Source organism: Stenotrophomonas sp. CS3K5, assembly GCF_059515225.1.
In genome coordinates, this window is record NZ_JCAKRX010000016.1 from 1 (window position 1) to 54891 (window position 54891).

Below are 54891 nucleotides of genomic sequence, written 5' to 3' on the forward strand. Positions count from 1 at the left end.
TGCCTTGAACTCGCCACCGAAGCGCTCGGCACCGATCTTGGTCAGTGCGGCGGTCAGCGTGGTCTTGCCGTGGTCGACGTGACCGATGGTGCCGACATTGACGTGCGGCTTGGTGCGCTCGAACTTACCCTTGGCCATGGCTGCTTATCTCGAATTCGTCTGAGAGGTGATGCTTAAGATGGTGCTCACGAAAGGAATCGAACCTTCGACCTCTTCCTTACCAAGGAAGTGCTCTACCGACTGAGCTACGTGAGCCGAGTTTTGCATTATGACATGAACTCGATAAGATTCAAAGTTCATTCAATGGAGCGGGAGACGGGAATCGAACCCGCACCATCAGCTTGGAAGGCTGAGGTTCTACCATTGAACTACTCCCGCGCCGGGAATGTCACAACGTGAAACTGGTGGAGGGAGGTGGATTCGAACCACCGAAGGCGTAAGCCAGCAGATTTACAGTCTGCCCCCGTTGGCCGCTTGGGTATCCCTCCTTACCACCCCATTCCGTTGCCGCCGAAGCGTTGCGGTGTGTGGTGGTGAGCCGCTTATTCTGCTGATGGGACGGAGGCCTGTCAACGCTTTTTTCCATCTTTTTCACACGTTGTCGCAAACCCATTGATACGCAAGGTTATTGCCCGGGGACCGGCAGGCTCTCGCTGGCGAAAATTGCGACATGCGGGACACCGTCGGCGCCGATCCAGCCCCGATACATGCCCTGGGTGTTGAAGGGCGTGGCCATTTTTCCGTCTGCAGCGAGCACGATCGCGCCGCCGTCGCCGCCCATCTGCGGAATCGTCTCGTTGATCACGCCCTTGCCGGCCTGTTCCGGGGTCTGCCCCTGGTAGCGCATGCGGGCACAGATCTCGTGCGCGGCGGCCGTGCGGATGTAGTACTCGCCCCAGCCGGTGCCTGATACCGCGCAGCGCGCATCGGCCCATGTGCCGGCACCGATGATCGGCGAGTCACCCACCCGGCCATAGCGCTTGTTGGTCATGCCGCCGGTGGAAGTGCCTGCTGCGAGCTGCCCCTGCGCATCCAGCGCGACCGCGCCGACGGTACCGAAGTGTCTTGCGGTCTCCAGATCGGCGTGCGCCTGGCCGCTGGCCTCTTCCTTCAGTGCACGCTGCAGCTGCTGCCAGCGCTTTTCGGTGCGGAAGTAGGACGGATCGACCAACACCGTGCCCTGCTCCACTGCGAACGCCTCGGCACCCTGCCCGACCATCATCACGTGCCTGGACTTCTGCATGACCGTCTGCGCCAGCAGAATCGGGTTGCGCACCCGCTGCACGCCGGCCACCGCGCCGGCGGCCTGGGTGGCACCGTCCATGACCGCAGCATCCAGCTCGTTGCGGCCGTCATGGGTGAACACCGCCCCCTTGCCGGCATTGAAGGTGGGATCGTCCTCAAGCACGGTGATCGCCGCCGTGACGGCGGCCAGCGCCGGACGGCCGGCGGCCAGTTCGGCATGGCCCTTCAGCAGCGCGGCACGCAGCGCCTCACGCGCGGCCTTCTCTTCGGCCGGTGACAGATCCTTGCGCTCGACACCGGCACCGCCATGGATGACCAGCAGCGGCGAAGCCGCCGGCGCGGCCTGGGCCAGCAGCGGCAGGGACAACAGCGCGGACAGCGCAAGGCGCAGTTTCATCGGGTACGTCTCCAGCAGATCGAGGGAATGGATTGCAGGGTAATGCCGGCCTCTGCCCGGCAAGGGGCGCATCAGCGCAGGCGAGTTGCCGGCCAGCGACCGGCACTACCGACGGGTGAACTCAAGCTCGCCGTCATTGATGTCGGCCACCGCCTGGTAATCGGCATCGGCCTCGAAGTCATCCAGCCGCATGCGGCTGCCGCTGGCAACCACCGTCACCGGCACCGCATGGAAGCGCAATGGCTCGCCCTCGACCAGCCGGTCGGCATCGCGACCGGGGCTGACCACCCAGACCTTGCCCTCGCCATCAGCGCTGTAGACCTGGGCCTGGCCATCGGGCTCCACGCACAGGGCAGTGTCTTCGTCCACGCCGATGCCGACGATGCCGGGGTCACCACTGTCCTGCGCTGCGCGCGCCACGAACACGATCAGGCGGCCGAGCCGGTCACGCTTGTCGAAGTGGGTGTCGGTGACCACGCGCTGGAGGTAGGGCATCTGCAGGAAACCATGGTCCAGGGTGACAGCGCTGCCCATGGGATCGGCCAGTGCACCGGCCGAGGTGATGCTGCCACCATCGAGCGCGCCATAGGCATAGCCGCCCAGGATCGCCAGGCCGGCACTGGTGCCGGCGATCGGCTTGCCGGCACGCACGTGTGCATTGAGCGCACGGTTGAGCGCGGTGCCCTTCCAGAAGCGGATGTAGCGCGACTGGTCGCCACCGGCGATGAAGATGGCATCGGCCGCGGCCACCACGCGCAGCACGGCCGGATCGTCGGCGCCCCGGCGGCTGTCGAAGACCAGGGTCTGCACGGCGGTGGTGCCGCCGATGTCGTGGTACAGCCGGTCCTGCAGTTCATCGCTGCCGGAGGCGCGCAGGATCAGCACGCGGCCGTTGCCGGCCTGCCGCAACCACCACTGGAAGGCATCGGGCACCCACTCCCCACCGCCCATCAGCATCATGGCCGGGGCGCGCGGGCCGGGCCGCGGCGCGTCCAGATCGCCCACTTCGTAATACGCAAAGCCGGGACCGTGCAGGTCCTGCGCGGACGTGGCCAACGGCCAGGCCAACACCAGGACCACCAGACAGGTGATCGGGGCAAACCAGGCCTGATGGAGGCGTCGCATCTTGATCTCCCTGAACAAAATCGACCTGCAAGCGTTTTCACTCTTTGCCAGATGGACACCCAGTAGTCAAGAGCATGAAAAAGGCGTTAAATGCGCGCGCCCATTGCAGAAACATGAATGGGGGACAGGGCCCCTCCTCTGCGGGCCGGCATCATTTTTGAGAATTCCTCATGCGTAGACAGGCGATGGCGTGGTCGATCCAGCTGGCGTTGATGGGTGTGGCTGCTTCCGCGGCGGCCCAGGCACCGGCTTCCTCTTCGATTCAACAACTGGACGCGGTGCAGGTCACCGGCTCGCGCATTCCGCGTGCCCAGGTGGAAGGCCCCGCACCGATCACGGTGATCAATGCCGAGCAGATCCGCTCCAGTGGTTTCACCAGCGTGCCGGACGTGCTGCGTGCGATGACCCAGAACGGCGGTGAGACACAGAGCCAGCAGTCGTCCAGCGGCGCCGACTTCTCACCCGGCGCACAGCAGGTCGATCTGCGCGGGCTGGGCCCGAACCACACCCTGGTGCTGGTCAATGGCCGCCGCATCGCCGACTTCCCGATGCCGTTCAAGGGCCGTAGCAACTTCACCGACGTCTCCAACATCCCGCTGGGCATGATCGAGCGCATCGAAGTGCTGACCGGCAGCGCTTCGGCCATCTATGGTTCGGATGCGATCGCCGGCGTGGTCAACTTCATCCTGAAGAAGAAGGCCGACGGCACCACGGTTGACCTGCGCATGGGCACCACCACCGAAGGCGGTGGCGAGTCGTTCGACATGAGCATCGCCAGTGGATTCAGCCACGGCGGTTTCAACGCCGTGTACAGCGTCGAGCTGCAGTCGCAGACCCCGTTGTGGGCCTACCAGCGCGACATCCAGGATTCGACCCAGGACGGTCCCACCGAAGGTTCGCGCATCGGCCGTCGCGCCTACCTGCGTACCGACTACAACGATGACTACCTCGACCCGGGTGCCGCCACCTGCGATGCGCTGGCCGCGCAGAACCAGGGCAGCACCTACCACGCCTACCGGCCGCGCTACGGCTACTACTGCGGCAGCGACGCATCGATCGGCTACGGCACCATCCTCAACAAGCGCCGCGGCGCCAACGGCTATGCGTCGCTGAGCTACGACTTCGACAACGGCCAGCAGTGGTTCGCCGATGTGCAGCTGGGCTACCACACGCTGTCGCTGATGCGCGACGTCACCTCGTGGGGCCGCATGGACGCCAACGGCGATGAGTCGGGCTACTTCAACAACGAAGCCACCGGCGGGATCGAGTTCTGGCAGCGGCAGTTCTCGCCGGAGGAAATGGGTGGGCTGCGCAACGCCATGGTGCGCAGCACGCAGCGCACCTTCAGCGTGACCACTGGCTTCAAGGGCAACCTGGCCGGCAACTGGGACTACGAAGCAGCACTGAGCCATTCGCAGTACCAGTCGCGGATCAGCTGGGCGCAGATCGTCGCCGCCAAGGCCAATGACCTGTTCCTGGGCCCGCAGCTGGGCGAGGATGATGAAGGCTTCCCGATCTACAACGCCGATCCGTCGCGCCTGTACCGGCCACTGACCCGCGCCGAGTACGATTCGATCGCCGCGCGCACCACCTACACGCCGAAGTCGCGCACCGAGACGGCGGCCTTCACCCTGACCAACAGCGCACTGTTCGGCCTGCCCGGCGGTGATGCCGGATTCGCGGCCACCGTGGAAGTGGGCCAGCAGGCGTACTCGCTCAATCCCGATCCGCTGGCGACGCAGTACTACTACTACAGCTGGAAGGATTCGGACGGCAAGGGCTCGCGCAACCGCTGGGCCACCGCCGCCGAGCTGCGCATGCCGCTGCATGAGACGGTGAATCTGAGCGTGGCCGGCCGTTACGACCAGTACCGCTATTCCGGCCACACCATCGGCAAGGCGACCTGGAGCGGCGGCCTGGAATGGCGCCCGATCGATGCCCTGCTGGTGCGCGGTTCGTACGGCACCGCGTTCCGGGCGCCGGACCTGCACTACGTGTTCGCAGGCCCGGGCAACGATGAGACCAGCGCTGAAGATCTGTACACCTGCCGCCTGGAAGAGGCCAGCGACTGTGCCGACTACGAGCGCGATCTGGTCCGCAGCCGCACCGGCAACCGCCAGCTTGATCCGGAAACCAGCACCTCGTGGAGTGCCGGATTGGTCTGGTCGCCGGCCATCGGCCTGGACCTGTCGGTGGACTGGTTCGACATCGACATGCGCAACCAGGTGCAGGATATGGACGTGCGCACGATCCTGGCCAATGAAGCCAACTGCCGCCTTGGCAGCGCAGACATCAGCTCGCCGACCTGCGTCGACGCGCTCGGCCGCATCACCCGTACCGCCGACGGCCGCCTGTACGGCGTGCGCGTGGAGCCGATCAACGTGGCCCGCGAGTCCACCTCCGGCATCGACGTCGGCCTGCGCTACCGCCTGCAGACCGGTATCGGTGACTTCATCCTCAACGGCACCCATACGTGGGTGAAGAAGCACGACTTCCAGCGCTTCGCTGGCGATGTGACCGAGGACCAGTTCGCGGTCAACAGCGGCTTCGATATTCCGCGCACCAAGACCAGCCTGAGCGTGACCTGGGAGAAGGCCGCGTGGTCGGCCACGGTTTACGGCTCGCGCCTGGGCAAGCTGCCGACTTCGGACAGCTACGACCAGGTGTTCGACTGGGACAGCGGCGACAGCCCCTACATCAAGGCAACCTACCGCTACAACGCATCGGTGCAGTACCGCTTCGACGACCATTCACGCCTGTCGCTGTCGGTGGTCAACGTGTTCAACAAGATGCCGCCGAAGGACCTGACCTATACGGCCTATCCGTACTACGACGTGTCCTGGTTCGACAGCGTCGGCCGCACGATCAATCTGCAGTACACCCACAAGTTCGGTGGCAGCGCGCTGTAAGCGCAGGCTGCAACGCAGGACATGGAACGCAGGGCCCGCCATTGGCGGGCCTTGTTCGTTTCGGCGGTGGTGCGGGCCAACCAAGGCCGGTCACTACCGGGGCATGCCGGTTTTCCACACACCGCGTGGAAAGCGATGGGAACTTGGTGTGGACAAGTGGGCGCGAGCGTTGTCGCACAAGCGGTTGCAGGCGTGGTTATTTTTTGTCCAGACCCACGGTTGTTTTCCACACGCCGCGTGGAAAGCGATGGGAACTTGGTGTGGACAAGTGGGCGCGAGCGTTGCAGCGCAGGCGTTCCGGGGCGTGGTGAAAATTTGTCCACCACGTGCTGTGCCAACCAAGGTTGGTACCTACCAGACAGATGCTCCTTGGTTTTCCACACCGGGCGTGGAAAGTGGTGGGGGTTTGCTGTGGACAAGGGTTCGCGAGTCTTGCGGCGCAAGCGTTTCAACGCATGGTTATTTTTTCGCCAACAACCGACAGGGGACCAGAAACGCGGACGCCCCGCGCAAGGCGGGGCGTCCGGGGTCGATCCGTTGCCGCTGGATCAGACGTTGAAGCGGAAGTGCAGGATGTCACCTTCCTGCACGCGGTACTCCTTGCCTTCTAGGCGCAGGCGACCGGCTTCCTTGGCACCCGCTTCGCCCTTGTACTTGATGAAGTCGTCATACGCGATGGTTTCGGCGCGGATGAATCCCTTCTCGAAGTCGGTGTGGATGACGGCGGCGGCCTGCGGGGCGGTAGCGCCCTTGCGCACGGTCCACGCGCGGACTTCCTTCACGCCGGCGGTGAAGTAGGTCTGCAGACCCAGCAGGCTGTAGGCCGCGTTGATCACGCGGTTCAGGCCCGGCTCGCTCAGGCCCAGGTCGGCCAGGAAGGTATCGCGGTCTTCGTCATCGAGCTGGGACAGCTCTTCTTCGATCGCAGCCGACACCGGCACCACCTGCGCGCCTTCGGCGGCGGCGTGCGCGCGCACGGCTTCCAGGTGCGGGTTGTTCTCGAAGCCGTCCTCAAGCACGTTGGCGATGTACATCACCGGCTTGAGGGTCAGCAGGAACAGGTCGCGCACCAGCGCCTTCTCTTCCTCGTCCAGGCCGACCGAACGACCGGACCTGCCGTCGGCCAGCGCGGCCTGCAGCTTGACCAGCACCGGCTTGCGCGCGGCCGCATCCTTGTCGCCACCCTTGGCTGCGCGCTCGGCACGGTTCAGTGCCTTCTCGACGCTGTCCAGGTCGGCCAACGCCAGTTCGGTATCGATGGTTTCGATATCCGAGATCGGGTCGACCTTGTTATTGACGTGGATGACGTCGGCGTTCTCGAAGCAACGCACCACGTGGGTGATCGCATCGACTTCACGGATGTGTGCCAGGAACTTGTTGCCCAGGCCTTCACCGCTGGCGGCACCGGCCACCAGGCCGGCGATGTCGACGAACTCGACCGCGGTCGGGATGACCTTCTGCGGGTTGATGATCGCCGCCAGCTCGTTCAGGCGCGGATCCGGCACCGGCACGATGCCGACGTTCGGCTCGATGGTGCAGAACGGGAAGTTCGCCGCGGCGATACCCGCCTTGGTCAGCGCGTTGAACAGGGTCGACTTGCCGACGTTGGGCAGGCCGACGATGCCGCATTTGATACCCATGGGTGACAGCTCTCTGGGGTGAAAGTGATTGGAGAAACAGCGCGCGCGCTGCTTGGCCAATCCATCTCGGTGTCGATCATTGTGTGCCAACCAAGGTTGGCACCTACCCAAAGCGGGTTATTTCGGGGTGTGCAGCCGCTTCATCGCTTCGCTGAAATCGCCCTGCACGGCCAGCGGCAGCACGTCGATCGCATCGTCGATGGCGCGCGCGATCAGCACGTCGTCTTCCTTGGACGGGCGACCGAGCACCCAGCCCACCACGCGGTCCTTGTGGCCGGGATGGCCGATGCCCACGCGCAGGCGGTGGAACTTGCCATGGCCGAGCAGGCGGATGGTGTCGCGCAGGCCGTTCTGGCCGCCGTGGCCGCCGTCGAACTTCAACCGCGCCACGCCGGGCGCCAGATCCAGTTCGTCGTGGGCCAGCAGGGTTTCCTCCGGCTCGATCTTCCAGAACCGCTGTGCGGCGGTGACCGACTTGCCGCTGAGGTTCATGAAGGTGGCGGGCTTGAGCAGCCACACCGTCTGCCCGGCAATCTCGACCTTGGCGGTCTCGCCGAACAGTTTGCTGTCCACATTCCATCGCGCACCGGCTTTTTCCGCCAGGGCCTCAACGAAATGAAACCCGGCATTGTGCCGGGTCCGGGCGTGTTCCGATCCGGGGTTGCCCAGACCGACGATCAGTCGCAGTCCTGCCATGGCTCCTTCCAGCACGGTGCCTGCCCGAAGGCAGGCACCGTAGCGGTATTACTCGGCAGCCGCTTCTTCGTCGGCCGCGTCGGCCTTGCCGGCCTTGGCGGTGACGATGGCGTCGTCGTGGTCCTTGCCCAGCGCCAGGGCCGGGATTTCCACGCCCTTCGGCAGCTTGATGTTGGACAGGTACACCACGTCACCGGCCTTCAGCTCGCCCAGGTCGACTTCGATCGACTCCGGCAGGTCCTTCGGCAGGCAGGTGATGGTCACTTCCTTCAGTTCGTGGGTGACCACGACGTCGGCAGCCTTGCCGGCCGGCGAGGTGTCTTCGTTGACGAAGTGCAGCGGGACCGAAGCGGTCAGGGTTTCGTTCTCGTTCACGCGCTGGAAGTCCAGGTGCATGATCAGCTGCTTGTACGGGTGGCGCTGCATGTCACGCAGCAGGACCTTCTGCACCTGGCCGTCCAGGTTCAGGTCCAGGATCGAGGCATAGAACCACTCGTTCTGCTGGGCCAGCCAGATTTCGTTGTGGTCCAGGCTGATGGCGACCGGCTCGGCGTTGCCACCGTACACGATGGCCGGGATCACACCGGCGTGACGCAGGCGGCGGCTCGCACCCTTACGCTGCAGTTCACGCTTGGTGACCTTGATTTCATGGGTCTTCGACATTTTCGACTACTCAGGTTGTTGCCGCGCCTTGCGGCGTGGCGGTTGAAGATGCTTCCGCGACCAGAAGCATCCGGGGTATGCCCCCACCGTTGCCGGCAGGGGCGAAAAACTCAATCGACGTACAGCGAGCTGACCGACTCGCCGAAGGCGATGCGGCGCATCGTTTCGGCCAGCATTTCCGCCACGCTCAGCTGGCGGATCTTGCTGCACACGCGCGCGGCGTCCTTCAGCGGGATGGTGTCGGTCACCACCAGTTCGTCCAGCTGCGAGTTGGTGATGTTGTCCACCGCCGGGCCCGACAGCACCGCGTGGGTGCAGTAGGCGGCGACCTTGAGCGCACCGCGCGCCTTCAGGGCAGCGGCAGCGGCGCACAGGGTGCCAGCGGTATCGACGATGTCATCGACCATCACGCAGGTCTTGCCTTCGACGTCACCGATGATGTTCATCACGGTGGAGACGTTGGCACGCGGGCGGCGCTTGTCGATGATCGCCAGGTCGGCGTCATCCAGGCGCTTGGCCACGGCACGGGCGCGGACCACACCGCCCACGTCCGGCGACACCACGATCAGGTTCTCGGTGCCGTAGGCGCGCCAGATGTCGGCCAGCAGCAGCGGGGACGCATACACGTTGTCCACCGGAATATCGAAGAAGCCCTGGATCTGGTCGGCGTGCAGGTCGACGGTCAGCACGCGGTCAGCGCCAGCGGTGCTGAACATCTTCGCCGCCAGCTTGGCGGTGATCGGCACGCGTGAGGAACGCATGCGGCGATCCTGGCGCGAGTAGCCGAAGTACGGCACCACGGCGGTCACGCTGGCCACCGATGCGCGCTTGAGCGCGTCGATCAGCACCAGCAGTTCCATCAGGTTTTCCGCGCTCGGCGCGCAGGTCGGCTGGATCACGAACACGTCCTGCTTGCGGACGTTCTCTTCGATTTCCACCTGCACCTCGCCATCGGAGAAGTGCGAGACCAGCGCCTTGCCCGGGCGAACCCCCAGTTCCTTGCAGATGTTCTGCGCCAGACGTTTGTTGGCGTTGCCGGAAAAGACCAGCAGGTTCGGGGACTCTTGCATCATGATTGTCTCGGGCGGGGACGAGTGGCGGGGATCCGGAGTCGGCAAGGACCCCGGTGGACCCTTGCTGCTGACAACACCGCGGTTGTTTCCACGTCCCGCGCGGGCGATGCGCTGGAAGGCGCGGACACAGCCGCTATTGGCAGGGGCGGTAGGATTCGAACCTACGAATGCCAGGATCAAAACCTGGTGCCTTGGGCCTCTTGGCGACGCCCCTGCATTGATAAATCAGTGTTGCTCGAGTGCATCCAGCAGTGGCGAACGCGCAACGCCCGCAGCCACCCTTGCCCGCAACTCCTTCGGCAACTTCGACCGTCCCTGCTCTGCGGCAGCCTGCGATGCGAACTCGACGAAACAACCACTTCCCGAACCGGTCAGTCGCGCCGGGCCAATGTCGCTCAACGCTGCAAGCGCTGCATCAACGGCAGGCTCACGGCGGCGCAGCACTGGTTCGAACGCGTTCCCGACCAGGGTCCCGGAAGCGAAGTCGTCTATTTTCGCCACTGGGCTGTCGCGCGTCAAATCCGGGTCTGCAAACAGGGCCGGCGTGGGAACATGGACGCCCGGCTCGACCACCACATACCAGGCCGGGGCGAGCGTGATCGGACGCAGGCGCTCGCCCACGCCTTCGGCCCAGGCGTTGTGGCCACGCACGAACACCGGCACGTCCGCACCCAACCGAAGGCCCAGGGCAGCCAGCGCATCTTCGTCCAGGCCGGCCCGCCAGAGCCGGTTCAGCGCCACCAGCACGGTGGCGGCATCCGATGAGCCGCCACCGAAGCCACCGCCGGCAGAAACATGTTTTTCGACGATGATGTCCGCACCTTGCGCGACATTTGCGACATCTTTCAGCAATCGCGCGGCGCGAACCGCGAGATCGTCAGCTTCGGCCACGCCAACCAAGCCCTCGCCCTGCCGGCGCACCTGGCCGTCTTCACGCAGGCGCAGGCCGATGCGGTCACCCCAGTCGAGCAGGCGGAATACGGTCTGCAGCTCGTGGTAGCCATCAGCGCGGCGCCCGATGATATGCAGGAACAGGTTCAGCTTGGCCGGGGCCGGCCACCAGGACCAGCCCGCACCCTCGACCACCGCATTCATGGAGCGCCCTGCCCCCACTGGTCCACCAGCAGTCGCACCTTGGCATCGCCCCGGCTGGCCTCGATCCGGCGCGGCAACGCCGGACGCGCTGCGTCGGCCGGGTACCAGTCCAGGTACTGCACCTGCCAGCCCATCTGCTGCATGCGGCGCGGCCGGCCTTCGCCGTCGCGTTCGACCGCCTGCGCGCCACTATCGGCGCCAGCGGCCACCAGGCCGCGGATCCAGTCAGGCAACGGGTTGACCGGAATGTCCCACCCGGTGGCGTCGAGCAGCAGCTGCTGGGCGTCCTCGCCCTCGCGTGTGCCGTCTGCCAGCCCTTCCAGGCGCCCACCTCCGGACTGGGTATCGCCGCTCAGCTTCCAGCTCTGTCGGGTCACCGGTGCGCTCAGTTCGACCACGTAGTGTCGGCCCTGCTGCTTCCAGTCGATGCGACCGCTGCCGCCGTCCTTGCCCTTGCTGACCGCCACCCGGCCCTGGAAGGCCCAGTCCGGCTGTGCGTGCAGCGCGGCCACGCGCGCCGCTTCGGCCTGCGCCGCCTCGGCCGAAACCGTTTCGACCACGGCTGGCGGCGCTGTCTTCTGGGTGCCCACGCTGGTACAGGCGGAAACGGCCAGGGTCGCGGCCGCCAACAGCAGCGGCCGGATCAGGGAAACACTCATGGATTGAACTTCTCGCGGGCGCGCAGCAGCGCGCGGTTCTCGGGATCGAGCTTGGCGGCTTCTTCAAAGAAGTGGCGGGCTTCGTCGTGCTTGCCCAGCACCCACAGCACTTCGCCGACATGGGCGGCGATCTCCGGGTCCTTGGCCAGGGTCCAGGCGCGGCGCAGCTGCACCAGCGCCTCCTCCTTGCGGCCCAGGCGATACAGCACCCAGCCATAGCTGTCGACGATGGCCGCATTGTCCGGCTCGGCCACACGTGCGCGGTCGATCAGCTCCAGCGCCTCCTGCAGGCGCCCGGTGCGGTCGGCCAGGGTGTAACCGAGTGCATTCAGCGCCGGTACGTTTTCCGGGTCGGTCACCAGGATCTTGCGCAGGTCGGCCTCGGCGCGCGGGATGTCATCGCGGCGCTCCCAGGTGAGCGCGCGCGCATACAGCAGGCCGTTGTCATCCGGGAAGGCGGCCAGGCCGCGGGCCAGCGCGTCCAGCTCACCGGCGCTGTCGTCGCCGCGCTGGCGCAGCTCGGCTTCCAGCAGGTAGGCGTCGCGGCGCACATCGTCATCGACAACCGCATCGGACTGGATCGCGTGCACTTCATCCAGCGCCAGCGGCAGGCGCCCGGCCAGGGCCTGGGCGTTGGCTGCGCGCAGGCGCGCCTCGCTCAGCTCATCGCCACCGGGCACGCTGTGGTACCACTGCACCGCCTCGGGATAGCGCTTGAGGTATTCGGCGATCTTGCCCAGCAGCAGGCGCTGCGCCGGATCCGGCTTGGCCGCCTGCCGCGACAGCTCGTTGTACAGATTGGACAGGGCGGCCTTGTCGCCCTGCTTGGCCAGCAGCGAGGCGCGCATGCCCCAGGTCTGCACGTCCTGCGGGCCGAACGCCAGCACGCGCTCGGCCGCGGAGGGCTGGCCGAGGCTGTCGTAGGCGATGGCCACCGCATTGCGCAGTTCCGGGTCCTGGCGGGTCCTGGGCTCGACGTCGTGCAGCAGCGACAACGCCTTGCCGGTCTCCCCGGCCTGCTGCAGCTGGCTGGCACGCAGCAGCGCCACGCGCGGTTCTTCGGGGAAGCGCTTGACCACTTCGTCGATCATGCGCCGCGCCAGTTCGGGCTTGTCCATGCGCAGGGCAAGGCGGCCGAACTCCTGCCAGGCCTCGATCTTCGGCGGAATGGCGTTGGCGTCGACCAGTTCGCCCAGCACCTGCGCAGGCACCGCCGGATCGCGACCGCCGCCGATCAGCGCGGCCAGGGCGAACTTCCAGCCGCGCTCATCGGGGTCGGCCAGCAGCCCCTGCAGCTCGGTGCGGGCGGCCTTCACATCGCCCTGGCGCATGGCCAGCGCACCGGCGGCACTGCGCATCGTCAACGAGCGCGGCGCGCGCTGTTGCCACAGGGCCAGGCCCTTGGCAGCACTGGCATCATCGTTGGCCAGCATGGAAATGCGGGTGGCACGCTCGGCCAGGCCGGCATCGCCGCCGGTCTGCTGGGCCGCCTGCAGGTACCAGCGCGCGGCCTCGGCCAGCTTGCCGGCCTGCAGCGCGAACTCACCGGCCATCACCGGTTCCAGCGCCAGTTCCTCCGTGGCCGGGACCCGTACGGGAGCCTTGGCCGGCACCGCCGCCAGGGCCTGGCCGCAGGCCAGGGACAGCAGCAGAACACTGGGGATGCGAATCAATGCGGGCATCGTCGGCATCGGGGCCTTAAAATGTCGTCCAATGGCCAGCAGCTTATCGCAAGCAACTGAACAATGACCCTGTGGGTGCTCGGACTGAATCACCAGACCGCACCGGTGGAGCTGCGCGAGCGCGCGGCCTTCGCCGGTGAGGCGCTGCCGCGCGCGCTGGGTTCGCTGCGCGACACCCCGCAGATTGCCGAGGCGGTGCTGCTGTCCACCTGCAACCGCACCGAACTGTACGCCGTGGCCGATTCGGCACAGGCGCTGGACCGGTGGCTGCACAGCCAGGCCGGCGACCTGCAGGGCTACCTGTACCAGCACGCCGATGCCGAGGCGGTACGCCACCTGTTCCGGGTCGCCACCGGGCTGGACTCGATGGTGCTGGGCGAGCCGCAGATCCTGGGCCAGGTGAAGGATGCCTGGTCCACCGCGCGCGACCACGGCCTGCTGGGCCAGCGCCTGGACCGGCTGTTCCAGCAGACCTTCTCGGTGGCCAAGCGCGCCCGCACCGACACCCAGGTGGGTGCCAACCCGGTATCGGTGGCCTCGGCGGCGGTGCGCCTGGCGCAGAACGCCTTCGCGCGCCTGGACGATTCCACGGTACTGCTGGTCGGTGCCGGCGAGACCATTGAACTGGCCGCGCGCCACCTCAGTGAAGGCAAGGTGCGCCGGCTGCTGATCGCCAACCGCACCCTCGCCCACGCCCAGGAGCTGGCCACCCGCCACGGCGGCGTGGCCTTGCCGCTGACCGAGCTGGACCGCCACCTGGCCGAGGCCGACGTGGTGTTCTCGGCCACCGCCGCGCGCGAACCGGTGATCCACCGCGAGATGGTGGCCAAGGCGCTGCGCGCGCGCCGGCACAAGCCGATGCTGCTGTTCGACCTGGCCGTGCCGCGTGACATCGAATCGGAGGTCGGCACGCTCAACGATGCCTTCCTGTACACCGTCGATGACCTGGAACGCGCGGTGGAAGACAACCGCCGCGGCCGTCGCGAGGCCGCCGCCGAAGCCGAGGCGATCATCGACCTGCAGGTGTCGCGCTTCGTCGAGACCCAGCAGGCCAGCGCCCACCAGGCCCCGCTGCGACAGCTGCGCGCGTTCGGCGAGGCCACCCGCGCCGAGCTGCTGGAGCGCGCGCGCCAGCAGCTGGCCAACGGCAAGCCGGCCGATGAAGTGCTGGAACTGCTGGCCCACGGCCTGACCAACCGCCTGCTGCACCCGCCCACCGCTGCGTTGCGCGCGGCCGCATTGAGCGGCGATGCCGACCTGACCCGCGCCGCGCAGCGCCTGTTCCCGGCCACGCCGGGTTACCACCATCCCTCCGTGAGACCCGATGACGCCGACCCTGCGCCGTAAGCTGGAAGCGCTGGCCGAGCGCCGCGAAGAACTGGAACGCCTGCTCGCCGAACCCGATGTGGTCGCCGACAACACCCGTTTCCGCGACCTTTCGCGCGAATTCGCCCAACTTGAACCGGTCGCCACCGCACTCGCCGACGAAGCCCGTGCCAAGGCCGACCTGGCCGCCGCCGAAGGCATGCGCGCCGACCCCGATCTGCGCGAGCTGGCCGACGAGGAAATCACCTCCGCACAGGCCCGCCTGCAGGCGCTGGAACAGGAACTGGCACTGCTGCTGGTGCCGCGCGACCCGCGCGATGAAGGCAACCTGTTCCTGGAAGTGCGCGCCGGCACCGGCGGCGACGAAGCGGCGATCTTCGCCGGCGACCTGTTCCGCATGTACGCCCGCTATGCCGAGCGCCAGGGCTGGAAGGTCGAGATCGAATCGGACAACCCCGGCGAGCATGGCGGCTACAAGGAAGTGGTGGCGCGCGTGGTCGGCCGCGGTGCGTTCTCGCGGCTGAAGTTCGAATCGGGCACCCACCGCGTGCAGCGTGTGCCGGCCACCGAATCGCAGGGTCGCATCCACACCTCTGCCGCCACGGTGGCGATCATTCCCGAAGCCGACGAAGTCGATGACATCGTCATCAACCCGGCCGACCTGAAGGTGGATACCTTCCGTTCGTCCGGCGCCGGCGGCCAGCACGTCAACAAGACCGAATCGGCGATCCGCATCACCCACGTGCCCACCGGCGTGGTGGTGGAGTGCCAGACCGAGCGCAGCCAGCACGCCAACCGCGACAAGGCGATGAAGCGCCTGAAGGCGCAGCTGCTCGATGCCGAGCGCCAGCGCCAGGACGCGGCGCAGGCCGAATCGCGACGCCTGCAGGTCGGCAGCGGCGACCGCAGCCAGCGCATCCGCACCTACAACTTCCCGCAGGGCCGGATCACCGACCATCGTGTCGAAGGCCTGACCCTGTACGACCTGCCCAACATCCTGGCCGGCGACCTCGACCCGCTGCTGCAGCGGCTCAGCCACGAGCACCAGGTCGACGCTCTGGCCCAGCTGTCGGCGGGCTGACCCGATGTCGGCCTGGCAGCAGCGGCAGCACCTGCAGCAGGCGATCGCACGCCAGCCCGGCGACTTCGTCGCCTGGGTGATGCTGGCCGACCTGGAACTGGAAGCCGGCGACATCGCTGCCGGCGAACAGGCCGCGCGACGCGCGCTGCAACTGCGCCCGAACCATCCCGAAGCGCTGGCGCGGCTGGGCCGTGTGGCCTGGATGGCCGGTGCACACAAAGATGCCGCAACGCTGCTCGGCCAGGCCTCGGCGCTGGCCCCGCAGCACCCGGGCATCGCACTGTGGCTGGGCCATGCCCTGGAAGACGCCGACGATGCCGAAGGCGCGGCTGCGGCCTATCGGCGCGCGCACACGCTGATGCCCGCAGAGCCCTACATCGCCGCCCAGCGGCTGGCCTGGCAGCGCCGCCTGTGCGACTGGCAGGACCTGGACGCCCTGGCCGCACAGGTACGCGGCGCGCTGGCGTCCGGCCAGGGCGTGGTCGAACCGTTCGCCTTTCTCAGCGAGGACGCCAGCGCCGCAGAGCAATTGGCCTGCGCACGCACCCGCGCACTGGCCGTGGCCGCTGCGGTGCGGCCCTTGCCGCCGGCGACGGTGCGCGCGCGTGGCCCGCTGCGGGTCGGCTTCCTCTCCAACGGCTTCGGCGCGCATCCGACCGGGCTGCTGACCGTGGCGCTGTTCGAGCAGCTGTGCCACGACCCGGCGTTGCAGCTGCATCTGTACGCACTGAACCGCGATGACGGCAGCCGCATCCGCCAGCGTCTGCAGGCGGCGGCGCAGCTGCACGATGTAACAGGGCTGCGACACGCCGACACGGCCGCACGCATCCGCGCACACGGCATCGACCTGCTGTTCGACCTGCGTGGCTGGGGCGGTGGTGGCACCCCGGAGGTGCTGGCGATGCGCCCGGCCCCGCTGCAGGTGAACTGGCTGGCCTACCCGGGCACGTCGGGCGCGCCGTGGATGGATGCGGTGGTCGGCGACGCCTTCGTCCTGCCACCCGCGCTGGAACCACACTACAGCGAACGCGTGCTGCGCCTGCCGCGCGCCTTCCAGCCTTCGGACAACACCCGTGCGCTGGAACCCGCGCCGGCCCGGGCCGACTGCGGCCTGCCCGCACAGGGCGTGGTGTTCTGCTGCTTCAACAACAGCTACAAGCTCAACCCGCGCAGCATGGGCCGCGCTTTCGCGGTACTGCAGGCGGTGCCGGGCAGCGTTCTGTGGCTGCTGTCCGCCCCCGGCCAGGCCGATGCACGTCTGCGCGCAGCCGCACAGTCCGCTGGCCTGGATCCGGCGCGCCTGGTGTTCATGCCCAAGCTGCCACATCCGCAGTACCTGGCCCGCTATCGACTGGCCGATCTGTTCCTCGACACCCATCCGTACAACGCCCACACCACGGCATCCGACGCACTGTGGGCCGGCTGCCCGGTGCTGACCTGCCCCGGCGATACCTTCGCCGCGCGCGTGGCCGGCAGCCTCAACCATCATCTGGGCCTGGCGCGGATGAATGCCGACGACGATGCCGCATTCATTGCCACGGCCAGTGCGCTGGGCAACGATCCGGTGGCGCTGGCGGCGTTGCGCTCTGAACTGGCGCAGGCACGCGAGCGCAGTGGGCTGTTCGACATGGGCGGGTTTGCCCTCGATCTGTCGGCGTTGCTGCAGCAGCTGGCGCGCGAGCACGGCTGGCTGGGAACAGAGGCGTCGGCTGGGTAACGTCGATTGGATGACGTCGACTGGGTAGAGTCGACTGTTGGTCGACTGCCCTCGGCAGGAAGCCGAAAACCCCGCGCTGCGCGCGATAGTCGACTGACAGTCGACTCGACCCCCACTCTTCCCGGCATCGACATCACCTGAGCGCCGCCTGCGCTACGCTGGGGCTTCCTTCCCGCGTGGTGTGACGATGGCCAAGCTCAAGCGCAAGGACTACGACGAACTGCTGCTGCCGCTGCAGCTGGAACTGACCGCGATGGCGCGCTGGGTGCAGCACAGCGGGCAGCGCCTGCTGGTGCTGTTCGAAGGCCGCGACACGGCCGGCAAGGGCGGTGCGATCCAGGCCATCAGCCAGCATCTCAACCCTCGCCAGTGCCGGGTGGTGGCCTTGCCCAAGCCCACCGACCGCGAAGCCACGCAGTGGTATTTCCAGCGCTACGCCGCGCATCTTCCGGCCGCTGGCGAGATCGTGCTGATGGACCGCAGCTGGTACAACCGCGCCGGCGTCGAGCGGGTGATGGGCTACTGCAGCGAAACCGAGTACCAGCAGTTCCTGCGCCAGGCGCCGGTGTTCGAGCAGCTGCTGGTGGACGACGGCCTGCTGCTGTTCAAGTACTGGCTGTGCGTGGACCAGGAGCAGCAGGAGAAGCGCTTTGCCGAACGCCACCTCGATCCTCTGAAGGGCTGGAAGCTCTCTCCGGTGGACCTGAAATCGCGCAGCAAGTACAGCGCCTACACCGAAGCCCGCGAGGCAATGCTGCGTGCGACCCATCGCGAGGCGGCACCGTGGACGCTGGTGGATTTCAACGACCAGCGCCTGGGCCGGCTGACTCTGGTGCGCAACCTGCTGGACCGGCTGCCGGACACGCGCGTGGATGCGCCGTTGCCGGAGCTGCCGGAGCTGAAGGGCAAGCTGCATCGCGAGCACTACGACGTGCTGAAGCCGATCGAGGATTTCCCGGTCGAGGACTAGGGGGTGTTCGGCAGGGCCTGCGGCCCTGCACCTGCTACGAACCAAGGCAACAGCAACAGCCGAATCAGAAGCGGCTTACCTGTGGGTAGGCGGGGTGGGTCCGGTTGCGGGGGCCGCTGCAAGTACGTCCATGTAAGCTCGGTCGCGGCTTGCTCGTGTGCGCTGTCCTGCGCACACGGCAAGACCGGGGTTGGGCGTCCTGCCCAACCCGCCCGAGGCATGCCTCGCGCCCATGCGGCTCACGCCCCCGCAACCGGACCCACCCCGCCTTCGACAGTTCTCCGCGATCTGTCGGCATTGCTTTCTGTAGATCCACGCCATGCGTGGATGCTCTTTGTTCAATTGTCGAAGTATTCGAACTCGATGGAGATTCATCCACGCATGGCGTGGATCTACCAGATCACAGAAATCTGTCAGAGGCGGGGCGGTGTCGGAGTGCGGGGTGTCAGCCGCATGGATGCGGCTGCCAAGCCTACATGGACGTACTTGCGGCGTCCCCGCACTCCGACACCGCCCCGCCACCACACCGAAATCGCGCTTTGGCTGTTGCTTTGGCTGTTGCTGAGGTTGCCGGCCAGCGGCCGGCACTACCGCGGGTGCAGGGCGCAGCCCTGCCGACCAACCCCCTACTTGGCAGCGGCGATCTGCTTTTCGATGTCGGCAGCGGTCACCGGACCAAGGAAGCTGTGCGCCAGCTTGCCCTGCGGATCGATGAGATGGGTCAACGGCAAACCGCGCGGCGTGGCGAAGTCGGCCGGCGGATCGTAGGGATCCACGATCACGATCGGATAGGTCACCGGATGCTTGGTCAGGAATGCCTGCATCTCCGGCGCTTCGATGTCTTCATAGGCCAGCCCGACCACCTCGATGTTGCTGCGCATCGCATGCAGCGCCGACAGCTCAGGCATTTCCTTTCTGCACGGCGCGCACCAGGTCGCCCAGAAATTCACCACCACCCACTTGCCGCGATGCGCGGCCAGGTCGTAGTCGCTGCCGTCCACCGCCTTCATCTTCAGCGTCGGGAACTCAGCGGTGGTGCGCTCGGCCGGGGTCTCTGCCTCCGGTACCGGCGCGGCCGGCGTCGGTGCCTGCGCCGGTGGCTGGCTGCTGGCCGGGGTCGGCTCCTGGGCCGGTTTGCAGGCCGCCAGCGCCAACAGCAGGGCCAGCGGGAGCAACAGCGGCAACGAGGTCTTGCGGGTCATGGGGTGTCTCCGGAATCGGGATAGATATCGCTGACCTTGCGCTTGAGGCGTTCGCGCAGGGGCAGCCGCAATTCGTCCAGCGCCGCCAGTGCGGCGCGGCCCAGGCTGTCGTCGCGGTACGGCAGATGCTGTTCGGCCACCGGGATGCGCAGCTGGGTGCATTCGTACAGATCGGCCAGGCTGACCTGATCCAGGTCGCGCGACAGCAGCCACTCGCCGCGCTCATCACGGCGCAGCAGGCCGATCTCCTGCAGGTTGCAGGCCAGATCCTGCAGCAACGAGTCGGTCAGCATCGGCTCCAGCCGCAGGATCTCGTCATCGGCCAGACCCCGTCCCTGCGCACGCGCATGATGGAAGCGCCCAAGCAGGCGCAGCAGGCCGTAGAACTCGTAGCCCTGCGGCAGGCGCAGCTCAACCGGCTGGTAGCGGAAGGCGGCCATCGACGAGGCCAGTGACGCGCCCAGCAGCACCGCCACCCAGCACAGGTAGATCCACAGCAGCAGAATCGGCACGAAGGCCACCGTGCCGTAGAGCTTCTGGTAGGACTGGAAGCTGCCCAGGTAGGCGCCGATGCCCCACTTCACCACCTCCAGGATCACCGCGGCCAGGATCGCGCCGGGCACCGCATGCCGCCATTTCACCGTGTGGTGCGGCACCACCCGGTACATCAGGGTGATGCACACGAACTCGATCAGGATCGGTGCCAGCCGCAACGCCAGCTCGGCCAACCAGCGGCCCTCCTGGGTACCGAACAGGGGCATCGCAAACACCCGCGCCGACACCGCCAGTGAAGCGGCCGCCAGCATCGCGCCCAGGGTCAGCACGGTCCAGTAGACCAGGAAGCGGGTCAGCTTGGGCCGGGTCGAGCCGACCCGCCAGATCTGGTTGAAGGTCTCTTCCACGCTGTTGAGCGTGATCAGCAGCGATACCACCAGCGCGATGAAGCCAGCCGCGGTGAGCTGGCCGGCACTGGCCGAGAACTGCCGCAGGTAGCCCTCGGCCGCGCGCGCTGCATTGGGCACGAAGTTGGAGAAGACGTAATCGCTGAGCTGATCGCTCCAGCGATCGAAGACGGGGAAGGCCGAGAGCACGCCGAACACCACGATGGCCAGCGGCACCAGCGCGAACACCGTGGTGTACGCCAGCGCCGCCGCTGCCTGGAACAGGCGGTCGTCGAGGAAGCGATGCCACAGGAAGCGGCCGAAGCTGATGGCCCGTGCGCGATCCCGCGCGCGCTCCATCCACAGGTTGAGCGTATCCAAAGGTTCCATCGGCGAAAGGGTACCCGATGCGGAATGCTGGCAGGATAGCCATACTGGGGGCCACACGACGAGGAGAAGCGGGCACGATGGGCGAGATTCTGGTGCTGTACTACAGCCGGGGCGGTTCGGTGGCACGGCTGGCGCGCCAGATCGCGCGGGGCATCGGCGAAGTGCCGGGCATGAGCGCGCGCCTGCGCAGCGTGCCGCCGGTGGCCGCCGTGACCCAGACCGCGCAGCCACCGGTGCCCGACGATGGCGCCCCCTACGTCGGCGTGCAGGACCTGGCCGAGTGCCAGGGCCTGCTGCTCGGCAGCCCCACCCGCTTCGGCAACATGGCTGCGCCGGTCAAGCACTTCCTCGATGGCCTGGGTGCCGAGTGGGTCAACGGCACCCTGTCCGGCAAGCCGGCCGGTGTCTTCACCTCCACCGCATCGATGCATGGCGGCCAGGAATCGACCCTGCTGTCGATGCAGGTGCCGCTGCTGCACCACGGCTGCGTGATCGTCGGCATTCCCTTCACCGAACCGGCGCTGAGCCACACCACCAGCGGCGGTACGCCCTACGGCGCCAGCCACGTGGCCGGTGCCGCCGACGACCCGCAGCCGACCGACGACGAGGCCGTGCTGGCGCGCGCGCTGGGCCGGCGGGTGGCCGATATCGCGCAGCGGCTGGCCCGATGAGCACCGCGCCGCGCACGGTCCTGCTGCTGGCCCTGATGGGGCTGGCCGCGCTGTTCGCCGGCTGGTTCATCAATGACAAGCACTGGCTGGCCACCCAGCTGGTGTTCACCGCGCCGCCACTGGCGCTGGCCGTGGCCTTGCGCCTGGGTTGGCGCAAGGCCGGTTTCTGGGCCTCGGTGCTGGCGCTGGGCTGGTTCAGCCATGGCGTGATGAGCGCCTGGAGCCACCCGGAAACGCGCTGGCTGGCGCTGATCGAGATCGCGCTGGCACTGCTGGTCATCTTCAGTGCCAGCCTGCCCGGCCTGCGCGCCCGCTTCGGCAAACGACGCTGACGCTGCGCCCGCTGGGCCGTATCATCTGCATTCCTGGCCCCGCGCCGCAGTACCTGTCCTGGTTTCGCGCATGCACATGATGGAAGAGCTCCTGGTCGTCACCACTGGTGGCACGATCGACAAGATCTACTTCGACGACAAGTCGGACTACCAGATCGGCGATCCGCAGATCGGCATGATCCTGCGCGAGCTGGGCGTGACGTTCCGCTTCAACGTGATTCCGATCCTGCGCAAGGACTCGCTGCACATCAACGATGAGGATCGCGAGCTGATCCGCGCCACCATTGCCGCGCAGCCGACCCGTCACGTGCTGGTGACCCACGGCACCGATTCGATGGTGCAGACCGGCAAGGTGCTGGCGACGATCCCGGACAAGACCATCGTGATGACCGGCGCGCTCAGCCCGGCGCGGTTCCGCGGTTCGGATGCGGAGTTCAACATCGGCTGCGCGATCGGCGCGGTGCAGTCGCTGCCAAGCGGCGTGTACATCGCCATGAATGGCCGCATCTTCGATCCGCAGCACGTGCGCAAGAACGTGGCTGCAAACCGCTTCGAGTCCGTCTGAGGAACCGCGTGCCGAGCCATGCTCGGCACCCGCGCGCGAGCGCGGCACAAAGGTCCGAAGCCGGAGCAGCCGAGCGCAGGCTCGGCTCTACAGAAACAAAAACGCCCCGGCCGAAGCCAGGGCGTGCCCTTGGAGAGGGTCTTGGGCTCAGTACTGGGCGTTGAGGGTCACGCCCGAGAAGGTGCTGTACGCCTTCACCCGTACATACCAGGTGCCGGCGGCCGGGCTGTTGATGGTGCAGGTTTCGCTGTTGCCGCTCAGGTACGGACGGCAGGTGTAGGTGGTATCGGTCGGGGCACTGCCCTGGCGCACGTACAGGTCGGCATCACCGCTGCCGCCACTGATCGCCACGCGCAGCTGGGTGCTGCCGGCCGGAACGGCGACGGTGTAGTTCAGCTCGGCACCGGTCGAGGCGCCCAGGCCGGTCACCGGCAAGTTGTTCTGCAGCACGTTGCCGCCGGGGTTGGTGCCGCCGCCATTGATCGCGGCGGCCACCGCCGCGTTGGCATCGATGATGCCGGCGCCGCAGCCACCCGAGCAGGCGCCCGGCAGCGGACGGGCCGTGCTCTTGATGATGCTCTCCACCTGCGCCGGGCTCAGCGGGCTCGGGGCGACCGACTGCATCAGCGCGACCACGCCGGCCACGTGCGGCGCCGCCATCGAAGTGCCGTTGTAGGAGGCGTAGCTGGCGCTGCCCGGGGTGGTGGTGCCGGTGTTGAGGGTGGACAGGATGCTCTGGCCCGGGCCGGAGATATCGATGCCGGCGCCGTAGTTGGAGAAGCTGGCACGTGCACCGGCCGAGGTGGTCGCGGCCACCGCGATCACGTTCGGGCAGTTGGCCGGCACCGAGCTGGACACGTTGGCGTTGCTGTTGCCGGCGGCAACCACCACGGTGGTACCGCGGCCGACCGCGCCGTTGATCGCGTTCTGGTAGGTGCTCGAGCAGCTGCCACCACCACCCAGCGAGAGGTTGATCACCTCGGCCGGATTGGCATTGGCCGGCACGCCGCTGACGGTGCCGCCGGAGGCCCACACGATCGCGTCGGCGATGTCGGAGGTGTAGCCACCGCACTTGCCGAGCACGCGCACCGGCACGACCTTGGCGTTGAAGGCGGTACCCGCCACGCCACTGGCGTTGTTGGTCACTGCCGCCACGGTGCCGGCGACGTGGGTGCCGTGCCAGCTGGAGTTGGAGGCCGGAATGCCCGAGCCGCACTCGTTGGCACCGTACCAGTCGCCTTCGTCGTTCGGGTTGTTGTCGCGGCCGCCGCCGTCGCGCGCCATCGCCGCGTCGCTGATGAAGTCATAGCCGGGCAGGATGTTGGCGTTCAGATCGGGGTGGTTGGTAATGCCGGTGTCGATCACCGCCACCACCACGCCAGTGCCGGTGGACTTGTCCCAGGCCGGCTGGATGTTGATGCCGGCATTGGAGGTACCAAAGCCCCACTGTTCGCTGAAGCGGGTGTCGTTGGGGGTCAGCGTGGCGCGCATGATCTGGTCGACCTCGACGTATTCCACGTTCGGGTCGGCCGCCAGCTTGCGCATCAGCAGTTCGGATTCAGCCTGGTCGAGCGGACGGTCGGTCCTGACCAAGGTCGGGCCGACGGCCAGCTTGCGGACTTCCTGCAGGCCCAGCGCGCGGCCCTGGCTGCTGGCCAGGCCGGCGGCGGCACTCTTCAGCGAAGAAGCCAGCGCGGTGGTGTTAGCCACCGGGGCGCTGCCATCACGGTACTTCACGATGAAACGCTGGTGCGTCGGTGCGGACTGCAGGCCGCTGAGCTGGACATCACCGGCCAGCGCGGGCGTGGCCAGCAGCAGCGATGACAGAACGGACGCACCAAGGACCACCCACACTCGACGCACACGCGGTTGCGTTACCTGGGACATCGTATTTCCCTTTCTAGTGGTGTGAATGCCGGAATCGGCAGAAGCACCGGCCTGAACCATGGGCTGGCTTGCATTGGCGAGGTTCGGAAGACCGGTGAGTCAGCGGATCCCCCTATTGATCCGCCGTGCAGATGACGCTAATGACCAAAACCGGACACCACAAGATTTTCAGTGTCTTTTCAGCAAGATGAAATGTTCGTTCTGAGACTTTTCGGGTCGAGGGTTTGTGAAGGTGAAGGAGCTTTCTCGCGCCCTGCACGCACCTGACTGGGTCATCACGTGTCCTGTGATGACTTTGCCGACATCGGCGTCCGCCGAATCGGGGTCAGCCCGCTTTTCCGGAGGGAGAGGGATCTGACCCCGGCCCAGAACGCAGAAAGCCCGTCACGGGGACGGGCTTTGCGGAAGAGCCGTCGAGCAAGCTCGACGCTACGGTTCGGCGCGGGCGATCAGCCCAGCTTGACCAGCCAGTTGTGGCGGTCCGGCAGGCGGCCGTACTGGATGTCGGTCAGTTCCTTGCGCAGCGACATGGTCACTTCGCCGGCCGGCGCGTTGATGTCACCCACCGAGAAGCCTTCGCCCTTGAGCTGGCCGATCGGGGTGACCACCGCAGCGGTACCGCAGGCGAACACTTCGGCGATCTCGCCCGAGGCCACGCCCTGCTTCCACTCGTCGATGCTGACCTTGCGCTCTTCGACCTTCATGCCGCGGTCGCGAGCCAGCTGCAGGATGCTCTCGCGGGTGATGCCCTCGAGGATGCTGCCGGACAGTTCCGGGGTGACCAGCGTGCCGTCCTTGTAGACCAGGAACACGTTCATGCCGCCCAGTTCTTCCAGGTACTTGCCTTCAACCGGGTCGAGGAACAGCACCTGCGAGCAGCCCTGCGCCTGCGCCTTCTGCTGCGGCAGCAGCGAAGCGGCGTAGTTGCCGCCGCACTTGGCCGCGCCGGTGCCGCCCTTGGCCGCACGCGCGTACTCGGTGGACAGCCAGATCGACACCGGGGCAACGCCCTTGGCGAAGTACGGGCCGGCCGGGCTGGCGATGACGTAGTAGCCGGCCTTGTGTGCGCCACGCACACCGAGGAAGGCTTCGTCGCCGATCATGAACGGACGGAAGTACAGGCTCGACTCATCGGCCGACGGCACCCAGTCACTGTCCACGGCAATCAGCTGCTTCAGCGATTCGACGAAGATCTCCACCGGCAGTTCCGGCAGCGCCAGGCGCTGCGCCGAACGCTGCAGGCGGCGGCCGTTGGCGTCGGGGCGGAAGGTCCAGATCGAGCCGTCAGCGTGGCGGTAGGCCTTGATGCCTTCGAAGATTTCCTGGCCGTAGTGCAGCACGGCCGCGGCCGGGTCCAGCTGCAGCGGGCCATAGGCACGCACGCTGGCGTTGTGCCAGCCGGCGTCCTTGTCCCAGCGCACTTCCACCATGTGATCGGTGAAGTGCAGGCCGAAGCCGGGCTTCTCCAGGATCTGGGCGCGCTCTTCAGCGCTGCGCGGGTGGTCCGAACGGGTGACGGCGAAGCTGGGAATGGACTGGGACACCGGAGGATTCCTGTTCTGGTTACGGGTAGTGCCGGGCCCGCGTCACTGCGGGCCCTGGGTCAAAGCATGCCGGTCTCGAGCCGGGCCGCTTCGGACATCATGTGCTGGTTCCACGGCGGGTCGAATACCAGCTCGACGTCGGCCTCGGCCACCGTCGGGATCATTTCAAGCTTGCTGCGCACGTCGTCGACCAGGATGTCGCCCATGCCACAGGCCGGCGCGGTCAGGGTCATCTTCACGTCGATCTCGCGCTGGCCCTCGTCCAGATGCTTGATCTCGACCTCGTAGACCAGGCCCAGTTCGACGATGTTCACCGGAATTTCCGGATCGAAGCAGGTGCGGAGCTGCTGCCACACCAGCTGCTCCACCTGTTCATCGGTGGCATCGGCGGGCAGTTCCAGCGGTGCCGGTGCCTCCTTGCCGATGGCGTCGCCGTCCTTGCCGGCGATGCGGAACAGGTTGCCCTCGACGAACACCGAATAGCTGCCACCCAGCGCCTGGGTGATGTACCCATAGCTGCCGGCGGGCAAGGTCACGGTATCGCCCTGCGGGACCATCACGGCCTCGCAATCGCGCTCGAAGTGGACAGGTTCACTGCTACGGGAATACATGGGGACCGATATGGGGCCGTGGCTGCAGCCACGCAAGCAGGCATTCTAGCCCAGCCGCCCTGCCCCCGCCGGTGCACCGCGGCAAACCACAGTATCCTGTGGGTGATCTTCAGGGAGCTTCGATGTCCTCCAATGCCGCGCGTGCCAGGACCGTGACCTGGCTCTGGCCCTTCATGCTGTTGCTGGGCCTGGTTGTTGCTCCCTTCGCCTGGCTGGTGCTGGCGCTGATGACCGGCCGACAGGTCGGCTGGATGGCGGTGGTGACTGCCCTGGAACTGGTGTTCATGCTGCGCCTGGGGACGCTCGGCCCGGGCCGGCTGCGCATCGCCCTGGTCGTGCTGGGCACCCTGCTGGTGGCCGCAGTCGCCAACTGGACCATCGCCAGCGCCTGGATGGGCGGCTCGATCGGGCTGGACATGTGGGACGCCACGATGCGGATGGGCCCGCACCTGGCCTGGACCCTGGTCACCCTGGCCAATGGCGCGATGGAGTGGCTGTGGTTGGCGCTGGGTGTGGCCGTGGGCGCCTGGCTGGCGCGCTGAGCGCGTAGATCCACGCCATGCGTGGATGGGGTGGTAGTGCCGGCCGCTGGCCGGCAGAAACGTGCGGACCAAGGTCCGCACCCACCGGGAGCAGCCGGATCTCAGTGCCCGCCATCGAGCGCCTTCAGCTCGCTCACCAGCGAGGCCGCCGCTTCGGCACCATCGCCGTACAGCATGCGCGTGTTGTCGGCGTAGAACAGCGCATTCTCGATGCCGGCAAAGCCGGTGCCCTTGCCACGCTTGATCACCACCACGTTGCGCGCGTTGACCACGTCCAGCACCGGCATGCCGTAGATCGGGCTGGCCGGATCGGTGCGTGCTACGGGGTTGACCACATCGTTGGCGCCGATCACCAGCACCACGTCGGTATTGGCGAACTCGGGGTTGATGTCGTCCATGTCGGCAATGAGGTCGTAGGGCACGCCGGCCTCGGCCAGCAGCACGTTCATGTGCCCGGGCATGCGCCCGGCCACCGGGTGGATGGCGAACTTCACCTTGACCCCGCGCTGGCCCAGCCGCTGCGCCAGCTCCCAGATCTTGTGCTGCGCCTGCGCCACCGCCATGCCGTAGCCGGGCACGATCACCACGCGCTCGGCAAAGGCCATCATCGCGGCGACGTCGGCCGCGTCGATCGGCTTCTGCGAGCCGCTGATCGCCTGCGCTTCGCCACCGGCAGTGCCGCCGAAGTTGGAGAACAGCACGTTGCGGATCGGCCGGTTCATCGCCTTGGCCATCAACCGGGTCAGCAGGATACCGGCCGCGCCGACCATCATGCCGGCGATGATCAGTGCCTCGTTGCCCAGCACGTAGCCTTCGAAAGACACCGCCAGGCCGGTGAACGCGTTGTACAGCGAGATCACCACCGGCATGTCGGCGCCACCGATCGGCAGCGTCATCAGCACGCCCAGCGCCAGTGCCAGCACGAAGAAGGCGACGATCGCCCAGGTGCTGAGCGTGCTGGCGGCGATGATCGCCAGCACCACCACCGCCAGCGCCACCACCAGGTTCATCACCTGCTGGCCCGGCCAGGTGACGCGCTTGTCGAGGCGGCCATCGAGCTTGGCCCAGGCGATCACCGAGCCGGACAGCGACACCGCACCGATGGCGGCGCCAACCACCGCCAGCAGCAGCACCGTGCCCGACGGCTGGCGTGCGGCCAGGTCGGCCAGCGCCTGCTCGCTCCAGTGCGTGGTGTCGCGGTGGGCCAGGAAGGCATAGCGCAGCAGCTCCACTGCGCCGATCGCCGCCGCCGAGCCACCGCCCATGCCGTTGTACAGCGCCACCATCTGCGGCATGTCGGTGATGGCAACCTTGCCGGCCGACCACCAGGCCAGGCCGGCGCCGAGCAGCAGCGCCACCAGGATCAGCGGCACGTTGTGCAGTTCGGGCAGGAAGAAAGTGGCCACGGTGGCCAGCAGCATGCCCAGTCCGGCCCAGCGGATGCCGCTGCGCGCGGTCAGCGGCGAGGCCATGCGCTGCAGGCCGAGCAGGAACAACGTGGCGGCCACCAGGTAGCTGGCCTTGACCAGCCAATCAAGCAGTTCGACGGTGCTGATGTTCAAGCCTGCGGCTCCTTCGGTTCGTCCTTGGCGCCCTTGGGCGCACTCGGCTTGAACATCTCCAGCATGCGCGCGGTGACCACATAGCCACCGGCGGCGTTGCCGGCGCCGAGCACCACGGCCAGGAAGCCCAGCGCCTTTTCCAGCGGCGTCTGCGCGTGCCCCAGCACCACCATCGCGCCGATCAGCACGATGCCGTGGATGAAGTTGGATCCGGACATCAGCGGGGTATGCAGGATCACCGGCACCCGCGAAATGATCACATGGCCGGCGATGGCTGCCAGCATGAAGATGTACAGCGCCACGAACCCGTCACTCACTGGCAACGCTCCCGCTCTGTCTTCGTCGCCCCATCATAACCACGGGCTGAACCTGGCGCGCATCCGGGTCAACCGATGCCGCACTCACGCGTTGTCGATGGTGACCCCGAGCGAGGAACCGTACCCTGTGCTGGTGAGCAGCCCTGTCCCCCCGAGCGCCGAGACCGATGCCCTGCCGGCATCGCTGGAGGCGTTCCTGGCCGGCGTCGGCCCGCGTGCCTTCCGCTTCGCCGAAGCCGGCCTGCGCCAGCGCGACGACGCTCTGGATGCGGTGCAGGATGCCCTGCTGCGCATGCTGGATTACGCCGACAAGCCGGCCGCCGAGTGGGCGCCGCTGTTCTGGAGCATCCTGCGCCGGCGGGTGATCGACCTGCAGCGCCGGCGCCGCTTCCGCCTGCCGTTCTGGCGCGACAACCAGGACGCCGGGGGCGGTGAGATCGACTGGGCTGACCCCGGCCCGGACCCGGCACAGGCGCATGAGCAGCACCAGCGGTACCAGCAGCTGGTGGAGGCGTTGCGCACCCTGCCCGCCCGCCAGCGCGAAGCCTTTACCCTGCGCGTGCTGCAGGACCTGGACGGGGCCACCACCGCCCGCGCCATGGGCTGCAGCGAAGGCGCGGTAAAAACCCACCTGGCACGCGCCCGACAGGCGCTGCAGGATTATCTGGAGACCCACCCGTGAACCGCTCCCTGCCTTCCGATGACGCCCTGCGCAGCCTGCACGCGCAGTCGCTGCAGGCGCTGTCGCCGGCCACGCTGGCGCGCCTGCGCCAGGCTCGTCACGGCGCCCGCGCGCTCCAGCGCGGGCGCCTGCGCTGGTGGCTGGCCAGCGCCTGTTCGCTGGTGGTGGCACTGGGCATCGGCCTGCAGTTCACCGGCCATGGCCCCCTGGTGGGCCCGGCGCCGGCACCGGTGCTTGCAGCGGCGGAAGACAACAGCGCACTGTACGACGAGAATCCCGATCTGTACCTGTGGCTGGGCGACACCGACCTGGCGATGGAGTGAACCATGCCCCGAATCAACCTCCTGCCGCTACTGCTGACCCTGTCGCTGCTGCCGGCCGTCCCCGCGCTGGCTCAGAGCGCCGCCCCCTCTCCGGCCGCACGTACGGCACCGGCCGCGCCGCTGCCGGCGTGGGAACAGCTGAGCGAGGCCCAGCGCGAATCGCTGCTGGCCCCCTTGCGCGACCGCTGGAACAGCGCCGACGCCGGCCAGCGCCAACGCATGCTCTCGCATGGCCAGCGCTGGCAGTCGATGAGCCCGGAAGAGCGCGACAAGGCCCGCCGGGGCCTGCGCCGCTTCGAGCACATGAGCCCGGAACAGCGTGAGCAGGCCCGCGCCCTGTTCGGACAGATGCGCGATATGCCGCCGGCACAGCGTGAGGCGTTGCGCGAGCGCTGGTCGCAGATGACGCCGGAACAGCGCAGGGAGTGGGTGCGCGACAACCCGCCGCCGGCCAAGCCGAGGTAACGCCCCGGGGGAACGGGGTCAGAGCCCTTTGCCAGCGGCAAACGGACCTGACCCCATGCCACTCACGCCTGCCAGCGGGTCTTGGCCAGCAACTCATCGTCCCAGTCGAACGCCAGCTGGCCCTCGCGCACCAACAGCGCGACGAAGTTCAGCAGATTGCGCGCATACATCTCGCTGGCCTGGGTCGCGCCACGGCTGGCCAGGCCCAGCGGGCCATCGATGGTCACGCCCTGGTGTTCGATGCATTGCCCGGGTTGGGTGAGCGCACAGTTGCCGCCACTTTCGGCCGCCAGATCGACGATCACGCTGCCGGCGGCCATGCCTTCCACCATCGCGGCGGTAACGATGGTCGGCGCCGGGCGCCCGGGCACCGCGGCGGTGCAGATCACCACATCCACGCCGCGCAGATGGTCGGCCAGTCGCCGCTGCTGCTCGGCGCGTTCCTCGTCGGTCAGCGCACGTGCATAGCCACCCTCGCCCGCCGCACTGACGCCCAGATCGAGGAAGCGCGCGCCCAGCGACTGGATCTGCTCGCGGGTCTCCGGGCGCACGTCGAAACCTTCCACCTGTGCACCGAGCCGACGCGCGGTGGCGATGGCCTGCAGGCCGGCCACGCCGGCGCCGATCACCAGCACCTTGGCCGGACGTACGGTGCCGGCGGCGGTGGTCAGCATCGGGAAGAAGCGTGGCGCGCGTTCGGCGGCGATCAGCGCGGCCTTGTAGCCGGCCATGCCGGCCTGCGAACTGAGCACGTCCATCGCCTGCGCACGCGTGGTACGCGGCAGCTGCTGCAGCGGGAACAGCCGCAGGCGGTCGCCGGCAGCCAAGGCGGCCAAGGCCGGATCGGATGCCGGCGCAAGCAGGCCGATCACACTGGCCGCGGGCTTGAGCTGCTGCAACACGGTCGCCGGCGGCGCCTGTACGCACAGCAGGATGTCGATCTCGGGCCAGCGCGCGGCGTCGAACGCGCGTGCGCCTGCATCGTCATAGGCGGCATCAGGGAAGCCGGCGGCCAGGCCGGCGCCGGCTTCGTACCAGACGGTGATGCCCAGTGCGCCCAGCTTCTTGGCCGTTTCCGGCGTCAGCGCCACGCGCCGTTCGCCCGGCGCGGTCTCCTTGATCCCCAGCAACGCCACGGCCATGCAGGTCCCCGCTGATCGGTGAGTTTTCCCGATCCTAGCAGGCGGCCCGTGCTCAGTGCAGCGTCGCGCTGCCCGGGTCCAGACGGTCGATCACGCCCTGCATGGCGCTGTCGAAGGCGCCGTCATCCACATGGGCGCGCAGGCGGCCCAGCCGCACCATCACTGCCAGTTCTTCCGGCGAGGCCACGCAGAAGCGCACGCCACGGCGGTTGACGAACAGCAGGCGCGAGGAAATCGGGCTGACCCACGACAGCTTGCCGGCCTGCACCTTGCCGTCCTTGTCGACGAAGTCCAGCCAGTTGCCGATCTCCATGCGGCGGAAGCGGTCGGCGTCGGCGTTGTCGAAGTCATCGGCGTCGATCTGCCCGCTCAGTTCCACCGCCGGCGATTCGGCCACCGGCGGTGCCGGCAACGCGACCTGCGGCAGCTCGGGCAGCGCGCGCTGCAGTTCCGGCCGCGATTCGGCGATGCCCTGCAGGGTGTCATGCAGGGCATCGATGGCGCCGGTGGCGGCGTCGCCATGCACGCCCACGCTGGCGAACACCTTGGCCAGCACCGGCTGCCAGGCCTGCAGCCACGGCTTGCCGACGATCTGGCGACGGGCCTCGGCCACTTCTTCCAGCAGGCCGTCGCCCAGGCTCAGGGCCTCGGCCACCGACGCACCCTCTTCGCCCTCGCGCAACAGCGCCAGGGTGAGATGGTGCTGCCACGGCTGGCGCAGGAACGCGGCGATGGCCGGCGGCAGCGTGGCGTCGCCGATGCGCCGATCCAGTTCGGCACCGGCGCGGGTGCGGGCCATCTCCAGCTTTTCCTGGCCGCGCTGCGTCTCGGCAGCGCGGCGCTCGGCGATTTCCACGCGGCGGCGATGCTGCACCAGGAACTCGCGGAACTCTTCTTCCAGGGTCAGGAAGATCGCCAGGTTCTCGTTGAACTCGGCCACCAGGCGCTCGATGATTTCCTCCACCTTGGCCATCAGCATGCGCTCGGCCTGGCTTTCGCCGGTGTTGCCCTCGCAGGCCTCGGCCAGCGAGTTGAGCAGCTTGCGCGCCGGGTGGGTCTTCTGCACGAACATGCGGCGGTCGAGCATGGCCACCTTTACGAACGGCACCACCAGGCGGCCGATCAGTTCGCGCGAGCGGCCTTCCAGTTCACGTTCGTCCAGCATCACGTCGAACAGCATGCCGACCAGATCGATCGCATCTTCGTCCTGCGGATCCAGCCGGGTCTGGCCGGGATCGACACCGAGCCGGGTGGCGCTGGACAGCACTTCACTCTTCAGCCGCTGCGCCAGCGATTCGCCATCCTCGCCGATCGCCGCGCGCAGGGTCGCACTGGGCGTGGCCTGCAGCAGCGACAGCACCGACATCATCTCGCGCTGGCTCAACGGGCGCTGCTGGCCAATGGCCACCTGGGCGGCCGACGTGGCGTCCTCGCGTACATGGCGGGTCTGCTGCAGCAACTCGTGCAGCGCTTCCAGCAGCATGCCCTGCTGGCCCGGATAGGGCTCGCCGCTGCCGCTGTCCTCGCCTCCCAGGTGCTGCTGCATGTGACCGCGACGTTCCGACCAGCGCGCGGCGAAGCGTTGCGCCCAGGCGGGAGCGGCCTGCTCGTCATCGGCGAAACCGGTATCGGCACCCTGACGGTGCTCGACCAGATCTTCCAGCGCGCCAGCGCTGCGCGGCTCGGGTGCGGCCGAGAGCGGGCGTTGCGGCGTGCCCATCTGCGACATCACGCCGGCCGCCGCCAGCTGCTCGTCCAGCTTCTCGTAGATGCGGCCGATCGGCGCGCGCAGGTCGCGTTCGCACAGCTTGATCAGCACCAGATGCACTTCCGGAGCCAGTTCACAGCCGGCAAACGCCTCGTGGATGGCCACGCCCAGATGTTCCGGGCTGATCGGGTTGTGGTCGGCGTCCAGCTCGGCACCGCCGATCAGGCGGCCCAGGCGGCGGTCCAGCCGCGCCAGCACCGGCTTGAAGTCGCGCAGCAGCACGGTGGCGAAATTGCGCACTGCCAGCCGCGATTCCAGCACGTGCTCGGCCAGCAGGCTCAAGCCGTCTTCGGCCTGGCCGGACAGGGTGGCATCGGCCGACAGCGGTTCGCCGGCGGCCAGCGCCTCCCAGGCCCGCTGCAGGTGGCCGGCAAAGGCGGCGGCGATCTCCTCGCGGCGGCGGCGCAGCTCGCGCATCGCATCCAGGAACAGCAGCTGCGAGGAACCGGCATTGCCCGCACGGTCGAACAACGCATCATCGAACCGCGCCAGCGCGGCCCCGAACGCCTGGCACAGCGCGGGCAGGACCATGTCCCGGGCACGCTGGAGCTGGGCCGGGTCACGGCCCGGCGATCCCATCGGTGTGGGCACGCTCATCATTCGGGAAGGCTCCCCACCTTCTCTGGTACGACAGACAGCATGGACATCGCGACGACCGGCACACCCCATGCACCGGTACGTCGATGGTAGGCCGGCCAGCCCGTCACGGACAGTGAAACAGTCCTCACTTCAAACCTCATGACCGGCGGCCCGGCAAGACCGATATCGTAAGCCGTGCAAGGCCCATGAGGCGAGGGGAAGCGGCCGTCCGTTTCCCGCCAGTGGCATGATGTTCATCACAGTTTGATATTCAGGGTGCAGACGCGACACAGACGGCGTCATTGACCGCCCCGACTATAATCAAACGCCCGTGATGACCGGTTCAGACACCATGCCCGACCCCGCCGCCCTGCTCGCCCTGGATGCCCGCCGCTCGGTGCCCTCGCGGCAACTGGGCGAACCCGGGCCGGACCCGGCCACCCTGCAGCGGATGCTGGCCTCGGCGGTACGCGTGCCCGACCACGGCAAGCGCGTGCCGTTCCGCTTCCTGAAAATCGCCGGCGATGCGCGTCACACTCTGGGCGACTTCCTGGCCGAGCGCAGCCGCCAGCGCGACCCGCAGGCCGGCGATGCGGTCTTCGAGAAGGACCGCCAGCGTTTCAGCCATGCGCCGCTGGTGATCGTGGTGGTGGCCAGCCCGCGCCCGGATCCCAAGGTGCCCGAGCAGGAACAGCTGATGACCGCCGGCTGCGTCTGCTTTGCCCTGCTGCAGGCCGCGCAGGCGCTGGGCTTCGGCGCGCAGTGGCTGACCGCGTGGATGGCGTTCGACCCGGCCGTGCAGGCGCATCTGGGCCTGGTCGAAGGCGAGCGCATCGCCGGCTTCATCCACATCGGCACGCCCAAGGCCGCGGTGCCCGAGCGCGAGCGCCCCGATCCGGCCACGCTGCTGCAGGAATGGACCGCACCGTGAGCGCGGTGAGCGCCCAGCCCGCACCGCCGCTGTATCTGGTCGATGCCAGCATCTACGTGTTCCGTGCCTGGCATTCGCTACCCGACCAGTTTCAGGACAGCCAGGGCTGGCCGACCAACGCGGTGCATGGCTTTGCCCGCTTCCTGCTGGACCTGCTGGAGCGCGAGCGGCCACGGCATATCGCCATCGCCTTCGACGAAGCGCTGGACAGCGGCTTCCGTCATCGCCTGTACCCGGCCTACAAGGCCAACCGCGATCCGGCGCCGGAGGCGCTCAAGCGACAGTTCGTACACTGCAAGGCCCTGTGTGCGGCGCTGGGGCTGGCGGTGCTGGCCCATCATGATTTCGAGGCCGACGACCTGATCGGCAGCGCCCTGCACCGGCACCGTGGCAGCCATCGCGGGGTGATCATTTCCGCCGACAAGGATCTGTCGCAGCTGCTGCTCGACCGCGACGAACAATGGGACTACGCACGCAACCAGCGCTGGGATGTGGCCGGAGTCAAGGCCCGCCACGGCGTGCACGCGCACCAGATCGCCGACTACCTGGCGCTGTGTGGCGATGCGGTGGACAACATTCCCGGTGTCAGCGGCGTGGGCGCCAAATCGGCGGCGGTGCTGCTGGCCCACTTCGGCAGCATGGATGCCCTGTTTGACCGTATCGATGAAGTGCCGTTCCTGCGCCTGCGCGGTGCGGCACAGATGGCGGTGCGGCTGCGTGAACAGCGCGAGCATGCCCAGCTCTGGCGCCAGCTGACCACCATCGCGCTGGACGCGCCGCTGGAGGGCTGCCAGAGCGGCATGCCGCGCCAGCCGGCCGACCCCGAGCTGCTGGACGGCCTGTGCCAGACCCTGCGCTTCGGCCCGATGACCCGCCGCCGGCTGTTCGATGCTGCCGGGGTGGCAGACCCCCTTCCCACTCCCTCTTTCTCCAATTCCGGCGAGCCCGCATGAGCCAGCGCAACACCGAAGCACCGCGAGTGGTCTACGAAGGCAAGTACCAGCGCATGGTCGTACGCGGTACCTGGGAATACAGCGAACGCACCCATGCCGGTGGCCTGGCGGCGATCATCATCGCCGTCACGCCCGAGGACAAGGTGCTGTTCGTCGAACAGTTCCGCGTGCCGCTGCAGGCACCGACCATCGAGATGCCGGCCGGACTGGTCGGTGACGTCGATGCTGGCGAATCCATCGAAGTCTCGGCTGTGCGCGAACTGGAAGAAGAAACCGGCTGGACCGCCGCGGACGCCGAAGTGCTGATGATCGGGCCGACCTCATCCGGTGCCAGCAGCGAGCAGATCGCCTTCGTGCGCGCCACCGGCCTGCGCCGGATCGGCGAAGGCGGCGGCGATGACAGCGAGGACATCACCGTGCACGAGATTCCGCGCACCCAGGCCGCGGCCTGGCTGGTGCAGAAGATGGGCGAAGGCTACGCGCTGGACGCCAAGCTGTGGGCCGGGCTGTGGATGATCGAGCACCATCTGGACGGCCGCCCGCGTGGCTGACGCCGATCTGCATGCGCTGCCGGCGCTGCTGGGCGCCGACGACCCGGCGATCTATTCGATCCACCGGGCGCAGGGCGCCTCACCGTTCCTGCTGCTGGCCGACCATGCCGGCCAGCAGGTGCCGCGTGCCCTCACAGGCCTCGGTCTGCCGCAGGCCGAACGGGACCGCCATATCGGCTGGGACATCGGCATTGCCGGCACCACCCGCGCGCTGGCCGAACGGCTCGATGCCTGGGCGATCGAACAGACCTATTCGCGGCTGCTGATCGACTGCAACCGCCCGCTGGCGTCGCCAACGCTGATTCCGGAAGTGAGCGACCACACCGTGGTGCCAGGCAATGCCGGGCTGTCGGCAGCGCAGCGGCAACAACGCATCGAAGCGATCCACGCGCCCTACCACGCGCGCATCGACGCCGAGCTTGATGCACGCCGTGATGCAGGCCGCCCCACGCTGCTGGTGATGATGCACAGCTTCACCCCGGCGATGAACGGCATGCAGCGGCCGTGGCATGCCGGCGTGCTGTACCACCAGGACACGCGTTTTGCCCATGCGCTGCTGCAGGCACTGCGCGACGAGGGCGACCTGGTGGTGGGTGACAATGAGCCGTATTCGGTCAGCAGTACCAGTGACTACGCGGTGCCGGTGCATGGCGAAGGCCGTGGCCTGGTGCACGTGGAGCTGGAGATCCGCCAGGACCTGATTGCCGACGTGGCCGGGCAGCAGGCGTGGGCGGAGCGGCTGGCGCGGATCTTCGGCGCATTGCAGCCGCAGTTGCTGGCGTTCGGTTGAACGCGCGTGGATCCACCCCGAGTCGGTAGTGCCGGCCGCTGGCCGGCACCACCACAGGCGTGGCGCATCCATCCACGGGAACGGCTTCAATCATGCCTCGCTGGCCGGGCAGACGGTCGCGGCCGACTCGACCGGCGCCGGGCGCAGGCCCAGCGCGATGACCACGCCGAGCGCGGCAAACAGCGCGGCACCGTACTGGGCATTGACCATGCCCTGCAGGGCGTCGGGGCTGGTCGCCGCCTGCGAGCCGCGCGCGGCGTTGGCCACCATCACCAGCACCGCCAGCCCCAACGCGCCGCCGATCTGCTGGGCGGTGGCCGCCATGCCGGACGCGACCCCCTGCTGCGGCCCCGGCACGCCTTGTCCGGCCACGATCCACATCGCCGTCCAGCTCATGCCCTGTCCCACGCTGAGGATCACGATGCCCGGCAGCAGCGCCCAGTAGCTGGCGCCATGCGGCAACGCCAGCGCCACGCCTGCGATGCCCACGGCACCGGCCGCGAAACCCCAGGCCAGTACATGGCGCGCGGAACTGCGATGCAGCATGCGTTCGGCAATGCGGATGCCGAAGGTGCACACCAAAGTGGGCAGCAGGAACGCCAGGCCAGCCTGCAGCGGGCTCCAGCCGTAACCATCCTGGAAGTACAGCGCCAGGAAGTAGTACTGCACGCCGTAGCTGCTCATGAACGCAAAGGTGAGGCCGAGTGCCGCGCGCAGGCCGGACAGGCGCAACAGCGCGAACTGCATGAGCGGGTCGCGGCTGCGCTTCTCGATCTGCACGAACACCGTCAGTAGTACGGCTGAAAGCAGCAGGCAGATCACCGTGGCCGGCGCCGTCCAGCCCCACTCCGGCCCCTGCACCAGGGTGGTGACCAGCAGGCTGCCGCCGGCGGTGACGGTGAGGCACCCGGCCAGGTCGAAGGAGCGGCCGCGCACGTGCGGACCGTCGGCCGGCAACCACACACCGGCGGCAACAGCGCAGGCCGTGGCCAAGGGCACGATCACCGCCAGCACCGCCGGCCAGCCGAAGGCCTGGGTCAGCACCCCGCCCAGCAGCGTGCCCAGCGCCAGCCCGACCGCGCTGGCCATGCTCCAGATCGCCAGCGCGCGGTTGCGCACCGGGCCTTCGGCATACAGCGTGTTGATCAGCGCCAGCGTGGCCGGGAACAGCAGCGCGGCGCCGACACCCTGTGCCGCGCGGGCGATGATCAGCAGCGTGGCATTGGGCGCAAGCGCACCGAGCAGCGAGGCCAGCGCGAACAGCAGCATGCCCAGCCGGTAGAAGCGACGGCGACCGATCAGGTCGGCGGCACGTCCGCCCAGCAGCAGGCTGCCACCAAAGGCCACTGTGTAGGCGCTGACCACCCATTGCAGCTGCTGCGCATTGATCTGCAACGCGCGCCCCATGTCGTGCAGGGCGACGAAGATGATGGTGGCGTCCAGGGCGATGATCAGCTGGGCCGTGGCCAGCAGGGCCAGCGCCGCGCGGGGATGTTTGAGGGGAGGCATCGGTGGTCTGGAGCAAGGGGGGAGCGCAGTCTCATTGATGCGGCACAATCAATAAACCCCCGCACAGCCATATCTGTCATGATTTTCCGCATGAATGGAACCGCGATGGACCTCAATGCCGTGCGCATGCTGGTGCAGGTGGCCGAAGCGCGCAGCTTCACCGTGGCGGCCGGCCAGCTGGGCCTGAGCCAATCCGGCCTGTCGCGCGCGATCAGCCGGCTGGAGGCCACGCTGGGGGTGAAACTGCTGCAGCGGAACACCCGCAACGTGGCGTTGACCCCGGATGGCCGCCAGTTCGTCGATCAGGTCGCACCGCTGCTGTGCGGCTTCGAAGATGCCGAGCGCCAGTTGGCCGACCGCCCCTGCACGCCCTCGGGCACGCTGAAGATCAGCGCGCCCTCGATGTTCGGGCGCAAGGTGCTGGTGCCGCTGCTGGCACCATTGCTGGAACGGCATCCGCAGCTGCAGGTGGAAGCCGTGCTCAGCGATCGCCTGGTCGATCTGGTCGAGGAAGGGTTTGATGCCGCGCTGCGCACCGGCGTGATCGCCGACCAGCGCATCGTCGCGCGCGCGCTGCGGCCCCTGCGTTGGGTGACCGTGGCCAGCCCGGACTACCTGGCCCGCTGCGGCACGCCGGCCGTTGTCGAGGATCTGCATCACCATGCGTGCCTGGCCGTGCGCAACCTGCGCAGTGGCCGTGTGGTCGAATGGCAGTTCCTGCAGCAGGGCCAGCTGTACGAGTTCACGCCGCCGACGCGGATGGTGTTCGACAGCGGTGACCCGCTGGTGGAAGCGGCGATCGCCGGTATCGGCATCGTGCAGGTCATGGATTTCGCCGTGGCCGACGCACTGGCCGATGGCCGCCTGCAGCGCGTGCTGCAGCCGTTCGAAGGCCGCAGCCGCGCACTGTCGCTGATCTACCCGCCGTCGCGTCAGCACTCGCCGAAACTGCAGGTGCTGGCCGACGCGTTGTTGGCCGGGGAGTGGTAGCGCCGGCCACTGGCCGGCGTCTTTGCCGATCCAACCATTTCCGGGTTGCCGGCCAGCGGCCGGCACTACCGAGCTGCGTTGGATCTGGCCGTCAACGCAATGCCAACGCTCAGGCGAAGCTATCGGTGGCGCGTACCAGCGCGTCCACGTTCTCCGCTTCGAACGCCGAGTGGCCCGAGGCCGGGGTGATTTCCAGCTTGGCCTTCGGCCACACCTTGGTCAGGTCCCAGGCATTGGCCAGCGGGCAGACCACATCGTAGCGGCCGTGCACGATCACTCCCGGGATGTCGGCGATGCGGTGCGCGTCGCGCAGCAACTGGTCTTCCACCTCGAAGAAGCCGCCGTTGACGAAGTAGTGGTTCTCGATGCGGGCGAACGCCAGTGCGAAATGCGGGTCTTCGTGGCTGTTGATGAAGTCATCGTCCACGTGCAGGAAGCTGGTCGCGCCTTCCCACACCGCCCACGCCTTGGCCGCTTCCAGGCGCGTGGTTTCGTCGTCGCTGGTCAGGCGGCGGTGGAAGGCCGAGATCAGGTCGTGACGCTCCACCGACGGAATCGGCTTGAGGTAATGCTCCCACGCATCCGGGAACAGGCGGTTGGCACCTTCCTGGTAGAACCATTCCAGTTCCCAGCGGCGCAGCATGAAGATGCCGCGCAGCACCAGTTCGGTCACGCGCTGCGGGTGCGTTTCGGCATAGGCAAGGGCCAGGGTCGAGCCCCAGCTGCCGCCGAACACCTGCCAGCGATCGACGTTCAGGTGCTCGCGCAGCTTTTCGATATCGGCAACGAGGTCCCAGGTGGTGTTGTCCACCAGGTCGGCGTGCGGGGTGGAACGGCCGGCACCACGCTGGTCGAACAGGATGATCCGGTACTTGGACGGGTCGTGGAACTGGCGCATCTTGTCGCTGCAGCCGCCGCCCGGGCCACCGTGCAGCATCACCACCGGCTTGCCGTCCGGGTTGCCGCACTGTTCGAAGTACAGCGTGTGGCGGTCGTCGACCTTCAGGGTGCCGACGTCGTAGGGGGTGATGGCGGGGTACAGCGTACGCATGCTTGCAGCTCCAGGGTGATGCCCTGCCGGGGCAGGAGAACCTCCATTCTAGGCCGGTCGCCGGCCCAGGGTGATGCGGTCGCGCTGCTCCAGGTCCTGCACGGTCTGCACCTGCGCGAAACCAGCGGCGTCGAACAGCGCGCGGATCGCCTCGCCCTGGTCCCAGCCGTGTTCGATCAGCAGCCAGCCACCGGGCAACAGATGCGCCGGGCCACCGTCGACGATGCGGCGGATGTCATCCAGGCCATCCGGGCCCGAGGCCAGCGCGGTGGCCGGTTCGAAGCGCAGGTCGCCCTGTTCCAGGTGCGGATCGTCGCTGGCGATGTACGGCGGGTTGCTGGCAATCAGATCAAAGCGCGCGCCCTGCAGCGGCGCATACCAATCGTGCCCGCCCTCGGCCAGGCGCACGTTGTGCAGTTCATGGCGCGCCGCGTTGCGCGCAGCGACAGCCAGCGCACCGGGGCTGGCATCGGTGGCCAGCACCTGCGCCCGCGGCCGTTCGCTGGCCAGCGCCAGCGCGATCGCGCCGCTGCCGGTGCCGAGGTCGGCCAGCTGCAGCGCGCGGTCCAGCGGCAGGCGGTCCAGCGCCAGTTCCACCAGCAGCTCGGTTTCCGGGCGCGGGATCAACGTGGCCGGGTCGACCTCCAGGTCCAGCGTCCAGAAGCCGCGGCGGCCGGTCAGGTAGGCCACCGGCTCGCCGGCCGCACGGCGTGCCAGCAGGGCGTCGAAGACGGCCTGGTCGGCCGCGGCCAGCGGATCGGTGGCGTGCGCGAACAGCCAGCTGCGCGGGCGGTCCAGCACATGCAGCAGCAGCAGTTCGGCCTCGTGGCGGGCCTCGATGCCGCCCAGGCGGGCGCTGGCCTCGGCCACGACCTGGCGCAGGGTGGGTTCGGTTTTGACAGACATGCCGCAATTGTAGAGCCGAGCCCATGCTCGGCCGCTTCTGGAACAGCCGAGCGTAGGCTCGGCTCTACAACAGCGGAATCTGTTCAGGTTCTGGCGAACGGGATAAGGACGGGCTATCGGCCGCGTTCACCTGCCGGGGAAGATTTTCCTTGTCATACAGCCAGTTGCAGGATGTGAGCGGCAAGGTTCAGTAGCTGCTCATCGCATTTTGATAGCCTGCATCTATCAAATAGATGCAATCAATGGATTGTTCTTATCGCAATTGAATCGGTAACCTAGCTCCTGTCGATTCACCCACTCCCCTTCACCCAGAGGAAAAACGATGTCCCTGATCAACACTCCGATCCAGTCGTTCGAAGCCAATGCCTACCACAACGGCGAGTTCATCAAGGTTTCCGACAACAGCCTGAAGGGCCAGTGGTCCGTCCTGATCTTCATGCCGGCCGCCTTCACCTTCAATTGCCCGACCGAGATCGAAGACGCCGCCGACCATTACGCCGAGTTCAAGAAGGCCGGCGCCGAGGTCTACATCGTCACCACCGACACCCACTTCTCGCACAAGGTGTGGCACGAAACCTCGCCGGCCGTCGGCAAGGCCCAGTTCCCGCTGGTCGGCGACCCGACCCACAAGCTGACCCGCGCCTTCGGCGTGCACATTGAGGAAGAAGGCCTGGCCCTGCGCGGCACCTTCATCATCAACCCGGAAGGCGTGATCAAGACCCAGGAGATCCACTCCAACGAGATCGCCCGTGACGTCGCCGAGACCCTGCGCAAGCTGAAGGCCGCCCAGTTCACCGCCGCCAACCCGAACCAGGTGTGCCCGGCCAAGTGGAAGGAAGGCGAGAAGACCCTGACCCCGTCGCTGGACCTGGTCGGCAAGATCTAAAGCAGTACCAGCCTGCGGTGGCCCCACGCCACCGCGCGCCCTTCATCCCCGTGCCGGTCCCCCCGCCGGCGTGGGGGTGAACCCAAGACAGCCAACGCGCCCCAGCCTTGGCCAGCCAGCCCCTTCCACGGTCGCTGTCTTGGGTTCACCCCTACCCCCTGCTGGTCCGCTACCTTCTATAGCGGTGCCACGCCCCCTGTTTGCCTGAAGCCAGGAGAAGACCCGATGTTGGACGCCAACCTGCAGTCGCAGCTGAAGACCTATCTGGAGCGCGTGACCCGCCCGATCCAGATCACCGCGCACGCCGACGACGGCGCCAAGTCGCAGGAAATGCTGGAGCTGCTGCAGACCCTGGAAAGCCTGTCGGACAAGATCTCGCTGCAGGTGCTGCGCGATGGCCAGGGCCGTGTGCCGTCCTTCGACCTGGGCACCCCGGGCCAGGACATCCACCTGACCTTCGCCGGTCTGCCGATGGGCCACGAGTTCACCTCGCTGGTGCTGGCGCTGCTGCAGGTCGGCGGCCACCCGTCCAAGGCCACTGCCGAGCTGATCGAGCAGGTGCAGAACCTGGAGGGCGAGTACCGCTTTGAAACCTACTTCTCGCTGTCCTGCCAGAACTGCCCGGACGTGGTGCAGGCGCTGAACCTGGCTGCGGTGCTCAACCCGCGCATCCAGCACGTGGCCATCGACGGCGCATTGTTCCAGGACGAAGTCGAGCAGCGCGAGATCATGTCGGTGCCCACCGTGTACCTCAACGGTGAAGTGTTCGACCAGGGCCGCATGACCCTGGAACAGATCGTGGCCAAGCTGGACACCAACGCCGGCAAGCGCGATGCCGAGAAGATCGCCGCCAAGGACGCCTTCGACGTGCTGGTGGTCGGCGGTGGCCCGGCCGGCGCGGCTGCGGCGATCTACGCCGCGCGCAAGGGCATCCGCACTGGTATCGCCGCCGAGCGTTTCGGTGGCCAGGTGCTGGACACCATGGCAATCGAGAACTTCATCTCGGTGAAGGAGACCGAAGGCCCGAAGCTGGCCACGGCGCTGGAACAGCACGTGCGCGAGTACGAGGTGGACATCATGAACCTGCAGCGCGCCACTGCGCTGGTGCCGGCCGGTGAAGACGGCCTGGTGCAGGTGCAGCTGGAGAACGGCGCGGTGCTGAAGTCGCGTTCGGTGATCCTGTCCACCGGTGCGCGCTGGCGGCAGATGAACGTGCCGGGCGAGGACCAGTACCGCAACAAGGGCGTGGCCTACTGCCCGCACTGCGATGGCCCGCTGTTCAAGGGCAAGCGCGTGGCGGTGATCGGCGGTGGCAATTCCGGCGTGGAAGCGGCCATCGACCTGGCAGGCATCGTGTCGCATGTGACCCTGCTGGAGTTCGATTCCAGCCTGCGCGCCGATGAAGTACTGCAGAAGAAGCTGCGCAGCCTGGCCAACGTCACCGTACTGACCAGCGCCCAGACCACCGAAGTGCTGGGCGATGGCAGCCGGGTCACCGGCCTGGTCTACAAGGACCGCGTCGGCGGCGATGCCCACCGTGTCGAGCTGGAAGGCATCTTCGTGCAGATCGGCCTGCTGCCCAACACCGAGTGGCTGAAGGATGTGGTGGCGCTGTCGCCGCGCGGCGAGATCGTCATCGACGACCGCGGCCAGACCAATCTGCCGGGTGTGTTCGCTGCCGGCGATTGCACCACGGTACCCTACAAGCAGATCATCATCGCCATGGGCGCCGGTTCCACCGCCGCGCTGAGCGCGTTCGATCATCTGATCCGCTCGTCGGTGAGCAGCAGCAGCGGTGCCGTTGCTGAAGCTGCCTGATCCACCGTTCCCAGGTCAGCGGGAACCTTGTCTGCCTGCCGGGTAACCAAGCCGTCAGCCGGTCCGTTGCCCCTGGGGTGTAAGGATGAACCTACGTGATCTGAAGTACCTGGTAGCCCTGGCCGACCACAAGCATTTCGGCCGGGCTGCCGCTTCCTGCTTCGTCAGCCAGCCCACGCTGTCCACGCAGATCCGCAAGCTGGAAGAAGAGCTGGGCCTGCCGCTGGTGGAACGCGCACCGCGCAAGGTGATGCTGACCCCGGCCGGCCAGGAGGCTGCCGCACGGGCACGGGTGATCGTGTCCGAAGTGGAGCAGTTGAAGGAAGCGGCGCGGCGCAGCCGCGATCCGGAAGCCGGTACGGTGCGCCTGGGGATCTTCCCGACCCTGGGCCCGTACCTGCTGCCGCATGTGATCCCGCGCATCCGCGAGCGCTTCCCCGAACTGGAACTGCTGCTGGTCGAGGAAAAGAGCGACGTGCTGCTGGACCGCCTGCGCGAGGGCAAGCTGGACGCCGCACTGCTGGCATTGCCGGTAATCGACGACCAGCTGCACGCCGAGTTCCTGTTCGAGGAGCCGTTCCTGCTGGCCGTGTCCGGACGCCACCCGCTGGCCCGCCGCGAACATCTGGACGTGCAGGAGCTGGCCACGCAGAAGCTGCTGCTGCTGGAAGACGGCCATTGCCTGCGCGACCAAGCGCTGGAAGTGTGCCGCCTGTTCGGCGCCAACGAGAAGTCCGAGTTCCGCGCCACCAGCCTGGAAACCCTGCGCCAGATGGTGGCCGCCGACGTCGGCATCACCCTGCTGCCCAGCCTGTCGGTGCAGCCGCCGGTGCCGCGCTCGAACAACATCCGCCTGCTCGATTTCACCGGCGAAGGCCGCCCCAGCCGCCGCATCGCGATGATCTGGCGCCGCAGCTCGGCGATGAACGATTTCCTGATGGAACTGGCCGACCAGTTCAAGCGCCTGCCACAGACACTGTTCACCCTCGATGCGGTGAATGCCGGCGTGGGCGACGCCACCGCGCTGCCCGGCCCGGTGCTGAACGGCTGAGCCCCTGCGGCGCGGGCCTGGAATCGGCAGGAGTCGATTCCGGCCGCATTTGTCCCCACAATACAGACAGGCGGCGCCAGCAGGTGCCGCCTTTTGCATGGCTTTCAACCAAGGAGCGCCACCATGAACACCGCCAGCGGCCTGCCGCCGTCGATTACTGTATCCACCTTCGACATGGACCGCCTGGAGGCCATGCTTGATTCCCCTGCGCTGAGCCAGACGCCTGCCGCGCTCGCGCTTGCCGAAGAACTCAACCGGGCCACCGTGCTGGCACCGGACCAGATTCCCGAAGGCATCGTCATGATGCATTCGCGCGTGGAGTGCGAAGATGAAGTGTCGGGCGAAACGCATGTCCTGACCCTGGTCTTCCCCCGCGAAGCCAACGTCGATGAGGGCAAGGTGTCCGTGCTGGCCCCGGTCGGCAGTGCCCTGCTCGGCCTGGCCATCGGCCAGAGCATCGACTGGAATGCGCCCGGCGGCCGCAAGCTGCGCCTGCGCGTGACCGCGGTCCACAACGACCGCCCCTGATTACCGCTGCGCACCGCGCGCGATTCGATCCCCCTGCACCAGGAGCCGTAATGAGTACCCCGTCCAAACTGTCCCAGCTGCGCGAACTGTCCGTGGTCGTTGCCGATACCGGTGACTACGACGCCATCAAGCGCCTGCAGCCGGTGGACTGCACCACCAACCCGACCCTGGTGAAGAAGGCGCTGGACCTGCCGGTCTACGCTGAGCTGATCGAACGCGAACTCGCTTGGGGCCGCCAGCAGAGCGGTGACCGCGAAGCCGTGGTGCACGCCGTGGCCGATCGCCTGACCATCGGCGTCGGCGCGCTGCTGAGCACGCTGGTGCCGGGCCGCGTGTCCACTGAAGTGGACGCCGACCAGGCCCACGACACCGCCGCCACCGTGGCCAAGGCCCGCCAGTTCATCCAGATGTACGCCGATGCCGGCGTGCCGCGCGAGAAGATCCTGATCAAGATCGCCGCGACCTGGGAAGGCGTGGAAGCCGCGCGCATCCTGCAGGCCGAAGGCATCGACTGCAACCTGACCCTGATCTTCAACCCGACCCAGGCGCTGGCCTGCAGCGAAGCCGGTGCGTTCCTGATCTCGCCGTTCGTCGGCCGCATCCTGGACTGGTACGTGGCCAACGGCCAGACCCCGGCCAGCATCGACGAAGACCCGGGCGTGAAGTTCGTGCGCGGCGTCTATGCCGAATTCAAGCGCCGCGGTTCGAAGACGGTGGTGATGGGCGCCTCGTTCCGTTCGACCGCACAGATCGAAGCGCTGGCCGGCTGCGACCGCCTGACCATTTCGCCGGACCTGCTGGAGAAGCTGGACGCCGACCACGGCCTGCTGCCGCGCAAGCTGGTGGCCGGTGCCGCCGACGGCGCGGCGGTGACCCCGATCGACGCAGCGAAGTTCGCCGCCGACCTGGCTGCCGATCCGATGGCGACCGAGAAGCTGGCGACGGGTATCGATGCGTTTGCCAAGGATCTGCAGGCGCTGCGCGAGCGCATTCGCTCGGAACTGTGATTCCGGCCAACGGCTGAGCCCCTCGTGGCGGGTCGATTGGTCGCGAAGAGCGGATCATGCGGTTGGCAGGGTGGGTAGGCCGTGCAGGGGACGCTGCAAGTACGTCCCTGTAAGCTCGGTCGCCGCATCCATGCGGCTCACGCCCCTGCACGGCCTACCCACCCTGCCTTCGACAGTTTCCCGCGGCCGCCCGCCACGGAAGAAAGAAAGAAGAGCAACAGCGGGTCGCGCGCTTCGCTTGCTTGGAGCGGAGCATGGCTCCGCTCTACAGAAAGCACTGCAGGACCAAACAAAAAGGACGCGGCGAAGGCCGCGTCCTTTTTGTTTTCCTTCAGTTCGTCAGTACACAAATGCTCTTGCCCACCGTCACCGGGAAACTGTCGAAGGGGGGACGGGGGCAGCTGGCAGGACCGTTGGCGCCATGGATGGCGCCATCGAGCCCCCATGGACGGGTTTACGGCGTGTCCTGCCAGCCGCCCCCGTCCCGCCAAACCATCAGCAACCCAGAGCCGCTTTGGCTTTCAGCCGACTAGCAGTCGGCTCTACCAGGCTTTGGCTTCTGCCCGCCGCAGGCGGACCTCCGCGCGTCAGCGCGGCGCTTCCACATCCAGGCCGATCGGGCAGCTCACGCCGGTGCCGCCAATGCCGCAGTAGCCGTTCGGGTTCTTCGCCAGGTACTGCTGGTGATAATCCTCGGCGTAGTAGTACTCAGGCGCCGGATACACGATCTCGGTGGTGATCGGGCCGTAGCCGGCTGCATCCAGCTGCGCCTGGTAGGCCTCGCGGCTGGCCAGCGCGGCCTTGTACTGCGCCTCGTCGGTGGCGTGGATGGCCGAACGGTACTGGGTGCCGGTGTCGTTGCCCTGGCGCATGCCCTGGGTCGGGTCGTGGCTTTCCCAGAACAGCTGCAGCAGGCGCTCCAGGCTCACCACGGCCGGATCGAACACCACCTGCACCACTTCGGTGTGGCCAGTCAGGCCCGAACAGACCTCTTCGTAGGTCGGGTTCGGGGTGATGCCACCGGCATAGCCCACCGAGGTGCTGTACACGCCCGGCTCGGTCCAGAACTTGCGCTCGGCGCCCCAGAAGCAGCCCAATGCGAAACGGACCTGCTGCAGGCCGGCGAAGCGATCCTTCAGCGGATGGCTGTTCACGAAGTGCTGGTTGCTGTGCAGCGGCAGCGGCTGCTCACGCCCCGGCAGCGCTTCTTCCGCACGCGGCAGGCGCTGCTTGAACGCACCGATGCCGAGAATGCCCTGGCCAATACCCAACATGATGCGCTCCTACGCCGGCAGTCCGGCAATGTCATCTGCATCGGAGATGGGGTCGGACGGGGCCTGGCCCAAGTCCAGCGCGGCCACGATGTCCTCGGCCTGCGGGCGCGCGGCATCGGGGATGCCGACCCGCAGCACGCCGAACAGCGGCAGCTCGCCCATGCCGCCCAGCAGCGACTCGCCGAACACGAAGGCGGGAATGCCGGCATCTTCCAGCGCGTGCTTGACCAGGTGGGCGTCGAACAGGTTGTCGGCCTTGTACACGATGTGCATGCGGCGGCTCCGTGGGACGGGGGTCCAGCATACGCCTGGGGGCTGAATGCCGGGTGCGTTCTGCCGGCCAGCGACTGGCACTACCCATCTCCGCGTCAATCCACAATCCGGCGGCCGGCAACCGCAGAAGGTGGGGGGTAGTGCTGGCCGCTGCCCGGCAGCCCCCTGGCCCACCGGGCAGCTCCGCCCGGTACGCGCTAGACTGTTGGTCTTTCTGCCCTTTTTCGCCCCAGACTCATGTCCGAGCACACCCCCGCCAGCCCCGAGACCCCCGCCGACAGCCACGAGAAGCGCGATTTCATCCGCCAGATCGTGCGCGAGGACCTGGCCAGCGGAAAGCACCAGGCGATCAAGACCCGCTTCCCGCCCGAGCCGAACGGCTACCTGCACATCGGCCACGCCAAGTCGATCTGCCTGAATTTCGGCATTGCCGGCGAGTTCAGCGGTGTCTGCAACCTGCGTTTCGACGACACCAACCCGGCCAAGGAAGACCCGGAATACGTGGCCGCGATCCAGGACGACGTGCGCTGGCTGGGCTTTGAGTGGAACGAGCTGCGCCACGCTTCGGACTACTTCCAGACCTATTACCTGGCCGCCGAGAAGCTGATCGAACAGGGCAAGGCCTATGTCTGCGACCTCTCGGCCGAGGAAGTGCGCGCCTACCGCGGCACCCTGACCGAGCCGGGCCGACCGTCGCCGTGGCGCGACCGCAGCGTCGAGGAAAATCTCGACCTGTTCCGCCGCATGCGCGCCGGTGAATTCCCGGATGGCGCGCGCACCCTGCGCGCGAAGATCGACATGGCCAGTGGCAACATCAACCTGCGCGATCCGGCGCTGTACCGCATCAAGCACGTCGAGCACCAGAACACCGGCAACGCGTGGCCGATCTACCCGATGTACGACTTCGCCCATGCACTGGGTGATTCGATCGAAGGCATCACCCACTCGCTGTGCACGCTGGAATTCGAAGACCACCGCCCGCTGTACGACTGGTGCGTGGACAACGTCGATTTCGCCCATGACGACGCGCTGACCCAGCCGCTGGTCGATGCCGGCCTGCCGCGCGAAGCGGCCAAGCCGCGCCAGATCGAGTTCTCGCGCCTGAACATCAACTACACGGTGATGAGCAAGCGCAAGCTGATGGCGCTGGTCACCGAACAGCTGGTGGACGGCTGGGAGGACCCGCGCATGCCGACCCTGCAGGGCCTGCGTCGCCGTGGCTACACCCCGGCGGCGATGCGCCTGTTCGCCGAGCGCGTGGGCATCAGCAAGCAGAATTCGCTGATCGACTTCAGCGTGCTGGAGGGCGCGCTGCGCGAAGACCTGGACAGCGCCGCACCGCGCCGCATGGCGGTAGTCGACCCGGTCAAGCTGGTGCTGACCAATCTGCCCGAAGGCCACGCAGAGCAGCTGACCTTCAGCAACCACCCCAAGGACGAGAGCTTCGGCAGCCGCGAAGTGCCGTTCGCGCGCGAGGTGTGGATCGACCGCGAGGACTTCGCCGAAGTGCCGCCGAAGGGTTGGAAGCGCCTGGTGCCGGGCGGCGAAGTGCGCCTGCGTGGCGCCGGCATCATCCGCTGCGATGAAGTGGTCAAGGATGCCGACGGCACCATCACCGAGCTGCGCGGCTGGCTGGATCCGGAATCGCGTCCTGGCATGGAAGGCGCCAACCGCAAGGTCAAGGGCACCATCCACTGGGTCAGCGCCGCGCATGGCGTGCCGGCTGAGATCCGCCTGTACGACCGCCTGTTCTCGGTGCCGAACCCGGACGACGAATCGGAAGGCAAGACCTACCGCGACTACCTCAACCCGGAATCGCGCCGCACCGTCACCGGTTACGTCGAGCCGGCCGCGGCCAGCGCTGCCCCGGAACAGTCGTTCCAGTTCGAGCGCACCGGCTACTTTGTCGCCGACCGCCGCGACCACACCGAAGCCAAGCCGGTGTTCAACCGCAGCGTGACCCTGCGCGACACCTGGTCGGCCTGAGCAACGGCGCGGGCGCCCGCACGGCGCCCGCTCGACCGCGACGATGATCACCGCCCTGTCCGCCCTGCTCTGGTTCATCTCGCAGCATCCGCTGCTGACGTTCTTTGCAGCAATGGTGCTGGCCGGGCTGGTCTCGTGGTGGCGGCGTTCACCGGTCTACGCCATCGTGGTATTCCCGCTGGCGATGCTCAACATCTTCCTCGGCAGCTTCCTCAATGCCACCTTCCTCAATGCGGTGGGCGAGCGCGGAGTGGCGGTGATCGTCAAGGCCGAGGAAACCAACTCCACGCTCAACGAGCAGTACATCTGGCGTTACGAAGCGGTGTTGCGCACCGCCGAGGGCCGCGACGTGGAGGTGGTGTTCCATACCAATACCGCCGCGATGTGGCCGCTGGAGAACACAATCCGCATCCCGGCGCAGGACCAGCCATTCGTGGTGAAGTACACCCCGGGTTTCCAGCGCAACTTCGTCATCCTCACCAACGAATCTCCGCACGGCATCGCCCAGGCCCGTGCCAGCGCACGCGAGCGGGTGGAGGTGGCGGCGCGCAAACTGCACTTCAGCCCGGGCAATCCCGATTTCCGTGCGGACTATCGCCGCGAACTACAGACCTGGCTGCGCGACCAGGGCGATGATCCGCAGCAACAGACGGACGCGCAGCGGTATCGCGCAGAACTCGACGCGCTCGACCGCTAGCCCCAGGCCCGGCCTGGATGCCCCATTCCATCCATCCACAGGCCCGACATGACCACCGGCTCCATCGCCCTTCTCCCGCTGCTGCAGCAGGTGCTGCAGGAAGACGGCATCGCCTGCCGCGTCGACGGCAGCGCACTGCAGCTGGACAGCGGCCTGCGCCTGACCCCGCATGCGATGGCGGCCCAGGCGCGCGACAACGGCGGCTGGCAGACCTCCACGGTCATCGAGATCCAGCATCCCGTACTGTTCGCCGATGGCCTGTTCGAGTACCAGCACGCCAACGGTGCCGATGAGCAGGCGTCGCTGCTGTCCGGGCTGCAGACCTGGGTGCGGGTGGACCTGGCGACCCTGCAGACCGCGGTCGGCGCCGCCGATGCGCAGGGCCTGCCGATGATGGGCCTGACCTATCCGGCCGGCGACGAAGGCGAGGAACTGCAGCGCACCGTGGTGCTGGGGCCGCTGGCGCATTACCGCGCACAGGAGGTGGATGCCTCCACCTGCCGCGAGGATGACCACGGCTCCTGCCCCTGCTGTCTGTTCACCAGGAGCATGGACGCCTTCGAGGACCTGCTGAAGGCGCGCCCGTTTCTGGCCATCCGCCTGTTCGCCTCGCGCGACGCCGAGGGCCTGTGCGAGGCCGATTGCCGGGTCAACGGCCATGACTTCGCTGCCGCACTGCCGCTGCTGCGCGCCTACGCCGCCAGCTGGCCGCAGGCCGGCCTGGAGTTCCGCAAGCAGTACGTGGTGATCCGCACCGGCGCGCCCGCCTGATCCCGCCCACACCCGGTACAGGCCGGTGCGGCTACACTGCGCGCCGGTTTCCCAAGCAACCGCACTTTCTTCCATCCCACACGAGGCACCCCCGCGATGCTGTACGCGCAAGTCCACCTGACCCTTCCCGCCTGGATCCACGACCAGATCGACCTGGATCGTCGATATCCAGGCGATGAGGCCAAGGTCGCACTGGCGATCGAGCTGTCGCGACTGAATGTCGAGCACGCCAGTGGCGGCCCGTTCGGCGCGGTGGTGTTCGGGCCGGATGACAAGGTCATCGCCGCCGGTGTAAACCGGGTGATGCCGCATGCGACATCGCTGGCGCACGCCGAAAACATGGCCTACATGCTGGCCCAGCAGCGCCTGCAGACCCCGCGCCTGAACGCGGTGCTGTCGCCGGTCACCCTGGCCACCAGCTCGCAGCCGTGCTGCCAGTGCTATGGCGCCACCGTGTGGGCCGGCATCGACCGCCTGCTGATCGGCGCCAGCTCGGCCGACGTCGAGGAACTGACCCCGTTCGACGAAGGCCCGCTGCCGGCCGACTGGGTCGGCGAACTCAACAAGCGCGGCATCGAAGTGGTGCAGGGCCTGAACCGCGACGCCGCACGCAGCGTGCTGCGCACCTATGGGGAAAGCGATGGCGCCCGTTACTGAGGCCGGCATCGGCCTGCTGTGCCTGTGCCGGCAGGGCTTCGAGCCCGAGCTGGCCGGCGAGCTGCAGTTCCGCGCCGGTGAAGCCGGTTTCGCCGGTTATGCGCGCACCCAGCGCAATGACGGCTACGTGCTGTTCATGTGCGACGAGGCGGCTGCACTGGCACCACGCCTGCGTTGGCGCGAGCTGATCTTCGCGCGGCAGAAGCTGGTGGTGCTGGCCGAATTGCCGCAGCTGGACCCGGCCGACCGCATCAGCCCGATGCTCGAGGTGCTGGCCGATGCGCCGCGCTTCGGTGACCTGTGGGTGGAACACCCGGACTCGGACGCCGGCAAGCCGCTGTCCGGGCTGGCCCGCGCGTTCGGCAACGCACTGCGCCCGGCGCTGCGCAAGGCCGGCAAGCTGACCGACAAGGCGAACAACCGCCTGCCGCGCCTGCACGTGGTGTTCGTTGACGGCACCCACGCCTTCGTCTGCGTCGCCGACCCGGCCGACAGCGCGCCGTGGGCACTGGGCATTCCGCGCCTGAAGCTGCTGCCCGAAGCGCCCTCGCGTTCGGCGCTGAAGCTGGACGAAGCGCTGCTGACCCTGCTGACGCCGGAGGAGCGCGAAGCGCTGGTGAAGCCCGGCATGCGCGCGGCCGACCTCGGTGCCGCGCCCGGTGGGTGGACCTGGGTGCTGACCCGCCAGCACATGCAGGTGCTGAGCATCGACAATGGCCCGCTGCGCCAGCACGTGCTGGATACCGGCCTGGTCGAGCACCTGCGCGCCGATGGTTTCCACTGGCACCCGGAGCAGCCGCTGGACTGGATGGTCTGCGACATGGTCGAGCAGCCGCGCCGCGTGGCCGAGCGCATGGCCACCTGGTTCCGCGAAGGCTGGTGCCGCCACGCGATCTTCAACCTGAAACTGCCGATGAAGAAGCGCTGGGACGAGACCCGGCTGTGCCTGGACCTGTTCCAGGATCAGGCCGGCAAGCCGCTGGTGGTGCGTGCCAAGCAGCTGTACCACGACCGCGAAGAGATCACCGTACTGGCTTCGCCGCTGCGTTGAACCCATTGCATCCGCCGGGCGTGGCCCGGCGCTACCGGGGAACGGAACCATGCGATACCACTCGCTCACTCTGCTGATCACCTTGCTGGCAGCCACCCCGGCGATGGCCCAGCAGCTGCCGCACACGCCGGCCCAGAGCCAACCACTCGGCCCGACCGGTGGCGCGATCCGCCAGCAGCCGCTGGATGCTGGCCGGGTCACCGGCAGCGCGCAGATCGCACAGCCGGTCGGCGAGGCGCAGGTGACCGTGCGCTCGCTGGAACCGAGCAGCGTGCTCGGCCAGTACCGCATCCGCTTCAACGACCTGGACGTGGATGGCGATGGCTTCATCAGCCGCCAGGAAGCGCAGGCCAACCCGGCGCTGGCCGACGAATTCAACGCGCTGGACCGCCAGCACCGCGGCAAGCTCGACCGCGCCGACCTGGCCGGTTGGCTGGTCGATTGAACCAATGCGGAGCCCGCTCTGGGTAGGTGCCAACCTTGGTTGGCACAATGTCGGGGGCGTGCCAACCAAGGTTGGCACCTACCAGAGCACTACGCTGCGCTTGGTAGCACGCCAGCGATCCGGTTACACGCCGGCGGCGCGCTTCCAGAATGCCTGCACCAGCGGTGGCCACTTGCCCACGCAGCCCAATGCGCGACCACGGGCCAGGGTCAGGTGCATCTCATCATTGGAAAACAATCGGTTGATCGCGTCGAAGCTGTAGGCGGCAATCTGGTTGTCGCTGCGCCGTTCGCGCGCCCAGCGCTGCAGGCGCTGCGGCGACAGGCGCGGCTGGCCGCGGCGTTCGGCCGACGGCGCCAGCCACATCTGCAGGGCGGCCACATCACGCAGGCCCAGGTTCACGCCCTGCCCGGCCAGCGGATGCACCACATGCGCCGCATCGCCGAGTGCCAGCACGCGGCCGGCCACATAGTGCCGGGCCAGCTGCCGACGCAGTGGGAACGCCGCACGCGGCGAGACCAGCCGCAGTTCGCCCAGGCGCGCGGCGAAGGCACGGGTCAGTTCGCGATTGAACGCGGCGTCGTCCAGCGCCAGCACGCGTGCGGCTTCATCTTCGGGCAGGGTCCAGACGATCGAGCTGCGGCGCTCGGCCACCGGCAGCAACGCCAGCGGCCCGCTCGGCAGGAAGCGCTGCCAGGCCGTGGCCTGGTTGGGAAGCTCGCTGTCGACGTAGGCCACCACGCCACGCTGGTGGTAATCGTGATTTTCAACCTCGATCCCGGCCAGCTGGCGCAGGGTCGATTCGGCGCCGTCGGCCGCCACGGCCAGTCCCGCGTCCAGGCGGCGGCCATCGTCCAGGCGCAGGCGCACGCCGTCCTCATCCTGTTCCAGCGCTTCCACCCGCGCCGGGCAGTGCAACTGCACGCCGGCCGCTGGCAGTGCCGCCCACAGGCGATCCTGCAGCAGGCCGTTCTCGACGATGTAACCCAGCTGGCGACGGCCGAAGCGATCGGCGTCGAACAGCA

Annotated in this window: 53 protein-coding genes and 4 tRNA genes (1 of these 57 only partly in view); 28 read left to right on the forward strand and 29 right to left on the reverse strand. The window is 67.7% G+C overall.

Features of this window, described 5'->3' with window-relative positions; translation table 11 throughout:
* The 6 genes from AC5YGJ_RS18805 to AC5YGJ_RS18830 all read right to left on the reverse strand — a co-directional run.
* On the reverse strand, positions 1-138 hold a 138-nt coding region (locus AC5YGJ_RS18805), incomplete at its 3' end, for a GTP-binding protein (RefSeq protein WP_238482135.1).
* A gap of 41 nt (positions 139-179) precedes the next feature.
* A tRNA-Thr gene (locus tag AC5YGJ_RS18810) sits at positions 180-255 on the reverse strand.
* Between the two features lie 49 nt (positions 256-304).
* Positions 305-378: transfer RNA gene (locus AC5YGJ_RS18815), tRNA-Gly, on the reverse strand.
* Between the two features lie 24 nt (positions 379-402).
* Positions 403-488 (reverse strand) — tRNA-Tyr (locus AC5YGJ_RS18820).
* A gap of 137 nt (positions 489-625) precedes the next feature.
* Entirely contained in the window at positions 626-1642 is a 1017-nt protein-coding gene (locus tag AC5YGJ_RS18825; RefSeq protein WP_249841832.1) for an isoaspartyl peptidase/L-asparaginase family protein, read from the reverse strand.
* 105 nt (positions 1643-1747) lie between these two features.
* Positions 1748-2767 (reverse strand): cyanophycinase, encoded by a 1020-nt coding sequence (locus tag AC5YGJ_RS18830; protein WP_496187400.1) that lies wholly within the window; start codon positions 2765-2767, stop codon positions 1748-1750.
* Between the two features lie 170 nt (positions 2768-2937).
* Between AC5YGJ_RS18830 and AC5YGJ_RS18835 the strand changes: the two genes are divergently transcribed.
* On the forward strand, positions 2938-5676 hold the full coding sequence (locus tag AC5YGJ_RS18835; RefSeq protein WP_496187401.1) for a TonB-dependent receptor plug domain-containing protein: 2739 nt from the start codon (positions 2938-2940) through the stop codon (positions 5674-5676).
* Between the two features lie 548 nt (positions 5677-6224).
* On the opposite strand, the gene ychF is transcribed toward AC5YGJ_RS18835, so the two are convergent.
* From ychF to AC5YGJ_RS18875, 8 genes are all read right to left on the reverse strand, one after another.
* Positions 6225-7316: a redox-regulated ATPase YchF gene (gene ychF, locus AC5YGJ_RS18840; RefSeq protein WP_249841835.1), complete on the reverse strand. Its 1092-nt coding sequence runs from the start codon at positions 7314-7316 to the stop codon at positions 6225-6227.
* Positions 7317-7433: 117 nt separating this feature from the next.
* Complete coding sequence (gene pth / locus AC5YGJ_RS18845; RefSeq protein ID WP_049395820.1) at positions 7434-8012, reverse strand: aminoacyl-tRNA hydrolase; 579 nt, start codon at positions 8010-8012, stop codon at positions 7434-7436.
* 48 nt (positions 8013-8060) lie between these two features.
* On the reverse strand, positions 8061-8675 hold the full coding sequence (locus tag AC5YGJ_RS18850) for a 50S ribosomal protein L25/general stress protein Ctc (RefSeq protein WP_409460943.1): 615 nt from the start codon (positions 8673-8675) through the stop codon (positions 8061-8063).
* A 110-nt stretch (positions 8676-8785) separates the two neighbouring features.
* The gene (locus tag AC5YGJ_RS18855) at positions 8786-9745 is read right to left on the reverse strand and encodes a ribose-phosphate diphosphokinase (RefSeq protein WP_005415400.1); all 960 of its coding nucleotides are present in this window, start codon (positions 9743-9745) and stop codon (positions 8786-8788) included.
* 140 nt (positions 9746-9885) lie between these two features.
* A tRNA-Gln gene (locus tag AC5YGJ_RS18860) sits at positions 9886-9962 on the reverse strand.
* A gap of 11 nt (positions 9963-9973) precedes the next feature.
* Positions 9974-10843, reverse strand: coding sequence for a 4-(cytidine 5'-diphospho)-2-C-methyl-D-erythritol kinase (gene ispE / locus AC5YGJ_RS18865; protein WP_496187402.1), 870 nt, complete (start codon positions 10841-10843; stop codon positions 9974-9976).
* Positions 10840-11502 (reverse strand): lipoprotein insertase outer membrane protein LolB, encoded by a 663-nt coding sequence (gene lolB / locus AC5YGJ_RS18870; protein ID WP_496187403.1) that lies wholly within the window; start codon positions 11500-11502, stop codon positions 10840-10842. Before lolB ends, ispE begins: the two co-directional genes overlap by 4 nt.
* Positions 11499-13184, reverse strand: coding sequence for a tetratricopeptide repeat protein (locus AC5YGJ_RS18875; protein ID WP_496187404.1), 1686 nt, complete (start codon positions 13182-13184; stop codon positions 11499-11501). The genes lolB and AC5YGJ_RS18875 overlap by 4 nt, the downstream gene beginning before the upstream one ends.
* A 63-nt stretch (positions 13185-13247) precedes the next feature.
* Here AC5YGJ_RS18875 and hemA point away from each other — a divergent pair, with 63 nt between their 5' ends.
* From hemA to ppk2, 4 genes are all read left to right on the forward strand, one after another.
* Complete coding sequence (hemA, locus tag AC5YGJ_RS18880; RefSeq protein ID WP_249841839.1) at positions 13248-14531, forward strand: glutamyl-tRNA reductase; 1284 nt, start codon at positions 13248-13250, stop codon at positions 14529-14531.
* Positions 14509-15591 (forward strand): peptide chain release factor 1, encoded by a 1083-nt coding sequence (gene prfA, locus AC5YGJ_RS18885; RefSeq protein ID WP_309339028.1) that lies wholly within the window; start codon positions 14509-14511, stop codon positions 15589-15591. Before hemA ends, prfA begins: the two co-directional genes overlap by 23 nt.
* 4 nt (positions 15592-15595) lie before the next feature.
* A complete protein-coding gene (locus AC5YGJ_RS18890; RefSeq protein ID WP_496187405.1) occupies positions 15596-17308 on the forward strand; it encodes an O-linked N-acetylglucosamine transferase, SPINDLY family protein in 1713 nt (570 codons plus the stop codon).
* Positions 17309-17495: 187 nt separating this feature from the next.
* Positions 17496-18278, forward strand: coding sequence for a polyphosphate kinase 2 (ppk2, locus tag AC5YGJ_RS18895; RefSeq protein ID WP_249841842.1), 783 nt, complete (start codon positions 17496-17498; stop codon positions 18276-18278).
* Between the two features lie 626 nt (positions 18279-18904).
* On the opposite strand, the gene AC5YGJ_RS18900 is transcribed toward ppk2, so the two are convergent.
* Positions 18905-19480 (reverse strand): TlpA family protein disulfide reductase, encoded by a 576-nt coding sequence (locus AC5YGJ_RS18900; RefSeq protein ID WP_409460938.1) that lies wholly within the window; start codon positions 19478-19480, stop codon positions 18905-18907.
* Positions 19477-20751, reverse strand: coding sequence for a YihY family inner membrane protein (locus tag AC5YGJ_RS18905; RefSeq protein WP_107229940.1), 1275 nt, complete (start codon positions 20749-20751; stop codon positions 19477-19479). The genes AC5YGJ_RS18900 and AC5YGJ_RS18905 overlap by 4 nt, the downstream gene beginning before the upstream one ends.
* A 77-nt stretch (positions 20752-20828) precedes the next feature.
* Between AC5YGJ_RS18905 and wrbA the strand changes: the two genes are divergently transcribed.
* The 3 genes from wrbA to AC5YGJ_RS18920 all read left to right on the forward strand — a co-directional run bounded on the left by wrbA (position 20829) and on the right by AC5YGJ_RS18920 (position 22319).
* Entirely contained in the window at positions 20829-21422 is a 594-nt protein-coding gene (gene wrbA, locus AC5YGJ_RS18910) for an NAD(P)H:quinone oxidoreductase (RefSeq protein ID WP_249841844.1), read from the forward strand.
* Positions 21419-21754, forward strand: a complete 336-nt coding sequence (locus AC5YGJ_RS18915) for a DUF2069 domain-containing protein (protein ID WP_496187406.1) — start codon at positions 21419-21421, stop codon at positions 21752-21754. The genes wrbA and AC5YGJ_RS18915 overlap by 4 nt, the downstream gene beginning before the upstream one ends.
* Positions 21755-21833: 79 nt before the next feature.
* Complete coding sequence (locus AC5YGJ_RS18920; protein ID WP_010481766.1) at positions 21834-22319, forward strand: asparaginase domain-containing protein; 486 nt, start codon at positions 21834-21836, stop codon at positions 22317-22319.
* Positions 22320-22466: 147 nt separating this feature from the next.
* Here the strand turns inward: AC5YGJ_RS18920 and AC5YGJ_RS18925 are convergent, their stop codons facing one another.
* From AC5YGJ_RS18925 to sufT, 3 genes are all read right to left on the reverse strand, one after another.
* Positions 22467-24206 (reverse strand): S8 family peptidase, encoded by a 1740-nt coding sequence (locus tag AC5YGJ_RS18925; RefSeq protein ID WP_496187407.1) that lies wholly within the window; start codon positions 24204-24206, stop codon positions 22467-22469.
* Positions 24207-24655: 449 nt separating this feature from the next.
* Positions 24656-25750: a branched-chain amino acid aminotransferase gene (locus AC5YGJ_RS18930; RefSeq protein WP_309333633.1), complete on the reverse strand. Its 1095-nt coding sequence runs from the start codon at positions 25748-25750 to the stop codon at positions 24656-24658.
* A 59-nt stretch (positions 25751-25809) separates the two neighbouring features.
* Positions 25810-26361 (reverse strand): putative Fe-S cluster assembly protein SufT, encoded by a 552-nt coding sequence (sufT, locus tag AC5YGJ_RS18935; RefSeq protein ID WP_004144911.1) that lies wholly within the window; start codon positions 26359-26361, stop codon positions 25810-25812.
* Positions 26362-26483: 122 nt separating this feature from the next.
* On the opposite strand from sufT, the gene AC5YGJ_RS18940 reads away from it, so the two are divergent.
* On the forward strand, positions 26484-26903 hold the full coding sequence (locus AC5YGJ_RS18940; protein ID WP_496187408.1) for a hypothetical protein: 420 nt from the start codon (positions 26484-26486) through the stop codon (positions 26901-26903).
* Positions 26904-27004: 101 nt separating this feature from the next.
* Here the strand turns inward: AC5YGJ_RS18940 and AC5YGJ_RS18945 are convergent, their stop codons facing one another.
* Together AC5YGJ_RS18945 and AC5YGJ_RS18950 are read right to left on the reverse strand one after the other, a co-directional pair.
* Positions 27005-28465, reverse strand: coding sequence for an NAD(P)(+) transhydrogenase (Re/Si-specific) subunit beta (locus tag AC5YGJ_RS18945; RefSeq protein WP_496187409.1), 1461 nt, complete (start codon positions 28463-28465; stop codon positions 27005-27007).
* Positions 28462-28782, reverse strand: coding sequence for an NAD(P) transhydrogenase subunit alpha part 2 (locus tag AC5YGJ_RS18950; RefSeq protein ID WP_049428770.1), 321 nt, complete (start codon positions 28780-28782; stop codon positions 28462-28464). The genes AC5YGJ_RS18945 and AC5YGJ_RS18950 overlap by 4 nt, the downstream gene beginning before the upstream one ends.
* A 97-nt stretch (positions 28783-28879) precedes the next feature.
* Between AC5YGJ_RS18950 and AC5YGJ_RS18955 the strand changes: the two genes are divergently transcribed.
* Genes AC5YGJ_RS18955 through AC5YGJ_RS18965 form a run of 3 tightly spaced genes read left to right on the forward strand, consistent with a single transcriptional unit; the run spans position 28880 to position 30252 of the window.
* On the forward strand, positions 28880-29464 hold the full coding sequence (locus tag AC5YGJ_RS18955) for an RNA polymerase sigma factor (RefSeq protein WP_496187410.1): 585 nt from the start codon (positions 28880-28882) through the stop codon (positions 29462-29464).
* On the forward strand, positions 29461-29787 hold the full coding sequence (locus tag AC5YGJ_RS18960) for a hypothetical protein (protein ID WP_107229931.1): 327 nt from the start codon (positions 29461-29463) through the stop codon (positions 29785-29787). Before AC5YGJ_RS18955 ends, AC5YGJ_RS18960 begins: the two co-directional genes overlap by 4 nt.
* A gap of 3 nt (positions 29788-29790) precedes the next feature.
* The gene (locus AC5YGJ_RS18965) at positions 29791-30252 is read left to right on the forward strand and encodes a DUF3106 domain-containing protein (protein ID WP_309333639.1); all 462 of its coding nucleotides are present in this window, start codon (positions 29791-29793) and stop codon (positions 30250-30252) included.
* A 62-nt stretch (positions 30253-30314) separates the two neighbouring features.
* Here the strand turns inward: AC5YGJ_RS18965 and AC5YGJ_RS18970 are convergent, their stop codons facing one another.
* Positions 30315-31394 carry an NAD(P) transhydrogenase subunit alpha gene (locus AC5YGJ_RS18970; RefSeq protein ID WP_496187411.1) on the reverse strand — a complete coding sequence of 360 codons (1080 nt, stop codon included), beginning with the start codon at positions 31392-31394 and terminating at the stop codon, positions 30315-30317.
* A 52-nt stretch (positions 31395-31446) separates the two neighbouring features.
* The gene (gene pacR, locus AC5YGJ_RS18975) at positions 31447-33762 is read right to left on the reverse strand and encodes a PacR family protein (RefSeq protein ID WP_496187412.1); all 2316 of its coding nucleotides are present in this window, start codon (positions 33760-33762) and stop codon (positions 31447-31449) included.
* A 331-nt stretch (positions 33763-34093) separates the two neighbouring features.
* On the opposite strand from pacR, the gene AC5YGJ_RS18980 reads away from it, so the two are divergent.
* From AC5YGJ_RS18980 to AC5YGJ_RS18995, 4 genes are read left to right on the forward strand one after another with little or no spacing between them, the layout of a single operon-like run.
* Positions 34094-34672 (forward strand): nitroreductase family protein, encoded by a 579-nt coding sequence (locus AC5YGJ_RS18980; RefSeq protein WP_496187413.1) that lies wholly within the window; start codon positions 34094-34096, stop codon positions 34670-34672.
* Positions 34673-34677: 5 nt separating this feature from the next.
* Positions 34678-35625, forward strand: coding sequence for a 5'-3' exonuclease (locus AC5YGJ_RS18985; protein WP_423172556.1), 948 nt, complete (start codon positions 34678-34680; stop codon positions 35623-35625).
* Entirely contained in the window at positions 35622-36176 is a 555-nt protein-coding gene (locus tag AC5YGJ_RS18990; protein ID WP_496187414.1) for an NUDIX hydrolase, read from the forward strand. Before AC5YGJ_RS18985 ends, AC5YGJ_RS18990 begins: the two co-directional genes overlap by 4 nt.
* Positions 36169-36966 (forward strand): N-formylglutamate amidohydrolase, encoded by a 798-nt coding sequence (locus AC5YGJ_RS18995; protein WP_496187415.1) that lies wholly within the window; start codon positions 36169-36171, stop codon positions 36964-36966. The genes AC5YGJ_RS18990 and AC5YGJ_RS18995 overlap by 8 nt, the downstream gene beginning before the upstream one ends.
* A 90-nt stretch (positions 36967-37056) precedes the next feature.
* Here the strand turns inward: AC5YGJ_RS18995 and AC5YGJ_RS19000 are convergent, their stop codons facing one another.
* Positions 37057-38475, reverse strand: a complete 1419-nt coding sequence (locus tag AC5YGJ_RS19000) for an MFS transporter (RefSeq protein ID WP_496187416.1) — start codon at positions 38473-38475, stop codon at positions 37057-37059.
* A 105-nt stretch (positions 38476-38580) separates the two neighbouring features.
* On the opposite strand from AC5YGJ_RS19000, the gene AC5YGJ_RS19005 reads away from it, so the two are divergent.
* Positions 38581-39465 (forward strand): LysR family transcriptional regulator, encoded by an 885-nt coding sequence (locus AC5YGJ_RS19005; protein ID WP_249844904.1) that lies wholly within the window; start codon positions 38581-38583, stop codon positions 39463-39465.
* Between the two features lie 109 nt (positions 39466-39574).
* On the opposite strand, the gene pip is transcribed toward AC5YGJ_RS19005, so the two are convergent.
* Both pip and prmC read right to left on the reverse strand, forming a co-directional pair.
* Complete coding sequence (gene pip / locus AC5YGJ_RS19010; RefSeq protein WP_249841859.1) at positions 39575-40516, reverse strand: prolyl aminopeptidase; 942 nt, start codon at positions 40514-40516, stop codon at positions 39575-39577.
* A 48-nt stretch (positions 40517-40564) separates the two neighbouring features.
* Positions 40565-41422, reverse strand: a complete 858-nt coding sequence (prmC, locus tag AC5YGJ_RS19015) for a peptide chain release factor N(5)-glutamine methyltransferase (RefSeq protein WP_496187417.1) — start codon at positions 41420-41422, stop codon at positions 40565-40567.
* Between the two features lie 322 nt (positions 41423-41744).
* On the opposite strand from prmC, the gene ahpC reads away from it, so the two are divergent.
* The 5 genes from ahpC (at position 41745) to AC5YGJ_RS19040 (ending at position 46712) form a co-directional block, all read left to right on the forward strand.
* Positions 41745-42308 carry an alkyl hydroperoxide reductase subunit C gene (ahpC, locus tag AC5YGJ_RS19020; RefSeq protein WP_107229920.1) on the forward strand — a complete coding sequence of 188 codons (564 nt, stop codon included), beginning with the start codon at positions 41745-41747 and terminating at the stop codon, positions 42306-42308.
* 225 nt (positions 42309-42533) lie between these two features.
* Positions 42534-44126 carry an alkyl hydroperoxide reductase subunit F gene (gene ahpF / locus AC5YGJ_RS19025; protein ID WP_496187418.1) on the forward strand — a complete coding sequence of 531 codons (1593 nt, stop codon included), beginning with the start codon at positions 42534-42536 and terminating at the stop codon, positions 44124-44126.
* A gap of 85 nt (positions 44127-44211) precedes the next feature.
* A complete protein-coding gene (locus tag AC5YGJ_RS19030) occupies positions 44212-45177 on the forward strand; it encodes a LysR substrate-binding domain-containing protein (protein WP_496187419.1) in 966 nt (321 codons plus the stop codon).
* A gap of 123 nt (positions 45178-45300) precedes the next feature.
* A complete protein-coding gene (gene rnk, locus AC5YGJ_RS19035) occupies positions 45301-45705 on the forward strand; it encodes a nucleoside diphosphate kinase regulator (RefSeq protein WP_079220704.1) in 405 nt (134 codons plus the stop codon).
* Positions 45706-45755: 50 nt separating this feature from the next.
* Entirely contained in the window at positions 45756-46712 is a 957-nt protein-coding gene (locus tag AC5YGJ_RS19040) for a transaldolase (RefSeq protein WP_496187420.1), read from the forward strand.
* 587 nt (positions 46713-47299) lie between these two features.
* Here AC5YGJ_RS19040 and msrA read toward each other — a convergent pair.
* Entirely contained in the window at positions 47300-47965 is a 666-nt protein-coding gene (msrA, locus tag AC5YGJ_RS19045; protein WP_496187443.1) for a peptide-methionine (S)-S-oxide reductase MsrA, read from the reverse strand.
* A gap of 30 nt (positions 47966-47995) precedes the next feature.
* Positions 47996-48259: a putative signal transducing protein gene (locus tag AC5YGJ_RS19050; RefSeq protein WP_106550103.1), complete on the reverse strand. Its 264-nt coding sequence runs from the start codon at positions 48257-48259 to the stop codon at positions 47996-47998.
* A gap of 237 nt (positions 48260-48496) precedes the next feature.
* On the opposite strand from AC5YGJ_RS19050, the gene AC5YGJ_RS19055 reads away from it, so the two are divergent.
* From AC5YGJ_RS19055 to AC5YGJ_RS19080, 6 genes are all read left to right on the forward strand, one after another.
* Positions 48497-50245, forward strand: coding sequence for a glutamine--tRNA ligase/YqeY domain fusion protein (locus AC5YGJ_RS19055; protein ID WP_249841864.1), 1749 nt, complete (start codon positions 48497-48499; stop codon positions 50243-50245).
* A gap of 43 nt (positions 50246-50288) precedes the next feature.
* Complete coding sequence (locus tag AC5YGJ_RS19060) at positions 50289-50942, forward strand: hypothetical protein (RefSeq protein ID WP_496187421.1); 654 nt, start codon at positions 50289-50291, stop codon at positions 50940-50942.
* 48 nt (positions 50943-50990) lie between these two features.
* Entirely contained in the window at positions 50991-51713 is a 723-nt protein-coding gene (locus tag AC5YGJ_RS19065; protein WP_496187422.1) for a DUF6348 family protein, read from the forward strand.
* Positions 51714-51809: 96 nt separating this feature from the next.
* The gene (locus AC5YGJ_RS19070; RefSeq protein WP_496187423.1) at positions 51810-52370 is read left to right on the forward strand and encodes a nucleoside deaminase; all 561 of its coding nucleotides are present in this window, start codon (positions 51810-51812) and stop codon (positions 52368-52370) included.
* Positions 52354-53421, forward strand: coding sequence for a 23S rRNA (cytidine(2498)-2'-O)-methyltransferase RlmM (rlmM, locus tag AC5YGJ_RS19075; RefSeq protein ID WP_249841867.1), 1068 nt, complete (start codon positions 52354-52356; stop codon positions 53419-53421). The genes AC5YGJ_RS19070 and rlmM overlap by 17 nt, the downstream gene beginning before the upstream one ends.
* Before the next feature lie 49 nt (positions 53422-53470).
* Positions 53471-53866 (forward strand): EF-hand domain-containing protein, encoded by a 396-nt coding sequence (locus AC5YGJ_RS19080; RefSeq protein ID WP_496187424.1) that lies wholly within the window; start codon positions 53471-53473, stop codon positions 53864-53866.
* Positions 53867-53989: 123 nt separating this feature from the next.
* Here AC5YGJ_RS19080 and AC5YGJ_RS19085 read toward each other — a convergent pair whose 3' ends face one another.
* Positions 53990-54891, reverse strand: the 3' portion of a protein-coding gene (locus tag AC5YGJ_RS19085) for a UbiH/UbiF family hydroxylase (protein ID WP_496187425.1). 280 nt of this gene lie beyond the right edge of the window; 902 of the gene's 1182 nt are visible here — the last part of the coding sequence; its start codon lies off the right edge, out of view; it ends in the stop codon at positions 53990-53992.

Coding starts and splice junctions, on each gene's coding strand:
- AC5YGJ_RS19030 (WP_496187419.1), top strand. CDS start 44,212: ATGAACCTACGTGATCTGAAGTACCTGGTAGCCCTGGCCGACCACAAG.
- AC5YGJ_RS19065 (WP_496187422.1), top strand. CDS start 50,991: ATGACCACCGGCTCCATCGCCCTTCTCCCGCTGCTGCAGCAGGTGCTG.
- AC5YGJ_RS18925 (WP_496187407.1), bottom strand. CDS start 24,206: ATGTCCCAGGTAACGCAACCGCGTGTGCGTCGAGTGTGGGTGGTCCTT.
- pth (WP_049395820.1), bottom strand. CDS start 8,012: ATGGCAGGACTGCGACTGATCGTCGGTCTGGGCAACCCCGGATCGGAA.
- ychF (WP_249841835.1), bottom strand. CDS start 7,316: ATGGGTATCAAATGCGGCATCGTCGGCCTGCCCAACGTCGGCAAGTCG.
- AC5YGJ_RS19070 (WP_496187423.1), top strand. CDS start 51,810: ATGCTGTACGCGCAAGTCCACCTGACCCTTCCCGCCTGGATCCACGAC.
- AC5YGJ_RS18920 (WP_010481766.1), top strand. CDS start 21,834: ATGGAAGAGCTCCTGGTCGTCACCACTGGTGGCACGATCGACAAGATC.
- ahpF (WP_496187418.1), top strand. CDS start 42,534: ATGTTGGACGCCAACCTGCAGTCGCAGCTGAAGACCTATCTGGAGCGC.
- rnk (WP_079220704.1), top strand. CDS start 45,301: ATGAACACCGCCAGCGGCCTGCCGCCGTCGATTACTGTATCCACCTTC.
- AC5YGJ_RS18850 (WP_409460943.1), bottom strand. CDS start 8,675: ATGTCGAAGACCCATGAAATCAAGGTCACCAAGCGTGAACTGCAGCGT.
- AC5YGJ_RS19000 (WP_496187416.1), bottom strand. CDS start 38,475: ATGCCTCCCCTCAAACATCCCCGCGCGGCGCTGGCCCTGCTGGCCACG.
- AC5YGJ_RS18940 (WP_496187408.1), top strand. CDS start 26,484: ATGTCCTCCAATGCCGCGCGTGCCAGGACCGTGACCTGGCTCTGGCCC.
- ispE (WP_496187402.1), bottom strand. CDS start 10,843: ATGAATGCGGTGGTCGAGGGTGCGGGCTGGTCCTGGTGGCCGGCCCCG.
- AC5YGJ_RS18825 (WP_249841832.1), bottom strand. CDS start 1,642: ATGAAACTGCGCCTTGCGCTGTCCGCGCTGTTGTCCCTGCCGCTGCTG.
- AC5YGJ_RS18990 (WP_496187414.1), top strand. CDS start 35,622: ATGAGCCAGCGCAACACCGAAGCACCGCGAGTGGTCTACGAAGGCAAG.
- AC5YGJ_RS19050 (WP_106550103.1), bottom strand. CDS start 48,259: ATGCACATCGTGTACAAGGCCGACAACCTGTTCGACGCCCACCTGGTC.
- AC5YGJ_RS19060 (WP_496187421.1), top strand. CDS start 50,289: ATGATCACCGCCCTGTCCGCCCTGCTCTGGTTCATCTCGCAGCATCCG.
- AC5YGJ_RS18970 (WP_496187411.1), bottom strand. CDS start 31,394: ATGGCCGTGGCGTTGCTGGGGATCAAGGAGACCGCGCCGGGCGAACGG.
- AC5YGJ_RS18835 (WP_496187401.1), top strand. CDS start 2,938: ATGCGTAGACAGGCGATGGCGTGGTCGATCCAGCTGGCGTTGATGGGT.
- rlmM (WP_249841867.1), top strand. CDS start 52,354: ATGGCGCCCGTTACTGAGGCCGGCATCGGCCTGCTGTGCCTGTGCCGG.
- lolB (WP_496187403.1), bottom strand. CDS start 11,502: ATGAGTGTTTCCCTGATCCGGCCGCTGCTGTTGGCGGCCGCGACCCTG.
- AC5YGJ_RS18915 (WP_496187406.1), top strand. CDS start 21,419: ATGAGCACCGCGCCGCGCACGGTCCTGCTGCTGGCCCTGATGGGGCTG.
- AC5YGJ_RS18875 (WP_496187404.1), bottom strand. CDS start 13,184: ATGCCCGCATTGATTCGCATCCCCAGTGTTCTGCTGCTGTCCCTGGCC.
- AC5YGJ_RS18905 (WP_107229940.1), bottom strand. CDS start 20,751: ATGGAACCTTTGGATACGCTCAACCTGTGGATGGAGCGCGCGCGGGAT.
- pacR (WP_496187412.1), bottom strand. CDS start 33,762: ATGATGAGCGTGCCCACACCGATGGGATCGCCGGGCCGTGACCCGGCC.
- pip (WP_249841859.1), bottom strand. CDS start 40,516: ATGCGTACGCTGTACCCCGCCATCACCCCCTACGACGTCGGCACCCTG.
- sufT (WP_004144911.1), bottom strand. CDS start 26,361: ATGTATTCCCGTAGCAGTGAACCTGTCCACTTCGAGCGCGATTGCGAG.
- prfA (WP_309339028.1), top strand. CDS start 14,509: ATGACGCCGACCCTGCGCCGTAAGCTGGAAGCGCTGGCCGAGCGCCGC.
- AC5YGJ_RS19005 (WP_249844904.1), top strand. CDS start 38,581: ATGGACCTCAATGCCGTGCGCATGCTGGTGCAGGTGGCCGAAGCGCGC.
- AC5YGJ_RS18855 (WP_005415400.1), bottom strand. CDS start 9,745: ATGCAAGAGTCCCCGAACCTGCTGGTCTTTTCCGGCAACGCCAACAAA.
- ahpC (WP_107229920.1), top strand. CDS start 41,745: ATGTCCCTGATCAACACTCCGATCCAGTCGTTCGAAGCCAATGCCTAC.
- ppk2 (WP_249841842.1), top strand. CDS start 17,496: ATGGCCAAGCTCAAGCGCAAGGACTACGACGAACTGCTGCTGCCGCTG.
- AC5YGJ_RS19055 (WP_249841864.1), top strand. CDS start 48,497: ATGTCCGAGCACACCCCCGCCAGCCCCGAGACCCCCGCCGACAGCCAC.
- AC5YGJ_RS18900 (WP_409460938.1), bottom strand. CDS start 19,480: ATGACCCGCAAGACCTCGTTGCCGCTGTTGCTCCCGCTGGCCCTGCTG.
- wrbA (WP_249841844.1), top strand. CDS start 20,829: ATGGGCGAGATTCTGGTGCTGTACTACAGCCGGGGCGGTTCGGTGGCA.
- prmC (WP_496187417.1), bottom strand. CDS start 41,422: ATGTCTGTCAAAACCGAACCCACCCTGCGCCAGGTCGTGGCCGAGGCC.
- AC5YGJ_RS18830 (WP_496187400.1), bottom strand. CDS start 2,767: ATGCGACGCCTCCATCAGGCCTGGTTTGCCCCGATCACCTGTCTGGTG.
- AC5YGJ_RS18890 (WP_496187405.1), top strand. CDS start 15,596: ATGTCGGCCTGGCAGCAGCGGCAGCACCTGCAGCAGGCGATCGCACGC.
- AC5YGJ_RS19080 (WP_496187424.1), top strand. CDS start 53,471: ATGCGATACCACTCGCTCACTCTGCTGATCACCTTGCTGGCAGCCACC.
- AC5YGJ_RS19040 (WP_496187420.1), top strand. CDS start 45,756: ATGAGTACCCCGTCCAAACTGTCCCAGCTGCGCGAACTGTCCGTGGTC.
- AC5YGJ_RS18980 (WP_496187413.1), top strand. CDS start 34,094: ATGCCCGACCCCGCCGCCCTGCTCGCCCTGGATGCCCGCCGCTCGGTG.
- hemA (WP_249841839.1), top strand. CDS start 13,248: ATGACCCTGTGGGTGCTCGGACTGAATCACCAGACCGCACCGGTGGAG.
- AC5YGJ_RS18965 (WP_309333639.1), top strand. CDS start 29,791: ATGCCCCGAATCAACCTCCTGCCGCTACTGCTGACCCTGTCGCTGCTG.
- AC5YGJ_RS18955 (WP_496187410.1), top strand. CDS start 28,880: ATGGTGACCCCGAGCGAGGAACCGTACCCTGTGCTGGTGAGCAGCCCT.